Genomic DNA, 44,567 nt, shown 5'->3' with positions numbered 1-44,567 from the left:
ATGAAGATAAGAAAACTTGCAGATTTAGCAAAGATATTCGCAAACTAATTTGCTGAATATCAGAGATTAAAAAGAATTTTAAGGGACGACTAAATAATGTCATACGGAGGAGGCTCTACTCCCTCAGGTATAAAAATGGCTTCGTACAAAAAGCTCTCCAACATACAATACTCATGAGGGAAGATTTTTCGAAAAGCTATATTACTTGACATTTACTTATAGTATATATGTTTGAACCTATGATAAGTGCTTGGCCACCAAAATATATAAAATATGGTTCTGGACCGTCTTGCTTTTTGGACAAGGTGCTCCTATAAGCGAGACAAGCTGTAAAAGACCGCTCAATATTATGTACAACACATTCTTCACGTTCTATTTGATTATTATCCACTTACCAGCCTTTATAGGGCCTTCGTGCCTGATAATCCGATTGCTTTACTAATAGACGGCGGTTAATTATTCCAATTGCTTGCGATAAATGGCATCCAGAGTTATGTGTTCTTTGTCTTTCCATTCATCCCATCCATTGGCACTTCGACCAAGACAAAACATGGCTGCAGTACTCGGACTGGAAAATGGTATATCCGATGTCACAATCAATGCAAGGCCTTTTTTCGTGGCATATTCACTTATCAGTTTTTCTCTTTTCTCCTTCCAATGAAAAGAAGGAGTACTTTTTTCGGCTATAATGCTTCCTTTCAACACAGTAAAACCGGACGAACTGTAAAATCCTTTGGCATCGCAGCCCCTACCTTTCGCATAAAAGAGATGCTCCTCTTTGGGCTTCGTGATCTCGAAGATGTTGCACCCAATGAAAGAAGCGAGAAACTTGATGTCCTCGAAAAACTCATCCATCGTATCCCTCTGATATTCCGGCAGGTTCGGTGCTTTGGGCACTTGCTTATTCTCGTTGAGGATAAAAGTGTTTGACTTCTTGGCTTCTGCAATGGCTTTGTGTTCCAGATATTGCACATCGACCTTCGTCATATCGGCATCCTTCGAAACAAAAATAAGAGCCTTCTGCCAAAATGATTTTTTGTTCTCATGGTCTTTTACGCGCTCTCTGAAGTTTTCCGTCTCTCCTATATAGGCCTGCGGTTTGGTAGTTTCGTCTTCGCCTATCAGTATATAGAATGCCGGTTTATGCAGCTTCTCTTGTTCGTTCAGGTAAGAGAGGTCGGAACGTGGCACCACGTACATCTGACAAATCTTATTGCTGATAAATGCGTATTGAGTTCCTTTCGGATCGCCATCGACCAAATATGTCGTTACAGTTTTCCCCATTAACTTCTTATTAAATCTTACTATTTGAGAAACAAATATATGAAATACAGAAGCACGCATTGCTAAGAAATTCTCGAATTTACTTCACTGCTATAATCTTCTTACACCGGCGAGAGGGCAATCGCGCTTAGCGAGTTGACAAAGAAAAGAGGCCGACGTTCGAATAATAGACATCGAACGTCGGCCTCTTTGTTTTTCCTTGAGGAAACGAAATCAGAGCAAATCGCTGGCCAATTCGCTCAGCTCGCTTCGTTCTCCCTTGATCAGATTGACATGGGCAAAGAGCGGTTGCCCTTTCATCCTTTCGATCATATAGGCCAATCCGTTGCTTTGGGCATCGAGGTATGGTGAGTCGATCTGCTCGATGTCGCCCGTAAAAATCAGTTTGCTACCTTCTCCGGCACGGGTGATAATCGTCTTGATCTCGTGGGGCGTCAGGTTTTGAGCTTCATCGACGATAAATATCGTATCCGACACGCTACGTCCTCTGATGTATGCCAGTGCCTCGATAACGAGTTTTTCGGTTTTCTGCATTTCGTCCAACCTGCGGAGTTCGCTGCTGTTCTGAGCAAACTGTCCTTTGATTACATTCAGATTGTCGAAGAGAGGTTGCATGTACGGTGCCACCTTGGCTTTCTCATCGCCCGGCAGGAAGCCCAAGTCCTTATTGGCCAATGAGACGATGGGGCGTGCCAGCAGGATTTGTTTGTAGGACTGCTCCTGACTGAGAGCCGCTGCCAAGGCCAACAACGTCTTGCCCGTACCGGCTTTCCCCGTCAGCCCGATCAGCTTCACGTCCGGATCTGTGAGCATGTGCATAGCAAAGGTCTGCTCGGCATTGCGCGGTTGGATCCCGAAATAGTGTCCTTTCTCTACCCGTACGATCTTACCGGTGAAGGGATTATAACGAGCCAATACGCTGTTGCGTTCGCTCTTCATCACGAAGCAATCGTTAGGATCGATCTTCGAACCCAATTCCCATTCGTCTATGTCGATGCCGTCTTTGGAGGCATAGATACGATCGATCAGGTCGCCATCGACACCTTCGTACTCGGGCTCTGCATTTTCGAAAAGGTCTACTCGAGTCACTTTGTCATTGATGTAATCCTCTACGAGCATTCCGAGGGAACGCGCTTTCATCCGTAGATTTACATCTTTGGTGACGAGGATAGTCTTGATATTCGGCTGCTCATCGGCCAGAGTCATAGCAATGGACAGGATGCGATGGTCGGCTTTATTTTCGCCGAATGCTTCTTTTACTTTATTATGATACTGGCCATTGATCTTGACAAAGATTCTCCCCAGACCGTCTCCCAGGGAAGCACCTTTTTTGAACAGGTCCTGATCGGATATTTCATCCAGACGGCGCACAAAGGCTCTTGCGTTGAAGTTGATTTGTTCGCTTCCTTTTTTGAACTTATCCAACTCTTCGAGCGATACGATAGGAATATAGATGTCGTTTTCTTCGAATTTTTCTATGCATTCATAATCGTGCAAGATCACATTGGTGTCCAGCACGAAATTCTTTTTTTTCCCTTTAGTAGCCATAGTAGTGCATTTTTATGATTTAAGTCTTTCTGAAAAATCTTTCGAAAGGTAAGCTTTTTCCCCGACCATACAACCGATCTCTTCTTTTTTTGTTATATACATAGTGAATAAAAACACCTCAAAAAAGGAATCTCAAACTTCAAAAATAAAACAGGATGAAATCGGACATTCAGATTGCACGCGAGATCGAACTGCAAAAAATCGAACAGATCGCAGAGTCTATTGACCTGCCTGTCGAGCAATTAGAGCCATACGGACGATACATAGCCAAAGTGCCGCTAAGTTGTATCGATGAAGAGAAAGTAAAAAAGGGAAATCTGATTCTCGTGACAGCCATTACGCCGAACAAGGCCGGTGTGGGAAAAACCACTGTCTCCATCGGATTGGCCTTGGGTCTCAACCATATCGGTAAGAAGGCTATCGTAGCCTTGCGTGAGCCTTCGCTCGGTCCATGCTTCGGTATGAAGGGGGGGGCTGCCGGTGGTGGCTACGCACAAGTGTTGCCCATGGAGAACATCAACCTCCACTTCACAGGTGATTTCCATGCCGTCACTTCGGCTCACAACATGATTACCGCCCTTCTGGAGAACTATATCTATCAGAACCGCAATACCTGCGATGGACTTTCGGAAGTACTTTGGAAGCGTGTATTGGACGTTAACGACCGCTCTTTGCGCAATGCCGTTACGGGATTGGGTACCATCTCGGACGGAATACCTCGTCAGACAGGTTTCGACATCACGCCGGCTTCCGAGATCATGGCTATCCTCTGTCTGGCCAAAGACTTTGAAGACCTCCGCAGCCGTCTTGAGAATATTCTTCTCGGCTATACCAAAGACGGTGCACCCTTTACGGTTAAGGATCTCGGCATAGCCGGATCGATTGCCGTCTTGCTCAAAGATGCCGTAAAGCCCAATCTTGTACAAACCACAGAGCATACGCCGGCGTTTGTACACGGTGGTCCTTTTGCTAATATCGCCCACGGCTGTAACTCCATTTTGGCCACTAAGATGGCGCTCTCTTTCGGTGAGTATGCCGTTACGGAGGCCGGTTTCGGTGCCGATCTGGGAGCAGAGAAGTTCCTCGACATCAAATGTCGTGAATTGGGTGTAGCACCCAAGCTGACGGTTCTGGTAGCCACTCTGCGTGCCCTCAAGTTGCACGGAGGTGTTGCCGAAACGGAAATCAAAGCGCCCAATGCCGAAGCCCTCAGAAGAGGTCTGGCCAATCTGGATCGCCACATATACAATCTGAAAAAATTCGGTCAGCAGGTAGTCGTTGCCTTCAACCGTTTCGACACCGATGAGGAAGAAGAAATCAGCATCGTTCGCGAGCATTGTGCGGCACAGGGTGTAGGCTTTGCTGTAAACAGCGCTTTCGCTGAAGGAGGAAAGGGTGCGGAAGAACTGGCAAAACTGGTCGTAGAGACAGTAGAAAACAATCCGTCCAAGCCTCTCAACTACGCTTATGAGCCGCAGAACCCCGTGAAAGTAAAGATCGAAAAGATTGCCAAGGAAATCTACAGCGCAGGAGGTGTGGTGTATAGCTCCAAAGCAGAGAGCAAACTGAAGAAGGTGGCTATGCAGTCATTGGATCATCTTCCTGTTTGTATTGCCAAGACACAGTACTCTTTCTCATCCGACCCCAAAGCCAAGGGTGATGTAAGAGGATTCGAGCTAAAAGTTTCCGACATCGTTATCAATCGCGGAGCAGGTATGCTCGTCGTTATCATCGGAGAGATCATGCGTATGCCCGGACTTCCCAAAGAGCCGCAAGCAGTACATATAGATATAGTAGACGGTTTCATCGAGGGTCTTAGCTGATACCCTTCCGATAGACCCTCCCACGAAAAATTTAGAGGGGCTGTGTCAAAATGAATTTTGGCGCAGCCCCCATTACATTTATATATCTTGCCTAAAGCCCTCCCCATATCGAGGGATTAGTAATGATGTTCGCGAGAATATTAAGTCCCAAGTCTTTGCCAAAACTTTTTAGCTTTTCGACAATCCCTTGTTTCCTTTCCGCTTCGGGTAGCTCTTTAGATTCTTCCAGATAGGCTTTGAGTTCCTTTCTCTGCTTACCCGTTAGCTCATCATCAATTGCTGAAATAAATAAGTCAAACGCAAGTTTTTGCTCTTGGCTTTGTTGCTGTGAGTTGCTGTTGTTATTGTTTACATGAACATTAACAGAGTTTTTATTAGAATTCGTATTTGAGGAATTCGAGTTGATTTTAATGATACTTGGGATACTCTTATACCCTTGCAATACGCCGATTATTTCTTGAAAATCCTCAGGATATTTTTCTCCCTCCTCAAATTGTTTTATAGCTTTTTCAAAGTCGTTATGACTGATATCATTCTGAAAATTCCCAGCAAGAAATCGTTTACAGGTATTTTTCCAAGAACTATACGATTCTTGATGTTCATCCGATGACCATTCGTACCAGCTGAATCCTCCAACCCCTTACACGTTGCGTGGGGCTGGCTTAAGTTCTTTTCCTTGTTGAATCAGTTCATCTAAAGTAATAGTACTCATAAGTTGTAGTTATTAATGTTAGTTATTTTCCAATGCAGAAGTGGGCGAAGATGTAGTGGAGGGTGTCGTCGCTGGTGATTTCGCGGCCGGTGATTTCGCCGATTGAGGTAATGGCGTGCCTGAGGTCGAGCGTGAGCAAGTCAGTCGAAAGACCCAAATCGAAGCCCGAACGCATCCGCTGAAGTGCATCATAGGCCTCACGCAGGAGCTGATGATGGCGAGCATTGCTCACAATGAGGTCGGCTTCGTTCGCCCCAGAGCTGTCCATGACGCGAGTGAGTTCGCCTTTGAGTTCGTCAATCCCCTTAGCCTCACGAGCCGAAATAAATATCGGAGTCGTGGATGTTGAAAGCTTCGTTTGCAGAGCCTCGCTGAGCCCGATTCGGTCGGTCTCGGTGAGGCTTTCGCTTTTATTGGCGAGTAGAATGACCGTTCGCTCCTCCCTTTCGACCCAAATGCTCTTGATGTAGTCCAGCTGATTAGCCTCGCCGATGCGCGTGCCGTCCACCACGGCAAGGATAATATCCGCCTCTTTGATTTTGCTTCGGCTACGCTCAATGCCGAGGTTCTCAATGGTGTCTTCGGTCTCTCTGAGGCCTGCCGTATCGACGAAGCGGAAGAGGTAGCCTCCGATGTGCATCGTGTCCTCGATCGTGTCGCGCGTGGTGCCGTGGATATCGCTCACAATCGCACGCTCTTCGCCGAGCAAGGTATTGAGCAGGGTACTCTTGCCAACATTAGTCGTGCCAACAATTGCCACGGGGATGCCACGCTTGACGGCATTACCAAGGCGATAGCTGTCAATGAGTTTTTGGAGTTTAAGTTCGATGTGGTCACAAAGTGCAAGGAGCTCGGTACGGTCGGCAAACTCTACATCTTCCTCGGGGAAATCAAGTTCTAGCTCCATAAGCCCTGTTAGTCGTAGGAGTTCCTCTCGCAGAGCATTCAGCTCCTCGCTATATCCGCCACGCAGTTGCTTCATCGCCATTTGGTGCTGCGCCTTGCTTTCGCTGGCGATGATGTCTGCTACCGCCTCGGCACTGCTCAGATCCATTCGCCCATTGAGGTAGGCACGGCGAGAGTATTCGCCCGGCTCAGCCATGCGACAACCCTCTGCCATCAGCACCTCCAGCAAGCGACGGCGGATATAAACCGAGCCGTGGCAGGCAAGCTCTATGGTGTCTTCGCCTGTAAAGGAGTGGGGAGCGTGGAAGTAGGTCAGAATGAGTTCGTCGATGAGTTCGCCCTCGTGCCACACTTCGCCATAATAGGCATGGCGTGGGCGAATGCTCTCGGGACTTAATGCCTTACCCTTTGGACTAAAAAGCCGAAGTGCAATGGACAGAGCCTCCGCACCCGAAACTCGAATTACAGCAATACCGCCTACACCTGAGGCAGTAGCAACAGCACAGATGGTATCCTTATTAAAGGAATGGAGAATAGACATATTGGATGTCAGGATTGAATGAGATCGATTACAAAGATAGGTGGAATCTGCAGACCCAGGGATTCGAATCGGTTCGCTTTCTGAGACTGAATATTTTCTTACTTTTGTCATCATGATGAAGCTCTCTATTCGGAAATTGAATGTTGCTATGGGGAGAGCCGATTGCTTGAATAGAACTACTTGGAAAATAAACTTTTACATTCATTGAATATGCACATTGAAGGCTTTTATATCTCGCATCCTTCCGGACAATCTTGTCGTGTACATTCCATTCCTGTACACTCTGTCTCGGTATTCGGACAAATAGCATATATCCCTATGACGAATAGCCTGGAATAAGCCCTCTGATACGTCTTCAAAGGGGAAAGGCACGCGCACGGTTCGACCACGAATCGTACGCGTGCCTCTTTTATTTCAGCTCTCTGAAAGGTCTTTTTCAGTCTGCTATTTATATAGAAATGACTTTCGATCTATATATAAATGGAAAACGATTTATATACAAATGGAAAACGATCTATATATTTATTGCAAACGATTTTTATATAGATCGTTATCTGCTCTTACGAAAAGCATGTTTTGAGCGTAAAAAATTCGTCCCCTCTGTTTTTTGACTTCATAATCCATTTCCATTTAGGTGCTTATTTAGAATCATTCCAAACTCATCTTCGTTGTTGAAAACTTTTTTGGCGCGTATTTTTTGGGGGATAAGCCAAAAGCATTTATAATACTTTTCGGTAAAGGCAACAAGATAAAAGGAACTTGATGTGGAATATCGTATGAGCTGAATCTTTGGCTTTTTTGACATGGATAAAGCGCTCTTTTGCTATCTTTACGGCATCATTATGGCTGACAAGCTATTGATTTCGGAAGAAGAGTTGCTGGAAGAGCTGAGAGATCCGGCAAGGCGGCGTACGGCCTTCGAAAAGGTGGTACGCCTCTACAACCGTAAACTCTACTGGCAAATCCGTCGGATGGTGCTCAGTCATGACGACACGGACGACTTGCTCCAAAATACTTTTATGAAGGCATGGAGTGCATTGGACGGATTTCGGGGGGAAGCCAAACTCTCTACGTGGCTCTATCGGATAGCCATGTACGAATCGCTCAATTTCCTGAAGAAGAAAAAGATCGAAGACGACATGAATATATCGATCACGGACGAAAACTCCTATCTGCTGGACAACCTTACGGGGGATGTCTATTTCGATGGGGATGAGGCCGAGATCGCTTTCCAAAAGGCTATATTGGAATTGCCCGACAAGCAGCGCTTGGTGTTCAACCTTCGCTATTACGACGAAATGCCCTACGAAAAAATGGCCGAGATCACCGGCACCTCGGAAGGAGCACTCAAGGCTTCGTACCACCATGCAGTCAAGAAGTTGGAGCGTTTTTTGTTGCCTGATGATTAAACCCGCCCTAATAAGAAGTCTCTATAATCGTAACTAACTAAGCTCGCATGAAACAGTTCGACCCCGATGTGAATATCCGACCGAAAGAGGATAGTGCACGACACTACTCTGTGCCGGATGACTACTTTTCCTCTTTTACGGACAAGCTCATGGCTCAGATCCCTGCTGTAGAAGCAGAGAGTGATGAGATGGTGCATTCTGTAGCATTGTGGCATAAACTACGCCCATTGCTTTATTTGGCGGCATCATTCCTGCTGATGATCGGGATGTTCAAGGCTTTCAGCCTTTTCGGAGAAAGTGGGGATACCGGTAAAGCGACCTCCACATCGGCCGGACTTGTGGCATTGGACCATGGTGATGCCAGATGGAACGAGGACACCGATTATAGGGATTTCCTCCATGACAACTGTGCTGAGACAGTGTCGGACGAATGGGTACTAACGGATTTCAGCGAATGATCGGACGACACTCGCACCCCATCTAAATCGGTATGAAGCGAATCTTCTCTCTTACTATTATATTGGCAGCCATGCTGCCAACCCTCTTGCAGGCTGCTATGCCTCCCTACTCTTTGGCCACCAAATATCAGGAATGTGAACAACAGGGAAGAAAGAAGGAGTTCATGAATCAGCGTAATTCCTTTTTCATTCTTGAGTTGGAGCTGACACGGGAAGAGGCGGATGCTTTCCTCCCACTATACAACGAACTGGACACGAAGCGTTACGACCTATGGAAAGATGTTCGGCAGAAGCGAGCTCTGATGGAAAGAAAACCCGAATTGACCGATAGCGACATGGAGCTGATCATCAATAAGAGCTTGGACAATAAAATAGCTGAGGCACGGCTGGAGAAGGAGTACTACTACAAATTCAAACGTGTGCTGCCGATGCGCAAAGTGATGGCATTGAGAGCCGCAGAGAGGAAATTTGCCCGTCTGTTTCTACAGAGCAGTTACGAGTGACCCCCTTTTATGCTACTTTTGGTGGCGTTTAACAAGATAATTTTGGTAAAATGAGTATTTCAGCAAATAAATTTGTGATCTGCAGCTATGACTTATACGTAGGATCTGCAGAAGAAAAAGAGTTGATGGAGCAAGCTACGGCAGAGCAACCACTGCGTTATATACACGGTATGGGTATGATGTTGCCTGAGTTTGAAAAGAATTTGTTCGGACTGAATGTCGGTGACAGGTTCGACTTCGAACTTAAGAGCGAAGATGCCTACGGGGCACGTCAGGAGGATGCCGTACTGGAGCTGCCCAAAGATATTTTCAAGGACGAGGAAGGCCGATTCGACTCTTCCATCGTATACGAAGGCAACACCGTGCCGATGCGCGATGCCGAAGGCAACACCCTGCAAGGCTCCGTACTGGAAGTTCGGGACGATGTAGTGGTAATGGACTTCAACCATCCTTTAGCCGGTGAGAATCTTCATTTTGTAGGAGAAATCATCGAAGAGCGCGAAGCAACAGCAGAAGAGATCGAGCAGTTCTTTGGAGGCCAGTCCGGCTGCGGTTGCGGTTGTAGCTGCGAAAGAGAATCATCGTCAGATGGTTGCGACTGCGGCAGCGGTTGTGGCTGTCACTGATCGGAACGAATAATAAACAGAGAAAAGCTCCAAACCGTTGTCTCTAAAAAAGCAATGGCTTGGAGCTTTTTAATTTCTCTGCATCTCCTCTTTGTCAGAAACACTGTCTGAAGCAGAGAATATTGCAAACACAAACACGGCTGTTATACATCGTTATGAATACAATAGGCAAGCTATTCCGGCTGACTACATTCGGCGAATCCCACGGCAAGGCTATCGGGGGTATCATTGACGGCTGTCCGGCAGGGCTTTTCGTGGATACGGAAGCTATCGAGCAAGAGTTGCTTCGTCGCCGTCCCGGGCAGTCGTCTTATACCTCTCCCCGACAAGAGAGCGATATGGTACAGTTCGTCTCCGGCCTATTTCGGGGAAGAACCACCGGTGCTCCCATTGCATTTATAATAGATAATAAAGATGTACGTTCTGCCGACTACGACAATCTCAGCACCATCTTTCGTCCGGGACACGCTGACTATACATATTTCCATAAATACGGTATCCGAGATCCCCGTGGTGGAGGACGTTCTTCCGCACGCGAGACTGCTATCCGCGTAGTGGCAGGAGCCGTTGCCAAACAACTACTTGCTCCATTGGGAATCCGGTGTACAGCCTACACGTCACAAATCGGCTCCGTCCGCCTACCTCAGGAAAAGGCCAAGAATTATAGCCTTGAAGAAGTAGAGTCCTCCCCCATTCGTTGCCCTGCCCCCGATGTTTCCAGACAGATGGGAGCTGTAATAGAAACAGCCAAGGACGAATCCGACAGTGTGGGAGGCATAGTCGATTGCCATATAAGTGGCGTTCCGGCCGGTTGGGGTGAACCTCTTTACGGCAAACTCCATGCTGCCCTTGGAGCTGCCATGCTAAGCATCAATGCAGCCAAAGGATTTGAGATCGGAGATGGATTTGCCTTGGCCTCCATGCGTGGCTCCGAAGCCAATGATCAGATGGTCGGCGGAGAAGAGGGAGGCGTTTCGTTTCTGTCCAATCATTCGGGAGGTATTAGCGGAGGGATCAGCACCGGTCAGGATATTCATTTTCGTATAGCATTCAAGCCTACCCCGACTATTGGCCGAGAGCAACATACTGTCAATCAACAGGGCGAAAGCATATTGCTTTCTGCAAAAGGACGGCACGATCCTTGCGTGGTGCCGCGTGCGGTTCCTGTGGTGGAGGCTATGGCTTGGCTGACACTGGCGGATGCCTATCTGGCTTCCGGATTGAGTCGTAGCCAATGAGGCTGTACGGGTACCTTATTCTTTGTTTCATCCGAATGCCTTACCTTTGGTGAGATTCTTTTACGGCGGTACGTTTGTAAATAGAAGCCCTGAAATCATAGAAGCATAAAATCAATAATCACAATCATAACTTTTGCTCATCTTTATGAAAAGAAAATTCGGTTTTCTCTGTGCTGTGCTATTGGGAATCGTTGTAGCGACTCCTAAGGCAGACGCATGTACTAATCTTATCGTAGCCAAAGGAGCTTCGACGGACGGTTCGGTAATCATCAGCTATTCGGCAGATTCACATACACTCTATGGTGAGCTGTACCACTGGGCTGCTCGTGACTGGGCCAAAGGAACGATGCGCCAAATCGTCGAATGGGACACGAACAAACCTCTTGGATTCATTCCGGAAGTAGCGCATACCTATAATGTGATCGGCAATGTGAACGAACATCAAGTAGCTATTGCGGAGACGACATGGGGCGGACGTCCCGAATTGGCTGAAAGCGATGGTATCATGGACTACGGTAGCCTGATCTATGTGGCTCTCCAGCGTTCTAAAACAGCTCGTGAGGCCATAGACGTTATGACCAATTTGGTAAAAGAATTTGGCTATCACAGCAGTGGCGAAAGTTTTAGCATTGCCGATAAGAACGAAGTCTGGATTCTGGAAATGATCGGCAAGGGCAAGGGGCGCAAAGGAGCCGTGTGGGTAGCTGTACGCATTCCCGACAATGCCATCAGTGCACATGCCAATCAGGCTCGTATCCAACAAATCGATTTCAAGAGCAAAGATTATCTCTACTCTCCGGATGTAGTTTCATTCGCTCGCGAAATGGGCTTCTTCAAAGGAGCTGACAAGGACTTCAGTTTCCAGGAAGCATACAACCCCTATACCGAAGGAGGTCTTCGCGGTTGTGAAGCACGCGTATGGGCATTCTTCAATAAGTTCAATTCGCGTATGGGCAAGTACGAAGCATTCATCAGGAATCAAAGCAAGGATAAGATGCCTCTCTACATTGTCCCCGATCGCAAACTCTCTGTAGCCGATGTGCGTGATATGATGCGCGATCACTATGAAGGCACTTCACTGTGTATGACGAACGATCCGGGTGCCGGCCCCTACAAAGTGCCTTACCGTTGGCGTCCGATGAGCTTCGAAGTAGATGGCAAAGAGTACGTCAATGAGCGTGCAATTGCCACCCAGCAGACTGGCTTTGTGTTTGTTGCTCAGCTGCGTAACTGGCTTCCCGACGCAATCGGTGGTGTCAATTGGTTTGGTGTGGACGATGCCGATATGGCTGTTATGACCCCTATCTATTGTTCTACTACGCGTGTGCCGGAGTGCTTCCGCCAAGGCAATGGCGATATGATGCACTTCTCTTGGACTTCGGCTTTCTGGATCCATAACTGGGTGGCCAACATGGCATATCATCGCTATGATCAGATGATAGCAGACATTCGACCTGTACAACGAGAGCTTGAAGGCGGCTGCGATCGCATGCTTCCTATTATTGACAAGCAAGCCCAAGAACTATATGCTCAGGATCCGGCCAAAGCCGTGGCTTTCCTGACCAATTACAGTAACGAAGAAGCAGAGAAGGCGACAGCGCGCTGGAAGCGTCTTGGCGAATATCTGATGGTAAAATATATGGATGGCAACCGCAAGAAAGAGGAGAACGGCCGATTCAAGACGAATGGATACGGGTTCAGTGCCATGCCTGATTTCCCCGGCTACAGTCAGGAGTACTACCGACAGATAGCAACATCCGAGGCAGCAGAACGCCTAATCAAGAAAGAGAAAGAACAACATTAAGTTGGTTTATTCCCTATCTTTGTCCCCGAAAAAGAAAACGGATGAGACCGATTAAGGTCGGTCTCGTCTTTTTGGCTCTGTAGTTCAACGGATAGAATAGTGGTTTCCTAAACCATAGATTCGGGTTCGATTCCCGACGGAGCTACACCTCTTTTTTTGATGTCCAAATCTTTTTACGAATTCGGACATCCTTTTATAATATATTTACAAAACAGACATTTCCGTTTACTTATTCACTGCAGAACCTTGCTCTGAAAAAGAATTATATATAGCTGTTTTCTTATCTTTGTTCCAAGAATTATATGATAATAACTAACGATGAAATTTTTTCGATCATTGATTGTAAATCTTCTTCGATCTTTCAAAGATTCGTACGCTAGCAGAAAGGTTGTTTTTATATTTGATCTTCTCATCTCATGTATAGCATCTGCTATTAGCTTTTTTTGTGTCTATTTCTTTCTTAACAAGAGCATAGAACAAAGGGCTATTCTTTTTTTACTCTATTTGGCTACCGCATTTTTTGCCAGTATTCTTTTCTCGCTTTTGTTTGGTCTCTACCGTGGGATTATCCGCCACAGTACATTTCGAGAGATTAGCAAAGTCTTTTATTTCAGTATCTGTAAAGGAACTATCCTATTTTTAGTCGGTTGTGCTTTCTTTTCCATTCCTTTAGTCTTTTTCGTCACACTGATAGACATCTTGTTTACGTTGTTTTTGCTATTAGCCTTTAGGACAACCGTGGTCTATGTGTATCATATACTCAACAGGACCAAAGCAGTCCATGGAAAAGCTTTGGTAGTCGGCATGGACAGTAGTAGTGTAGCTTTGGCATATCAAATCACCAATGCTTCGGTGCGACAATGGGATATACAAGGTTTTATCGTACGTGATCCGAATCTCAGGAAAATGAGGCTTAATGGCCTTCCGATTTTTGATTTTAATACAGTTGATCGGTTTGCAAAAATCATTTCCACTCAGGGTGTAAAGACATTGCTTTTTACAAATGAGGATGTTTTTGACCAGTACAGGGATATTGTTACCGAGTGTATCGCAAGACGTATAAAACTTTTTATTTGTCAGAAGCCGATAGAACAAGCAGACCCCAAAGGACGCCGCATGATGCGCGAAATCCAGGTGGAAGATCTTTTGGGGCGCACCCCGATATTCCTCAATATGGAGTCAATCGGACATGAACTAAAAGAAAAAAGTATCATGGTCACGGGTGCAGCGGGTTCGATCGGCAGCGAGATTGTGCGACAGCTTGCAAAACTCCATGTTAAGCATATCATCCTTTTTGATATGGGGGAGTCGCCATTACATGAAATACGTCTTGAATTAGAGAGAGACTATCCGAATCAGAAAATAGCTCCGGTTATCGGTGATGTTCGTTGCGTTTCCAGATTGGATTATGTATTGCAGCAATTTCAGCCCGAAATCATTTTTCATGCTGCAGCATACAAACATGTTCCCTTGATGGAGGAAAATCCATGTGAGGCCGTCTTGGACAATTTGATTGGTACCACATTGATAGCTCGCAAAGCTATTGAGTACGGAGTACAGCGCATGGTGATGGTATCGACAGATAAGGCCGTGAATCCGACCAATGTAATGGGAGCAACGAAACGAGCAGCCGAAATGGTCGTCCAATCTTTAGACCAAGCGATAAAGGATGGCTGCATCCAGGGGCATACACGGTTTGTCACCACTCGCTTTGGGAATGTACTCGGATCCAATGGGTCAGTGATCCCATTTTTCAGGAAACAAATAGCAGCAGGAGGGCCGGTAACGGTCACGCATCCGGATATCATCCGCTACTTCATGACTATTCCTGAGGCTTGTCAGTTAGTCTTGGAAGCCGGTTCCATGAGCGAAGGTGGAGAGATATTCGTGTTCGATATGGGCGAGCCGGTCAAAATTTATGATTTGGCCAAGCGTATGATTACGTTGGCCGGATATGAACCTGATAGGGATATTGAAATCGTCTTTTCCGGCTTACGGCCGGGAGAGAAGCTGTACGAAGAGTTGCTGAATAACAAGGAAAATACCAAACCTACCATCCACCCCAAGATTCAGATCGCGGAAACTCGTAAGGTAGACATAGAACTGATAGAAAGACTCCTCCCTCTTTTGGAGCAAAAGGCCAAAGACGTTGATATGACAGGAACAGTACGATTACTCAAAGAGATGGTGCCCGAATTTGTTAGCAAAAACTCTATTTACGAGGAGTTGGACAATGAGCGGACAGCTGTTTGAGCCTAACCGTTCTATCGCCATTGTTTAATGGAGGTCATTTTCTAAACAAAAAGCCATTCACCCAACGCACTCATGCCCTCGTCTCGTATAATAAAACAATATCTTTTGCTGATTCTTTTGGCCATTCTTGGGCAGAGCCTTTCTGCACAAGACAAGGGTGCGATAGGTATTATCAAGAAGGCTGAAAGGCAGACAAAAAGTCGTATCGGCGTGGAGATACGTCGCTGCCGGGACGATAGCCTTTTCGTATCCAATCGCGGAAACGAACAGTTTTGTCCGGCTTCTCTGGTCAAGCTCGTAACCTCTGCATCCATTTTGCGCCTGAAGGGACTCGAAATGCCATTTTATACCAAAGTAGGAATTGATGGCAAAATTCGAAAAGGGATTCTGGATGGTAACCTCATCATTAAAGGAGGAGGCGATCCTTCTCTTGCATCCAACTATTTACCGACTGACTCCGGTCGATTTGCCTATGCTCTGGTCGATGCCATGAAGCAATGGGGTATAAAAGAAATAACAGGGGATATTATCATCGATGCATCAGCTTTTGACCGTGAGGGAGTCAATGAGAGCTGGCTTGATGAGGACAAGGGCAACTATTTCGGAGCCGGCGTCTATGGATTTAACATCAATGATAACAGAATAGACATCATCCTTGCTACAGGCAAAGCAGGTTCGGAAGCTCGTATTTTGAGAATAGAGCCTCCTCATCCGGAAGTCCGGTGGGAAAACAGAATCAAGGTGATCCGCCGAGGGAAGGATACGGCCGGATGCTATGGCGAAGGGCTGAATCTCAAGCGAACACTTACGGGGGTACTTCCGACAAATATTGCTTCCTATCGTCTCAAGACGGATTTACCCGACCCTGCTCTATACGGAGCAGCATGGGCCAAAGGCCTATTATCGGCTGCGGGTACTTTGTGCCAAGGAGAGAGCCGCGCTTCGTACCAAGCTGTACCGATCACTCAAGAATTATTAATCTATGAATCCCTTCCATTGGATTCATTGGTGCGAGTAATGAATTTTCGTAGTCTGAACCATTTTGCAGAGGCTTTTGTGAAACAATTAGCTCCCCTTGCATCGAAAAACCATCGGGGCAATACTACAGAGCGAGGTTTGTCCGTTGTCCAAAACTATTGGGCTTCCCAAACAGGATTGCAGCATACGGACATTTCTCTCTCGGATGGATCCGGTCTCTCCCGTAGAAACCACTTTAGCCCGAATGCGCTCAGCCAAATACTGATCGATATGATCAGTCGTGGCGATCTTGTTACCGCTTCGTTCATGAACAGCCTACCTCTTGCCGGAAGAGAGGGTACAGTGAAGAGCTTCATGAAGGACGAAGCAATAGAGGCATACCTCAAGAGTGGTAGTATGCGGGGTATTTTAGGTTATGCCGGCTATGTGCGATTCCAAGGGGAATGGTACAGTGTTGTTTTGATTGGCAATGATTTTTCTTCTTCCACACCTGTTCGTCGTGCATTTTCGGATTTCCTTCTCTCTTTCTTCTCTTCCGCTGCCTCTACTAAGGAAGCCCGACCAAGGGAGAAATAAACAACACCTTATTTCTTCTTAATTCCTATTGCCTGATCTCATGCCAATTTTATGTGGGAATGATTGCCGGTAACAAGCATATATAGCTCTCTATAGGTATTCCATTCGCTTTTTTCTTGTATCTCGATACTACTTCCCTCGAATACTTATTGCCCAAAATTTCTTTGCAATCCCTTTAATACATTAGAAAACCAACGAGTTAATTCCATAGGATAGAAACGCGAGAAAAAATTCATATACCTATATGTTGGTACATCCAGTTTTCTTTCTACCTTTGTTTCAGAAAAGCGATACGATAAACAAGATTTGTCTTACCATAAAACTATTACAAAACTATGGCTTACGTTATTAATGACAGTTGTGTAGCATGCGGATCATGCATTGATGAATGTCCGGTATCAGCTATCTCTGAAGGTAGCATCTATAAAATCGATGCAGACACATGTATTGATTGTGGCACTTGTGCTGCAGCATGCCCTTCTGAAGCTATCCATCCTGCCGAATAATTTCAGGTTAGGTTAGAAACAGAGACAGATACGGCCGCTCTTTCATATGAAGGGGTGGCCTTTTTGTATGTATAGATATGCTGAAAACGATCAAGTCGGCAGATTCATGGAAGACAGGGGTAAATCCTTAATCGGTCATAGCCCAAAACGGTGTCGAGCCAAGATGGAATTAACCGCCTCAGTGGCTACCAACATTTTTCAGTACACGTCATGCTGACGTGTACTGAAAAAAGTTGACAGTTGGCGGGATGCAACCAGTATCCATTATGGGCAAACATTTAAGCAACTTTGAACGCCTTGCCATCCTAGAGGNTGACGTGTACTGAAAAAAGTTGACAGTTGGCGGGATGCAACCAGTATCCATTATGGGCAAACATTTAAGCAACTTTGAACGCCTTGCCATCCTAGAGGATTACCTCTCCGGGGCACAGAGCCAAGGTGCCATTGGAAGGAAATATGGCATCAGTCGTGGTCTTATTCCTCAATGGCTTCGTAAATTTGGACTCGAAGATAAAGTTCATCCGGTCCCAATGAAAGCGTCCCAATCCCCCCAGAGTGAGCTGACACTCAATGAAAAAGAAGAGTTAGAGCAACTACGTAAAGAGAATCGTATCCTCAAGAGTCGTCTCAAGCGAGAAGAACTAGGTCATCAAGCCTACAAGCTACTTGTTGAGTTGGCAGAAGAAACCTACGGCATCCGGATACGAAAAAACTCCGAAGCCAAGTAGTTCACCGTTTATCAGAGCCGGAGCGTAGCCATCCCATTGCTCGGCTCTGCGAACTGCTTGGCTTCAGCCGTCAGGCCTTTTATAAACGTCATCTCAACGATTTAGCTAGGCACGAGGAAGATGTTCTGTGCAGTGAGCCTAAGTTTGTGCCTCAAAGGCCGGGGGAACTCCTCGTAGCAGACATCACCTACGTGGCTTACCAAGATGGGTTTGCCTATCTCTCCCTACTGACCGATGCCTATAGTCGCTGTATCGTAGGGTATTGCTTACATCCGACCCTGGAAGTTGAAGGCTGTTTGAATGCTCTGCATCAAGCCTTTGCTTTCTACGATCAACATCAAATTGATACGACCAATATGATTCATCATAGCGACCGAGGCATTCAGTATGCCGGTAAGAGTTACACCGATCTGTTGCATGGGCGAGGCTGGCGCATCAGTATGACTCAGACGGGAGATCCTCTGCATAATGCATTGGCCGAGCGGATGAACAATACGCTCAAGAACTCATGGCACATCTCCTCTTGGAAACAATCTTTTGATCAAGCACTCCTTTCTGTAGACCGAGCCGTGCGCATGTACAACGAGGCGCGTCCACATCAAGCTCTAAGGGCGAAAACGCCTATGCAAGTCATTGCACCGGAGTCTGAAAATCCCTTACTGGCAAGGATCGAACATTGGCCGGAGATTGCCCCCGAGCTATACCGAAGAATGAATGTCAGACAAAAAGCTAACTTTGCTCGTGTCAACCGAAATTAGACCTAAGGGTAAGGGCTGTCAACCTAAAGTAGAATTATAGAAAGAACCGGTAAACCAATTGTAGAACNGGGTAAGGGCTGTCAACCTAAAGTAGAATTATAGAAAGAACCGGTAAACCAATTGTAGAACGATCCCGCCCAACTGTCAACTTTTTTCAGTACACGTCATGCTCTTTTAACGCATGTCAAAACTACTAGTGGTTTCGAGCAAAACTACTAGTAGTTTTGGAAGAATCTACTAGTAGTTTCAGCGAAATTTACTAGTAGTTTTTGAAAGAAGCTATGGAAGCTCCGAGAGGAAGGTATAATCGCCCGTCCTATTTCATCCTCTTTGAGAGAACTTACGTCTCTTTATAAAATGGACGAAAGGCTATACCAGACTAAGACCGAGACGAGTCCGAAGCTCATCAAAAAGAGGATTCTCCTGATTAAGGCGTTCGATCTTTTCGTCCAAAGAGACAGGCACACGGTTCAGAGACGTAGCTTCGGATACGCGGACACTCATTTGTATGGTCGTATTATGCAACTTATCCGCAAGGAAACTCAGCAAACGAGACGAAACGTTATTGATCTCCTCTTCTTGATTGCTATTGAGTACTTCCACGTCGAAAGCGGAGGTTCCGGGTCGGAGCTTAGGAAGGCAATTAGCCATCGTTTTCTTCAGATGGATCTCTTCCGAGAGCTTTGTTTCGGCAAATTCGATCCAAGCGAGTTGCAGCTGCTCTTCATCGAATGATTCGGTCATTTCTGTCCGAATCTCCTGCTTGTCATTTTGGAGTTGTTCCTGCTTACTGCGGATTCCTCTCAATGTAAACCGACCTTCGGATCCTACAATAGGTGTTGCCATCGGGCGCGTTGGAGGTACCACTTTAGTCTGCACAGGCTTGTCTTCGGTGATGGTCGGAGCGGAAGTTTCAGGTTGCAGTTGCTGCGCATCGACACTTGGTGTGGGCGGATCAGAAGGTTGAGAAGGAGCAGGGGATGGCTGCACTTTGGCCGGAGCCGGCTGAGGAGGTACTGATCCGCTCGCCACAGGATTCGCCTGCTGCGTCGCATGGGTTGCGGGCTGAGCAGTCAGCCCCTTGCTGAATAAAGCTGCGATATTCATCAGCGACAACTCCAACAGCAGGCGTTTGCCATTGCTCTGGCGATACTGCTGGTCACAGGCATTCAGTATCTTGAGCGATTGGTACAAGAAAGAAGTGGGGCAACGTGCTGCCATATCCACATATCGCTGTATGACTACTTCGGACTGCTCCAACAGCGGCAGAGTAGAAGCATCCTGAGCCATCATCAAATCGCGGAAGAAAGAAGCCAATCCGCTCACGATCACCTGTCCATCAAAACCCTTGGCCAACAATTCGTCCAGCACGATCAATACGGATCGGTAATCCCCCTGCAGAAAGAAATCCGTCAGACGGAAATAATAATCGTAGTCGAGGATATTCAGATTCTCTATCGTATTGGCATAGGTAATATTGCCTTCCGAGAAACGGGCAATGCGGTCGAAGAGCGAAAGAGCATCGCGCATTCCTCCATCGGCTTTTGTCGCTATTATTGCCAAAGCTTCGGCTTCGGCTTTTATCCCCTCGCTGTCCGCCACATACCGCAAATGTTGCTCTATTCGGGCTGGTGGTATTCGTTTGAAGTCGAATATCTGACAACGCGAGAGAATAGTGGGCAGAATCTTGTGCTTCTCTGTGGTCGCCAATATAAAGATGACATAAGAAGGCGGTTCTTCGAGAGTCTTCAGGAAAGCATTGAAAGCTTGCTGCGAGAGCATGTGCACCTCGTCGATAATGTAGATCTTGTATTTTCCGATCTGTGGCGGCACATTGGCCTGCTCTATCAAGAGACGAATATCATCTACCGAATTGTTCGAAGCGGCATCCAGTTCATATATATTCATGGATCGCTGCTCATCGAAAGCCTTGCAGGATTCGCATCGTCCGCAAGCTTCTCCATCGGGCAACCGCTCCAGACAGTTGATGGCACGGGCAAAGATGCGTGCACAAGAGGTTTTTCCCACCCCACGCGGGCCACAAAAGAGATAGGCATGAGCGGTTTTTTGCTGTACGATGGAGCTTTTGAGTGTAGCGGACAATGCCTCCTGACCGACCATCGAGGCAAAAGAATCGGGGCGATATTTGAGTGCAGATACGATATATTTCGTTTCCATGAGCCGAGCCTGTTTGCTTAGGAAACAAAGGTAAACTAAAAAGAAGCAGCAGAGGCTATACCGGAGAGTGAACTCTCGCGACATAGCCTCCACAATGCTTTTAGTCAGAAACTCTGCGGGGATCAATGCAGAGCACAACCCTTACACTTCTCCCTTATCTGAGTAAAGAAATCATTGCCCTTGTCGTCTACCAGAATAAAGGCAGGGAAGTCCTCCACTTCGATCTTCCAGATAGCCTCCATTCCCAGCTCGGGATATTCCAGACACTTCACTTTCTTGATGCTGTCCTGAGCCAGAATGGCTGCAGGGCCGCCGACGCTGCCGAGGTAGAATCCGCCGTACTTCTTACATGCATCCGTCACTTGCTGAGAGCGGTTGCCTTTGGCTATCATCACCATACTGCCCCCGTGCGATTGGAAAAGATCCACATAGCTATCCATACGGCCTGCCGTCGTAGGCCCGAACGAACCGCTCGGCATCCCCTTCGGCGTCTTGGCCGGACCGGCATAATAGATGGGATGATTCTTGACATAGTCGGGCAAACCCTCGCCACGGTCGATACGCTCTTTCAGTTTGGCGTGAGCAATATCACGTCCGACGATGATCGTACCACTAAGGGACAAACGGGTGGAAACGGGATACTGCGACAGCTCTTTCAGAATCTCAGGCATCGGACGATTCAGATCCACCTTGACTACCGTGCCCTCTGTACCCTCACGCATGGATTCAGGGATGAGTCGCGCAGGATTGGTCTCCATCTTTTCGATCCAGATACCGTCTTTATTGATCTTTGCTTTGATATTACGGTCTGCCGAACAACTGACACCCATACCTACGGGACAGCTCGCTCCATGTCGGGGCAGGCGGATGATGCGCACATCGTGAGCGAAGTACTTACCGCCAAACTGAGCACCCAAGCCCAAGCGATGCGAAGCCTCCAGCACCTCCTTCTCCAGCTCGATGTCGCGGAAAGCACGCCCGCCTTCGTTGCCCGAAGTCGGCAGATTGTCGTAGTACTTGGCCGAAGCCAGCTTAACGGTCTTGAGGTTCGCTTCGGCCGAAGTTCCGCCTATCACGAATGCGATGTGATACGGAGGACAGGCAGCCGTACCCAAAGAACTCATCTTCTCCACGAGGAAGTTCACCAGCGTCTTGGGGTTGAGCAGTGCTTTCGTTTCCTGATAGAGATACGTCTTATTGGCCGACCCTCCTCCTTTGGCTATGCAGAGAAAGTCGTACTCCATGCCGTCCACGGCCATCAGGTCGATCTGTGCCGGCAGGTTGCACCCCGTATTCACTTCCTTATACATGTCCAAGGGAGCATTCTGCGAATAGCGCAGGTTCTCCTGTGTATAGGTATCATAGACACCATGCGAGAGCTGTTCTTCGTCATGACCGCCCGTCCAGACCTGCTGTCCCTTCTTGCCGAGGATGATAGCCGTGCCCGTATCCTGACAGAACGGGAGCTGTCCTTTGGCCGAAACTTCCGAATTGCGCAGGAAAGTCAGAGCCACGAATTTGTCATTTTCGCTGGCTTCCGGATCGGATAGGATCCGAGCCACCTGCTGCTGATGCTCCGGTCGCAAATAGAAAGCAATGTCATGAAAAGCCGTCCGCGCAAGTAATCGCAGAGCTTCCGGCTCCACTCTCAGGACATCATGATCGCCAAACTTGTCCACGGACACATACTCCTTCGTCAGCAAATAATACTCTGTCGTATCGTCCCCCATAGGGAAGGGCTTCTGATACTTAAAATCTGGAGTTGCCATAGTAATCGTAACTGTTGTTATTAAAGTGATAATCGGTTCTTTTTTTGAGGCCTCCTCATACAGGAAGTTTCCTCACGGGCGCATTCGGAGTATTTGCTCTGCGGATGCACTTGCTATTTCCTTCAGGCAGGTCAGGCACAGGCAGTCGTGATAATGTCGTCGGAGGAATTCGAAGTGATGCGATTGCAGTTGTACCGTCCTACAGTCGCATCGCATATCGGGAAGATCATGACCGCATAGAAAGCCTCTCCCACAACGGGGACAGACTTTCCGGCGGTAGTTTCCCGATAGATTCAGGCTCATATCACAGCAGGCATACCGGCCAACGATCGCTTGTATCCATCCACCAGATCAGCCATGATCTCGGCCACTGTCTCCGCATGACGTATCTGCGATGCTGCTTGGCCTATCTCCAATTCGCCCTCGTGCAGGTCGCCTTCGAAGATACCCTGCTTGGCACGACCACGACCGAGTAGCTCGCGTAGCTCTTCCACGGAAGCACCACGCTGCTCGGCAGCGAATACATCCTGATAGAATTTGTTCTTCAGCAGCCGCGTAGGCGATACAGCCTTGAGCGAAAGCATCGTATCTCCCTCCACAGACTGGCGGCAATAGGCTTTGAAGTCTTCGTGCGCCGAGCTTTCTTCGCTCAGAGCAAAACGCGTGCCCACCTGTACGGCATCGGCACCCAAGGCCAAAGCAGCGGCAACTGCACGGCCGGAAGCAATCCCTCCGGCAGCAACCACAGGAATGCTCACAGCATCCACCACTTCGGGTATCAGGCAGAGGGTCGTAGTCTCCTCCCGTCCATTATGTCCGCCGGCTTCGAATCCTTCGGCTACGATGGCATCTACACCGGCAGCCTCCGATTTGCGAGCGAATGTGGCACTGCTCACTACATGTATCACCTTGCTACCGGCAGCTTTCAGCTTGGGTGTCCATACCTTCGGACTGCCGGCTGACGTTACCACTACGGGCACATGCTCCCTCATGATGATCTCCATGATCTTGTCCATCTCGGGATAGAGAAGAGGTACGTTCACGCCGAATGGCTTGTTAGTAGCAGCTTTGCAGGAACGGATGTGGTGTTCCAGATTGTCCGGATGCATGGATCCGGCACCAATAAGTCCCAAACCACCGCAGTTGCTCACAGCAGAAGCCAGTCTCCAACCACTACACCATACCATGCCCCCCGATATGATCGGATGCTCGATGCCCAACAATTCGCAAATTCTATTCATTTCTTATTCTTCTTATTTTGTATTGTATCTGTTGTTCTATTGCACTTCGGTTCGTATGGTCTTATCCTTATTCAAACCGACGCACCTTGTAAGAGTACAACCGTAGTCACTTCTCTCAGGTTCTTGCACCGGCACACAATATTATGAGACGTACAGGAAAGCCCAACTACATGAAAAGCGGCAATTCACGGATATGCCTCTTACAATTCTGTATCAGATATAAATCTCGACCATAATCACAAAAATAGGAACAAAAGCCGACTTCTACACCCTGCTGTTTCGATGCCGAGGGGAAAGGAACTTCCCCGATGCGATATACCCTACATCCAAGCAGACGACACGCAGGCAGAAGCGAAGAATACGGTATAGGCGGCAAACAGTCTTTTTCGCTTCCCTCTCGCGACTTTCTAAGATCTCATGTGGTTCGTAAAATCAGACAAATGACGTTGCAAAAAACGTGGCGCGAGAAAATTTTCGGTTTGGCTCGGGAATTGAAAAAAAGTCGCGCCGGAACGAAAAACTTCTCAGACGTGTTTTTCAAAATCCACGAACCGCAATTCGGTCGTTTTTGGTTCCAGAAACAGGAGAGCACGGACAAAGAAGAGTGGCAGTTTTCCCGTTCATGAAATAGAGAGAAGAGATCTGGGATTGCTTCCATTCATCTAAAAAGGGACTCAAAACTTAACTGAAAAGTGAAATGGATAGGGCACAAAAATTCGTACTTTTGTCAGGATTCAAAGCAAACAAAACCCGTAAACAACAATTCCCCTTTACGAGGAGAGCAGAGTTTTTTCAGATGGCTACAAAACAACGCAAAGGGAGCAGAAGCTCCGGACGAAATACATCCTCCGCAAATAGAAGGAAAGAGGGCAACTTTCTACGCCGCATATTCATCACCCCCATACGGGATACTTTCAGCCGCGACAAGGTCGGCTTCGTCTTCGGAGCCATACTGCTGGCCATCGCACTCTATACGGCTATAGCCATAGGTTCGTTCTTCGTACATGGGGGAGTGGATCAGAGCGTGGTACGGGATGCGCCTGTCAGCGACATCCTCCTCGGTCGCGCCCCTGTGGCCAACCTGTGCGGTATCCGTGGTGCAGTATGGGCGGAATGGCTGATGAACGGGCTATTCGGATTCGGAACGCTCTTCCTCCTTTTCTACGTTTTTTCGTTGTCGCTGAAGCTCATGGGCGTTGTCAAGCGCGTATCGATCGTAAAACGACTGATATTCTGCGGTGTGATGACCTTCTGGACGAGCCTTGCAGCCGCATTCATATACAAAGTTTCAGGTCTCGAAGGTTTTCTTCGCTGGGGAGGTATGCACGGTCAGGAATGGACACTGTTTCTCGAACGCAATATAGGTAAGGCCGGCCTGATCATAGTTCTGCTCGTCCTTGCCGTCATCATAGCGGTAGTGGTACGCAGTGAATGTATGGGTTTCTTCCGCCGTTTGCTGGGACTAAGCTGGATCTCTATCCCCAAACTGCCGAAGAGGGAGAAGAAAAACAATCATGACGAGTCCGGGGACGAGCAGTTCGGCAATGGCTACGACAGGGGCGAAAGCGAGAATCTCTCCGGCTATCTCAACAATTCGGAATACGAAGACAGCCCCGGAAGTGAAAATGCCGATGAACTGGATGATTACATTCCGGCTCATAAGAAAGAAGAGGAGAATGATTCTTCGCAGTCCATACAGGTGGGGTCAATGACTGTCGAACTGGCTCAAGAGGAAGAAAAGGCGGACGAAGCTCTGCTGGCGGAAACCAAAACGGATCCCAGAATGGACTTGGCTTCATACAAATTCCCTCCTGTCGATCTGCTTACCCAGTACGACCTGCAGCAACCTCCGATCGACATGAACGAGATAGAAGAGAACCAAAAGCGAATCATCGCCACGCTGGACAGCTTCAAGATTCATGTGACACCGATCAAGGCTACAGTAGGCCCTACGGTGACGCTCTATGAGGTTGCACCGGATTCGGGTATCAAAATCAGTCGCATTCGCAACCTGGAGGACGACATCGCCATGAGTCTCAAAGCTGTAGGAGGTATCCGTATCATCGCGCCGATGCCGGGCAAAGGGACGATCGGTATAGAAGTGCCCAACCGAAAGCCACAGACCGTAAGCATGTACTCGGTCTTGACTTCCAAGAAATACCAAGAGTCCGACATGGATCTGCCCGTGGCACTCGGCAAGACGATCACGAATGAAGTGTTCATCTTCGACCTTTGCAAGATGCCTCACCTCCTGATAGCAGGTGCTACGGGACAGGGGAAATCCGTGGGTCTGAACGCCATGATCACCTCTCTCCTGTACAAGAAGCATCCGGCCGAACTGAAGTTCGTGCTCGTAGACCCGAAGATGCTGGAGTTCGCTGTCTACGAAGCTATCGAGCGTCACTATTTGGCCAAGCTCCCCGACGAGGACAGAGCCATCGTGACGGATATGACCAAGGTGGTACCCACTCTGAACTCTCTCTGCATCGAAATGGACAATCGCTACCGCATGCTGACGGAAGCACGAGTGAGGAACATCAAGGAATACAACGATCAGATTATCAGTGGCAAGCTCAGCCGCTTGCACGGTCATAAATTTCTGCCCTATATCGTACTGATCGTCGATGAGTTTGCCGATCTGATCATGACATCGGGCAAAGAGGTAGAGCGTCCGATCACCCGCATCGCCCAGAAAGCACGTGCCGCAGGTATTCACATGGTGGTAGCCACCCAGCGACCCTCCACGGACATTATCACCGGTATTATCAAAGCGAACTTTCCTGCCCGTATCGCCTTCAAAGTATTCTCCATGATCGACTCCCGAACCATTCTGGACCAACCGGGAGCCAATCAGCTCGTCGGCCGTGGAGATATGCTTTTCTATCAGGGAAAAGACACGGTACGTCTGCAATGCGCTTTCCTCGATACGCCGGAGTGCGAGGCCGTCACCCACCACATTTCGCTTCAGGAAAGTTACACTTCGGCTTATGAGCTGCCGGAGTATGTGCCCGAAGGCGAAGAGGGAGGACTGAAGGCCTTCAATCCGCAGGAGAAAGATCCTCTCTTTGAAGAAGTAGCCCGCATGGTGGTAAACTCACAACAGGGATCCACCTCTAATATCCAGAGAAAGTTCAATATCGGCTACAACCGTGCAGGGCGATTGATGGACCAACTGGAAGGTGCCGGTATCGTTTCGCCGCAGGACGGTAGCAAACCGAGGCAGGTATTGATCCAAGATGAAATGAGTCTGGAACGCTTGTTCGAAACACTCCGATAATCCGAAAGAAATAATGAAGACATCCTTGCACCGGATCCGGATGTTCCGGATCCTCTTTCTGCTTCTTTTCATTCCTGCTATGGCCTTAGCTCAACGCTCGGCTCAGGGCGAACTCCAAGCAGCAGCCAAGCACCTTGCCAACCCCGATGGGACGCGAATCGACTTTCAGGCAGAGACCATAGCTCCCAATGACATGGGTTCATCACCCCTCTCTTCCGGTAGCCTCATCATCAAAGGCAATCAATTTCGTCTCGGCTTCGGCTCTATCACAGCCGTATTCGATGGCCAAAAAACGCTCTCTTACTACGATGCATCCGAGAATACGCTCAACATCTCCCACCCGACGAATGCGGAATTGGCTATGATCAACCCACTGATCATCCTCACCCGATCCGAAGCCGGCTATCGCACAGCCATGCTGCCTCCGACGAAAGGGGGGAACGTAATCGGCCTCACGCCCAAAACGGCTAACGGGATCAAACGAATCGAGCTACAGGTCAGCACCCAAGGCTCACGCCCGACCGGTGCCATGATTATTCTGGAAGATGGGACAAGGATCGTGACAAAAATCACCGGTATCAGTCCGACAAAAGCATCTTCCGAACTGTTCCGACTTGCCAAAAAAGACTACCCCAACGTAGAAGTCATCGATCTCAGATAATAAAACTCCTGCTAAGCCCGTTTTCCTGTTGGAACAAAGAGATCATCAACAAACGAAAAATCCATGAATCGAACAGTGAAAACCCTGGGAATCTTTCTTATCGGTATGCTGACCTTCCTTGTCGGGGCAGCGGAAAACTCTACGAAATCGCTCGTTGGGACGTGCTGGAGGAGGCACCTTTCTCCCGAAGAAATCAATCTGTCGGCAGACAACGTCAGCCCTTCTTTCAAAGCCTATATGGAGCTGGCATTCAACGAAGGGAACAAAGCCATGCTCACCATCCGAATAGAAGGAATGGGAACAAAACCGGCGGAATCGAAAGAGGAAATCTACTACGAATGCAACGGCAACGATGAGGTTATCATCATCACCAGACGGGACGGTGGCGGAGAAGATAGAGAGAAAGCAGCCATCAGCTGGATGGACGAAACGATGAAGTTAGTCACCGAAGGAGAAGAACAGATCTTCAAGCTCATCAGGAAAAAGTAATCCTCCGCTACCCCACTATCTCTTACGTTCGGGATGGAAGCAGAAAGGGAAAGAGGATATGCCCCATGCACTTCGGTGCCGGCATATCCTCTTTTCTTTTGCAGCTATCGCTGCTGACGAAACGGCGTTCTCGGTCAGTCTAACCTGCGAGAGCCATCACCGATAACCACATTGTACACCTTGGGTTCGCGGCCGAATCGCTCCTTGAATCTCTTCTTGGCATTCTCGATGAAGAGATCGTAGAGTTCTTTCTTCACGAGGTTGATCGTACAACCTCCAAATCCGCCACCCATAACGCGCGAACCGGTCACGCCACAATCCCGGGCTATGCCGTTGAGGAAGTCGAGCTCTTCGCAGCTCACCTCATAGAGACGACTCATACCATCATGCGTTTCGTACATTTTCTGTCCTACGGTTTCGTAGTCGTCGCGCTCCAGTGCATCGCACACATCGAGCACTCGCTGCACTTCTTCGACGACGTACTCGGCACGCATATAATCCTCGGCGGAGACTTCGCCCTTCACCTCTTCCAACATACTCATCGAAGCATCTCGCAGGAACTCCACTTCGGGATGTTTTTTCTTAATCTCCTTGACCACATTTTCGCAGGACTCTCTCCGTTTATTATACGCTGAGGAAGCAAGTTCATGCTTTACGACCGAATCCAAAAGCACCAGCCTGTACCCTTGGGGATGGAATGGAAAATATTTATGTTCGAGCGTCTTGCAATCCAAACGGATGAGATGGTCTTTCTTCCCGAAAAGGCTGGCAAACTGATCCATGATGCCGCACTTCACACCCACATACTTATGCTCCGTAGCCTGACCGACCTTGGCTAATTCGAATTTGTCGATCATACCGTTGCCGAAGAGTTCGTTCAGGGCAAAAGCATAGGTGCTTTCCAAGGCTGCCGAAGAGGACATGCCGGCTCCGAGCGGAATATCCCCGGAGAAGGCCGTATTGAATCCCTTTACCTCCACGCCTCGGGCTATCATCTCGCGACAGACGCCATAGATATACTTGGCCCAAGTGGCACGGGGAGCATCGTCCGGCCCGAACCCGAACTCCACATAGTCCTTGAGGTCGATCGAATATGCCCTTACCTTGTCCGATCCATTCGGCTTTACTTCGGCCATGACGCCCTTGTCTATAGCACCGGGGAAGACGAAACCTCCGTTGTAGTCCGTGTGTTCGCCGATCAGATTGATGCGCCCCGGAGAGGTGAAGATCTGACCCGTAGATCCGTCAAAGTGCTTGATGAATCTACTCCTTACGAAGTCTAATTCCATAATTTCTGCTTGTTTATGTTTGGGTTGGTATAAAATCCTTGTGAGAAGATCATTCGACGGTACCGAATCGGAACGCCGTCCGGGATTCGAACACTTCGCCCGGGCGCAAGAGAGTCGTAGGATAATTCGGTTTGTTCGGTGAATCGGGATAGTGCTGCGTCTCGAAACAAACGGCCGAACGAGCCGGATAACGCCGGTCGGACTTCCCCTTCAGCTTTCCGCTCATCCAGTTGCCCGTGTACACCTGCATACCCGGTTCGGAGGAAGAGACATCCAATACGATTCCGGTCTTGGGCGATACGCAACGGCAGCAGAAGCCATATGCCCCCAAGGGCTTGTCCACGATAAAGGTATGATCGTATCCCTTTGCCCAAATGAGCTGATCCATCGCACTGTCGATCCGATCCCCTATGCCGTGAGGCATGAGGAAATCGAACGGCGTCCCCTCTACCTCGGCCGGTTCGCCGTAGGGAATGGCCGTATCGTCTGTGGGGAGATAATGCCGGGCTTGTATCATGAGGGTATGATCATGTACGGAGGGATCGCCTGCACCTGAGAGATTGAAATAGGAGTGATTGGTCAGATTCAGAACCGTAGGAGCATCCGCCGTAGCGCGATAGTCTATGTGCAATGCGCCTTCATCCGTGACGCTGTAAATGATCCGAACGACCAGCTCGCCCGGATACCCCTCCTCTCCATCTGCCGACACGTATTCCAGCACAAGCGAAGAGGGGCCGGCGGATTTCACCTCCCACACCTTCGTATTAAATCCGCTGATGCCGCCATGCAGGGAGTTCGGCCCATTGTTGATCGGCAGGCTGTAGCATCTGCCGTCTATGGAGAAAGAACCGCGGGCAATCCGGTTGGCGTACCTGCCGCAGACGGCACCGAAGTACTGCTCCTCCGAGTCGATGTATTCCTGTAGGGAGTCGTGCCCCAAGACGACGTCCACCCGATTGCCGTCTTTGTCCGGCACGATGAGAGAAACGATTCGGGCACCGTAGTTGGTAATATAAGCGTCTATTCCTTTTCCATTGGTCAAATGGTAGAGATCCACGTCCTTACCATTGAGGCAGGAGGCAAAGGCGGATCGTTGCGGAAGGCTGATCTGATTCATTTTACAGTCTGTTTTTTAGAACCTTCCAAATATAGACAATCCACAGCTAAGTATATACAAATCATCTCACCAAGACAAGCCGACAAGACTTATTATTCAGCATGCCCAAACTAATATTAGTTTTGGCTGAAACTAATATTAGATTCGGTAAAATCTAATATTAGATTTTGAGAGAAGCTCTACAATTACAAAAAGAAGAGAATGAAAGAGGGACTGTGTCGCGAATGACACAGCCCCCCTTTCTCTTTTTTCTCTTTCTTTTTCGGAAAGCTTAGAGCTTAGGCCCTGCTGCTACGAGAGCCTTGCCGGCATCGTTGCCCGTGAACTTGACGAAGTTCTTGGTGAAACGCTCGGCCAGATCCTTTGCTTTCGTCGTCCACTCGGTGGCATCGGCATAGGTGTCGCGCGGATCGAGGATATTCGGATCCACACCGGGCAGAGCCGTCGGCACCTTGAAGTCGAAGAAAGGAATAGCCTTGGTCGGAGCCTTGTCTATGGAGCCGTCCAGGATGGCATCGATGATACCGCGCGTATCCTTGATGGAGATACGCTTGCCCGTACCGTTCCAACCCGTATTGACGAGGTAAGCCGTAGCTCCCACCATCTCCATTTTCTTCACCAGCTCCTCGGCATACTTCGTAGGATGGAGCGAGAGGAAAGCCGCTCCGAAGCAAGCGGAGAACGTAGGCGTAGGCTCCGTGATGCCGCGCTCGGTACCGGCCAGCTTGGCGGTAAAGCCCGAGAGGAAGTAGTACTTGGTCTGCTCCGGAGTCAGGATGGAAACGGGAGGCAACACGCCGAAAGCATCGGCCGAGAGGAAGATCACCTTCTTGGCATGGCCGGCTTTGGACACGGGCTTCACGATGTTGTCGATATGGTAGATCGGATAAGAGACGCGGGTATTCTCCGTCACGGACTTGTCGTCGAAGTCGATCTTACCGGCGGCATCCACGGTCACGTTCTCCAGCAGCGCATCGCGGCGGATGGCATTGTAGATGTCCGGCTCGTTCTCCTTACTCAGGTTGATCACCTTGGCGTAGCATCCGCCTTCGAAGTTGAAGATACCGTCCTCGTCCCAGCCGTGCTCGTCGTCGCCGATCAGCTTGCGCTTCGGATCCGTACTGAGCGTGGTCTTGCCCGTACCGGACAGACCGAAGAAGATAGCCGTCTCCTTCTCGTCCATGCTCGTATTGGCAGAGCAGTGCATGGAGGCCATGCCACGCAGGGGAAGGAGGTAGTTCATGTAGGAGAACATACCTTTCTTCATCTCACCGCCGTACCATGTGTTCAGGATCACCTGCACCTTCTCGGTCAGGTTGAATACAACGGCCGTCTCGGAGTTCAGTCCCAGCTCCTTGTAGTTCTCCACCTTCGCTTTGGAAGCGTTCATCACCACGAAGTCAGGTTCGCCGTAGTTGGCCAGCTCCTCTTCCGTGGGGCGGATAAACATATTCTTGACGAAGTGAGCCTGCCAGGCCACCTCCATGATAAAGCGGATTTTCAACCGTGAGCTTTCGTTGGCACCGCAGAACGTGTCCACGACGAAAAGACGTTTGCCGGAGAGCTGTTCCACGGCCAGCTTTTTGATGCTCTTCCACGCCTCCGGAGTCACGGGCTTGTTGTCGTTCTTGTATTCGTCCGACGTCCACCAGATGGTGTTTCGGGTTGTATCGTCCATGACGAAGAACTTATCCTTGGGCGAACGACCCGTATAGACACCGGTCATCACATTGACTGCTCCCAATTCGGTAAGCTGTCCTTTCTCAAAGCCTTCGAGACCGGCTTTGGTCTCTTCTTCAAAAAGGAACTCGTAAGATGGGTTGTGGATAATCTCAGTGGCATTGAGGATGCCGTACTTTGTCAAATCTAATTTGCTCATTACCTGAATAATTAAGTTTGTTCTAAAATCTCTGTTGCAAGTCTCGTCCAATCGTCCCCGATCAACTACAAGAAGCTCGTCCCGCAAGACGGGATCGGGTGACCCTCGAGACCGAGCAAAGATATATAAATTCTTCAGGAACCAATAACGCCGTTTCCGTCCGAGATCGATACCGAAACGATGGGATTCCGAGGGCGGATTAAAGGGGCAAAGCAACCGCTCTTCTATATAAACTTCGTAAGTTTGTCCGCACAATAAACGAACCACTCCCGTCAGGGGCAAAAACATTCAATACAATGACGATAGAACAATTCAATTTCGCAGGCAAGAAAGCCTTCGTGCGCGTCGATTTCAACGTTCCCCTCGATGACAACTTTAAGATCACCGACGACACTCGCATCCGCGCAGCCCTTCCCACCCTCCGCAAGATCATAGCCGACGGTGGCATGGCCATCATCGGCTCTCATCTGGGACGCCCCAAAGGCGTGGCACCGGAGTTCTCCCTCCGGCATATCCTGCCGCACGTATCCGAACTGCTCGGCGTGGACGTCCTCTTCGCCGACGACTGCATCGGGGCCGATGCCATGGACAAGGCGGCCAAGCTCAAAGCCGGCCAAGTGCTGCTGCTCGAAAATCTCCGCTTCTATGCCGAAGAGGAAGGTAAGCCGCGCGGACTCTCCGACGATGCTTCGGACGAAGAGAAAGCTGCAGCGAAGAAAGCCGTCAAGGCTGCTCAGAAAGAGTTTACCCAAAAGCTGGCTTCCATGGCCGACTGCTACGTGAACGATGCTTTCGGTACAGCCCATCGGGCGCATGCTTCGACGGCACTGATCGCTGACCACTTCGACCGAGACCACAAAATGTTCGGCTACCTGATGGAGAAAGAAGTAAAAGCCGTGGAGAGAGTGCTGCACGACATCAAGCGGCCGTTCACCGCCATCATGGGAGGCTCCAAGGTATCAACCAAGATAGAAATCATCGAAAACCTGCTCAACAAAGTGGACAACCTGATCCTGACCGGCGGAATGACCTATACCTTCACCAAAGCGGCAGGCGGTCGCATAGGCGTCTCCATCGTGGAGGACGACAAGCTGGATTTGGCTCGCGACATCGTGAAGAAAGCAGCCGAAAAGGGCGTCAATCTGATACTCTCCGTCGATACGCGGGTAGCCGACAGGTTCGACAACGATGCAGCCACCCAGGTATGCAGCAATATGGAGATACCCGACGACTGGATGGGGATGGACATAGGCCCCCGGTCGATCGAGAAATTCCGCAAAGTAATTCTCGAATCCAAAACGATCCTTTGGAACGGCCCCACGGGGGTATTCGAATTTGACAACTTCTCCATAGGCTCGAAAGCCGTTGGCGAAGCCATCGTCGAAGCTACGGCCAATGGAGCCTTCTCGCTCGTGGGAGGAGGAGACAGCGTTGCCTGCGTAAACAAATTCGGCCTTGCCGATAAGGTATCCTACGTCTCTACGGGTGGAGGAGCTTTGCTCGAAGCCATCGAGGGCAAGACCCTCCCTGGCATTGCAGCCATCCAAGGATAATCCCCCCAAAAGGAAGGATATTAACAAGCAATATGTACTGAAAAAGTGGAATTAAACCCCGAAAGCCCATCGTCTGACTTTCGGGGTTTTTCCATTGAAGCGAAGATATAATACAGAACCAATGTACCAACGAGAACTATTCCGACACGAATGGCGGCGCACGATCCGCTCCACCATCTCGGCACAGAGCGTTGCCATAACGATATTTTGGGCCATTTACTTCCTGTTCGTAGGCGTGAGCCTTTTTGTTTTCGGTCTTATCTTTCCGATAGCGATCAAGGACGGCTTTCCGGCACTTACTGCCGTTCAGATCATGACCGGACTCATTCCTTTCCTGATGCTTGCCGGTCTGGTGATCCGCCTTTTCCTGCAACCGCTCAATTATATAAATGAAAACTACTATCGGCAGCTACCGATACCGCGCAAAGCCATAGCACGGTATCTTATATTCCGCCCATTGGCCAATCCGATCAACTACTACGTCTTCGTCTTCCTCTTTCTGCCCTACAGCATCATGACGGGAATAGAAGGAGGGGCAACCGATTTTACTGTAGCTCTCGTCACCCTGCTGCTGCTTACACTGACCAATATGCTCCTGGCTCCATACCTGAAGCGCATACTGGGCGATGGTCTCCGATTCTATATCATCGTCATCGGTGCCATAGCCCTCATGCTCGCTGCCGAGATCACCGGATTCGTGCCTTGGTCGGACTATCTGTTCCGCTTCGTCTCATCCCTTCCGGTATATATCGTATGGATCTGCTTGGCATTGATTTCGGTCGGAACGTATATAGCGAGCCAGCGGTATTTCAGACTGCATCGCTATGCCAAAGAGCGCACCAAGTCCGGCAGCACGGAGCGGTACCACAGTCTGAACTTCGTCCGTCAGCATGGTATCATAGGCGAGGTGATAGCACTGCATATCAAGCTCATCCTACGCTCCAAACGCCTTCGCAGTACTTTCATTTTTTCCTTCCTGTTTATATTGTACGGCCTTCTCTTCTACAAGGAAAGCAATATAGACAAGATGACCGCATATGCGATGATCGCCAATATCATCGTCAGCTCCCTGATGCTGATGCAGCAGCAATTCGTGATACGGTGGGACTGTGGTTTCTTCGACGGGCTGATGGCGCAAGCCATAACCTCCCGAACCTACATCCGCAGCCACTATATCATCCTGATGATACTCAATGCTGCCAGCTTCATCCTGAGTACACCCTATTTCCTGATGGGAGAGGAGATCGCCTACCTGCACATCTCGCTCTTCCTATGGAATAGCGGCTTGGGAACGATCTTCATCCTGCTAATGGCATGCTTCAATAAAGGCTACATAGAGGTAATGTCGGGAAGCATAATGAACCAGCAAGGCACTTCGATGGTCAATATCCTGATAGCGTTGCCGACGATGATGGTCGCCCCGTTTTTGTTGGTTGTACTGAAGTGGCTCACCGATACACGTACGGCCGAAATCGCCATCGGTCTGATCGGTCTGATCGCCCTCCTGGTGCACAAGCCTCTTCTGAGCTTCTGCACACGCGTTTTCTCTCGTCAGAAACACGCTTTGGCAGAAAGCTTCCGCGAACGCAAATAATTTTGACGACAATCTTTAGACCACTACAATAGACATGATACAAATAAGCGATCTGAGCAAAAAATACAACGGAGTTACCGTACTGGATATTCCCCGTCTCTCCATAAGCCACGGCGAAACCTTCGGTTTGGTAGGCAACAACGGTGCCGGCAAGACCACTCTCTTCCGCCTCATCCTCGATCTGATCAAAGCCGATAGCGGAAGCATCTCCATCGACGACATCCCCGTAGCGGGCAGTGACGATTGGAAAGGCCGTGTAGGAGCTTTCCTCGACGAAAGCTTCCTCATCGGCTTCCTGCGTCCGGAGGAGTACTTCGATTTCATCGGCAAACTCCATCACCTCGACAAGGAGGAGATAGAGCGTTTTCTCGACTACATGTCGCCCCTCTTTGCCGATGAAGTTTTGGGCAAGAACAAACTCATCCGGGACTTTTCCAAAGGGAACCAAAAGAAAATAGGCATAGCCGCTGCCATGCTCTCTCGCCCCGATATATTGATCCTCGACGAACCGTTTACGGCACTCGACCCCTCGTCACAAATACGGCTGAAGAAAATGCTCAACGAACATGCAGCCCAATACGGTACCACCATGCTTATCTCCAGCCACGACCTCAACCACGTGACCGAAGTCAGCAGCCGTATCGTAGTGCTGCAAAAAGGCGAGATCATCAAAGACCTCCAAACAAACGAACAGACGCTGTCCGAACTGGAACGGCACTTCGCCGTCGAAGGATAAAACGGCCGGAGTAAAGCCGATTCGATCCTCAGGGATTAGTCCCTTCGTCACCGCCCCTTTGGGGCAATATCCGCAATCCACTTCTTCCGAAATACGCGCCGCAAACGCTCCGATTGCGGCGCGTGTTTGCCGAACAAAGTGGCGCGAGAATTTTTTCGTTTTGGCTCGTAATTTTTTTACTCCCCGCGCCAAAACGAAAAAGTTCTCGCACCATGTTTTTTGGCGTTATAAACAGGAAAATTTTGGCGCGCAAACCAAACGAATCCGAGATGATGCCTTCCTCTTTTTCATTCACGTTCGTAGGGAAAGATCATCCTGTTCGTTGGCTATCTGTCTTTCAGGTATTTATCATTTTCAATCCGTGGAAATCCGCATACGATCCTCAAGATCCGGATCGGAAAAGCACGTTAAAATAAGTGGCAGATATGCGAAATAATTGCTATATTAGCATAAACAACACTCCGTAGAGGAAGCCAACAAAACGACGATGAGTTACCTCAAATTCGACAAAACGCTCATGGCGAATCTGGACGAATCGCTTCAGCGCGAATACATCCGTACCAATCGAAAAGGGGCTTATTCCAGCTCTACGATAGTAGGCTGCAACACCCGTAAATATCATGGTCTGTTGGTCGTTCCCATCCCGGAGCTGGGGGATCAGAATCGCGTGCTGCTGTCGTCGCTGGATCTGACCATTATCCAGCATGGAGCGGAGTTCAACGTAGCGGTTCATCACTACAAGGGCGGAGTCATCAGCCCGAACGGTCATAAGTATATCCGCGAGTACAATGTGGATATAATACCGGCCACCATCTTTCGCGTGGGAGGAGTGGTGCTCAAGCGCGAACAGGTATTCTGCCACTACATCAATCGTACCATATTCAAGTACACCCTGATGGAAGCACATAGCGATACGCTACTGCGCTTTCGTCCCCTGCTTGCTTTCAGGAGCGTGGCAGCCCTCACCCACGAAAACGGGCAGATCGAACGTGGACATATCCCGGCCCGAAACGGCATAGGGATCAGCCTCTACAAGGGTTATCCCCATCTCTTCATGCAGTTCAGCAAAGAACCCGAATACCGCGAGGAGGGATATTGGTACAAAGACTTCGAATACCCCAAGGAAAAAGAGCGTGGATACGAGTGTACGGAGGATCTTTACATGCCCGGCACATTCGAGATTCCCATAAAAAAAGGAGAATCCATCTACTTTGCTGCCGGTCTTGAAGAGGCCAATCCGAATACCCTCCGAACGACATTTGCCAAGGAAGTACGAGAGCGCATCCCTCGCGAAGATTTTTTCAGCTGCTTGAGGAATGCAGCCCACCAGCTCTACTACCGCCCTACCCCCAACGATGGCTACCTTCTGGCCGGCTATCCGTGGTTCGACGTTCGAGCTCGCGATCTGTTCGTGGCACTACCCGGCTGTACCCTGTGTGTAGAAGCCCCGGAGCGATTCGAACGCATCGTCAATACCGTCATTCCTGCGATGGAACGCTACATGCGACTGCATCAAGATGACGACACCATACACGGACTGCACGAGCCGGACGTTGGGATTTGGGCCATTTGGGCCATCCAGCAGTATGCACGCCGCAACGGTCTGGAAGCAGCCAAGAGATTCGGCTCCTTCGTCAGCGAAGTGGTATCTTATTATCTGTCCGCCCAGCACCCGACGGCACAAATTCGTGAAAACGGGCTTCTCTACGTCTTAGGCACAGGCTTCCCGTTAAGTTGGATGGATGCCAAACTGAATGGCAAAGCCGTCATCCCCCGTGAGGGCTATCTCGTCGAATTGAATGCTCTCTGGTACAATGCCCTCTGCTTCGAACGAGAACTCAATGGGGAAAAACCGGAGATCGGCGAAATCATCAGCCGGATCGAAAGATCCTTCCCCGATACGTTTCTGAATTGCTACAACTATCTCTTCGATTACGTTCGGGACGGCAAAGCTCAGGACTGGAGCGTACGCCCGAACATGCTCTTCGCCATATCCCTCCCCTACTCCCCACTACAACGCGACCGGCAGCTGCAAGTACTCGAGATCATCACAAGAGAACTGCTGACACCGAAAGGGCTTCGAAGCCTAAGCCCCAAGAGCGAAGGCTACCGGCCTTACTGCCGTGGCAAACAAGAAGAACGGGAGCTGGCCTACTACAACGGTTCGGTATGGCCTTGGCTGCTGGGACAATACACCGAAGCCTATCTGCGTTTATACGGGAATAGCGGAGTGACCTTTCTCGAAAGGATGCTTATCGGCATGGAAGAGGAACTACAGATGCACGGTATCGGCACCGTCTCGGAGTTGTTCGACGGCAACCCGCCTTTTATGGGGCGCGGAGCCATCTCTTTTGCCATGAGCGTAGGAGAGATATTGAGAGCCAAAGAACTACTGAACAGGACAGAATCCGATATGCACCTGAGTGTACGTCATATGTACAATTATACAAAATGGAAAAGATGAAAGCGTTGATGTTCGGTTGGGAGTTTCCCCCACATATCCTCGGCGGATTGGGGACAGCCAGCTATGGCCTTACCAGAGGGATGGCCATGCAGCCCGACATGGATATTACTTTCGTCATCCCCAAACCGTGGGGAGATGAGGACAAGAGTTTCCTCCGGCTCATAGGTACCAACTGCACTCCCATAGTGTACAAGAATGTCCCCACCGAAACGGTGACCCAGCTCTTGGGCAACCGAATGGATCTCCGGACATACGAGGATCTGCGCAGCAACATTTATGCCGACTTCAGCTACAAGAAGACAGATGCCCTCGGCTGTATCGAATTCTCCGGACGCTATCCGGACAATCTGCTGGAAGAGATCAATAACTACTCCATCGTCGCAGGCGTGATAGCACGTACCATCCCGTGCGATGTGATCCACTCCCACGACTGGCTCACCTATCCGGCCGGTATACATGCCAAAACGGTTACAGGGAAGCCGCTCGTAGTTCATGTGCACGCTACGGACTTCGATCGCAGCAGGGGCAATGTGAATCCGCAAGTCTTTGCCATCGAGAAGGACGGTATGAACCATGCGGATCATATCATCACGGTCAGCAATCTGACCAGACGGACCGTCATCGAAAAGTACGGACAGCATCCCGACAAGGTGACCACGGTGCACAATGCGGTGGAGCCTCTGCCTGCCTCCATTCTGGCTTTGCCCGACAAACGAGGCGTACAGGACAAGGTAATTACCTTCCTCGGACGAATCACGATGCAGAAAGGCCCCGAATACTTCGTCGAAGCAGCGGCCAAAGTGCTCGAACGGACAGCTAACGTACGCTTCGTAATGGCCGGAAACGGCGACATGACGGACGCCATGATCAGGCTGGCAGCCCGACACAAGATAGCCGACCGCTTCCACTTCACCGGATTTATGAAAGGCGAACAGGTGTACGAGGTATTCAAGGCAAGTGATGTCTATGTGATGCCATCCGTATCAGAGCCTTTCGGCATCTCTCCTCTCGAAGCCATGCAGTGCGGAGTACCCTCCATTATTTCCAAACAGAGCGGATGTGCCGAGATTCTGAACTACGCCATCAAAGTGGACTATTGGGACATCAATGCCATGGCGGATGCCATGCACGCACTCATAGCCTATCCGGAGCTGCATACTTTCTTGCGCGACGAAGGCCTGCGAGAGGTGAACAATATCAAGTGGGAGACTGCCGGACAAAAGGTACGCGACATATATAATAAAGTAACAGGACGATGAAACATATCTGCTTATACTTCCAAATACATCAGCCGTTTCGTCTGAAACGATACCGTTTTTTCGACATCGGGAACGACCATTACTACTACGATGACTTCCGCAATGAAGAGATCATGCGACGGATCACACAGAAGTGCTACCTGCCGGCCAATCTGCTTTTGAAGGAAATCATTGCCAAGCATCCCGAATTTCGAGTAGCATTTTCTATTTCCGGCACTGCTTTGGAACAGCTGGAATCCTATTCGCCGGAAGCTTTGGACACCTTCAGGGATTTGGCCGAAACGGGCTGTGTAGAATTTCTGGCCGAAACCTACGCTCATTCCCTTTCGTCGCTCTATGATCCCGAAGAGTTTTACAATCAGACGATGATCCACAGCCGTCGGATCGAAGAGCTGTTCGGCGTAAAACCCCGGGTGCTACGCAATACAGAGTTGATCTTCTCCGACGACATTGCCACCCAAGTGGCGGAGATGGGCTTTCAAGGGATGCTCACGGAAGGAGCCAAGCACATACTCGGATGGAAGAGTCCGAACTATCTGTACAAGGCCGGAGCTGCTCCGGAGCTGTCTCTCTTGCTCCGCAATCCGAGGCTGAGCAATGCCATCAGTGCCATGTTCACCCGCTACGACTGGAACGAATATCCGCTGACGGCAGACAAGATGATCCGTTGGATCCAAGAGACTCCCGAAGAGGAGCAGATATTCAATCTCTTCATGAACTACGAAGTCTTGGGATCGCTCCATCCGCAGGAGTCGGGTATTTTCGATTTCTTCCGTGCACTCCCTTCATTGGCGGAGAAGAGCGAACAGGTCAAGTTCGCCACGCCATCGGAGTTGATAGAGTCCTACAGCCCCGTAGCCAAGTTCTCCTCCATCTACCCTATAAGCTGGGTGGGGGAAGAAAAAGATACCGGCACGTGGCTGGGCAATGTGCTACAACAGGGAGCACGCGACAAACTCGAACAATGGGGCGAACGTGTACGTATGATCGACGATCAGCGTATGCTACAGGACTGGCTCTATCTACAGAGTGCCGACCACTTCTACTATATGAAAACTCGTGGCGGAGACGCCGGCAACTTCAGCCCGTACGAAACGCCTTACGATGCTTTCAACAACTATATGAATGTGCTCAGCGACTTCCTGCTTCGCGTAGAAGCCCGCTACCCTTCTACGATAGAAAACGAAGAGCTGAAAGCCTTGCTGACCACAATCAGAAATCAGGATAAACAAATCAAAAAATTAGAAGAGACAATCAAACGTCAAAAAACGAAAACAGCATGAAAAAAGTAATTTTTAGTCTGGCTATCATCTTGGCCGGCATATTCTCCATGAATGCTCAGAGTGCTATCCGCAAGGGCGACGTTTCGCTCAACGTCGGTATGGGTATCGGTTCTCATCACGGATCGGCTGCATTTATGCCCACTGTAGACCTCGAAACCGGCATCATCAGCGGTCTTGCCAGAGGCAAAGGTGCCATTACCGTAGGAGGTCGCCTTGGTTATTACGGCACGGAGCACGATTTCTCGGCCATCATTTTAGCCACTAAATTGGACTTTCATTATCAGCTGGCTTCTGCTGTCGATGGCTATTTAGGTCAGACTCTGGGAGGCTATTTCGGCAATGATACCGGCTTTGTCTACGGTATTCATCTCGGAGCACGCTTCTTTGTCCAGCGCGATTTTGCACTATTCTCAGAAGTATCGGCCGGTTGGGCTACTCCCTATGTCATGGTAGGGGTTAGCTTCGGTCTGTAAGGAAGAGTCCTCTTGGTCTTTCCACTACCGCTTTCGACATGTGATACGGGCAAACTTGCTGAACAACATATTTTTTCCTTTGGCGGTTTATTCGATTTGCACGACTTTTGCGGACGGTAAGCTCAAGATCTTCTGAAAAACCTGAGAACCCATTTGCTATTGAAATTGAAATGAATCTACAAGAGGCTGCCTCTCGGAACAGTTCCGAAAGAGGCAGCTTCTCTTTTTTTAGATCGATTCCTATTTGCAAAGGGTTTCCTTGTCCAGCAAGAAAAAAAGAAGATTACAAACTGATTCCTTCCTCTTTACTTTTGATAACATTTTCAAGTCTGATCTTCTTGTTGCTATTCTTACGTAAAGTATATCTGATTAGTACCCAAGGGCAAAAAGAAACATCGGTCATCCTAACCTTGTAATAAGAGTTAAATGATCCAGTTTGAGTAAATGTTTCGTTGCTTAGTGTTCTGACAAAGTTCTGAAGAGCTATGGCTATATATAGGTTAGGAGTGATATTGTAATTTACCTGATATTGTGCATATATAGGAGATAAATATTTTGTCTGAGTATATGGAGTATAGGTATAATCACTCCATGAAATATCTCCACCTAATGTCCATTTGTTCAAAAATAGCCAAAGACCAGCATTTACAGACCAACTATGCTTAGCCTCAAAACCCGTAAAATAATCTGTATTTCGAGTTCCTCCCACATAGCAGTTTCCCTTTCTATTTTTCATGTTATAGCGGAGATTAGTGCCCCATGCAAGACGAGCGAATTTACCACTGTTTCTGAATGTATTGATTTGTATATTATCTTCCAAATATGCATATGGCTCAATGACATCGGTAAATAGGTTGTATAAAACATTCGGAGAAAAAGTAAATTGATGCACCTTCAATGTATAAGAGCCTTGTATACTGTGTTGTTGCTGTGGTGTCAAGGCAGAGTTTCCCTTGACAATAACCAGAGGATCGGTAGAAGTATTGTAAGGGTTAAGTTGTCCTTCAGTAGGTGCCTGATTCGTCAGTTTGTAGCTCAAACGAACATTATTTTTCTTATTGAATTGGTAATTCGTAGACAAGGAAAGGCGTGGTCTGATATAATTGTTGGTTTCTGTAGCAGCTTGTAGATATACATATTCTAATCCACCAGAGACCATATACATCCATGCACCCATTCTTCCACCATATCCTGCATATAGATATTCATCCCACCTACGATGTTTGAAAACTGGCAGATTTTCATTCTTCTTCTATGTTATCATGGATGACTCTAGTATTACTGCCTATCAGCAAACTACTACCATTATCCCATATTTTTGAATAGGTGATGTCTAAATTAGCAGAAGAACGGCTATTATCATAGATGTATTCATTCAGATAATTTCGACTTTGATACTCCTCCTGACGCTGACCATTATTGTCATTACCATTTCGGTTATATCCAAACATTACTTCCAAATTGGAGGCTTTTGAGAAATCATGTTTGTAGTATAGGCCAGCGGTAATGACATAACTATCATTTTGATTTGTAGATCTGTACAAAAAGCTCATGTCATTTGTTGTTTTCAATGAGCCACTCCCCCATGTTTCTTGTTTCTGTTTCGTAGTGATACCATAGAGCTGTGCAGCCATATAATCTTTTTCGGAAAGACTCCACTTTAAAATCAATTCTCCCAACAAACTCTGTTTATTATTCCGAGAAGTACCCGAAGCTTTTTTAAAGTAGTTAGTATTCTTTTGCCACATTTCGATTTGAGAGTCATCATTGTATGTTCCACTCAAAGAAGCACGTCCATATAGTGAGACTTTAGAGTTACCCACTTCGAAATATCCAACACCAAATCCTTCACGTATAGGTATATCTGTACGTGCAGCCACTTGATAAAATTGATATGGATTGCGCTTTGGCTTCAGCTTTATATTAAGAAGGGTCTTAATTCCTTTCTGTAGGTATTTGGCATTTACTACATCAACTATTTCTACCGATAAAATGTCCTGCGGATCAATAGGGGTGATACCTGTATTGACTAATTTTCCATCAATCAGGACATATGGCGATGTACCATCATCCAACTTTACTGATTGCAAAGCTTGGTTTACCCTCAGTCGGGGTATCTCACTCAATGCTTTATATGGATCACCACTCTTTTTAGCATTAGAAGACAAGTAATAAATTTCTCCGGTAGCCGTTTGTTTTCTGCGTTCTGCAGTCACTACGACCTCATCCAAAGTATGATCCAAATCCTTTAGCAAAAGGAATTCTAAATTTGTAATATCCTTGTCCAAATGATAGAAGTTTTCTTGTTCAGAAAAACCCAACAAGCTGATTGATAAAAAATAATCACCCTGTGGTATCTTGCTTAAGCCAAAATTCCCTTGCTCATTTGTCAGACCCATTGCTACTATAGAGTCTTTGGAAGAAAGGAGTATTTGAACATCCTTAAGAGGCTTTTTATCCCGATCAATAACCCTCCCCGAAATCTTATATTGAGCAAAAAGTGTAGTTACACTAATTCCTGATAAAAAGAGGATCAAGCAGCTGAATCTAAGTATTGAAGTGATTTAAACTAATTGATCCAATGAGAAACAGCGTACTAATAGCTAAAATTGTTATATTATGGGTGACCAAACTCATTCATAACAACATCCCTA

At 48.5% G+C, this 44,567-nt stretch carries 36 protein-coding genes, 1 tRNA gene and 1 pseudogene; 24 read left to right on the top strand and 14 right to left on the bottom strand.

All coding sequences use genetic code 11. The features are described 5' to 3' along the window. Positions 1–456: 456 nt before the first annotated feature. Positions 457–1,284 carry a GIY-YIG nuclease family protein gene (locus HQ50_RS09705; RefSeq protein WP_018965523.1) on the bottom strand — a complete coding sequence of 276 codons (828 nt, stop codon included), beginning with the start codon at positions 1,282–1,284 and terminating at the stop codon, positions 457–459. Positions 1,285–1,497: 213 nt separating this feature from the next. Further along, complete coding sequence (locus HQ50_RS09700) at positions 1,498–2,832, bottom strand: PhoH family protein (protein ID WP_039419521.1); 1,335 nt, start codon at positions 2,830–2,832, stop codon at positions 1,498–1,500. A gap of 155 nt (positions 2,833–2,987) precedes the next feature. Between HQ50_RS09700 and HQ50_RS09695 the strand changes: the two genes are divergently transcribed. Then, a complete protein-coding gene (locus HQ50_RS09695; RefSeq protein WP_039423570.1) occupies positions 2,988–4,655 on the top strand; it encodes a formate--tetrahydrofolate ligase in 1,668 nt (555 codons plus the stop codon). A 91-nt stretch (positions 4,656–4,746) separates the two neighbouring features. Here the strand turns inward: HQ50_RS09695 and HQ50_RS09690 are convergent, their stop codons facing one another. Both HQ50_RS09690 and mnmE read right to left on the bottom strand, forming a co-directional pair. Continuing rightward, entirely contained in the window at positions 4,747–5,097 is a 351-nt protein-coding gene (locus tag HQ50_RS09690; protein ID WP_052074941.1) for a hypothetical protein, read from the bottom strand. A 292-nt stretch (positions 5,098–5,389) separates the two neighbouring features. Then, positions 5,390–6,814 (bottom strand): tRNA uridine-5-carboxymethylaminomethyl(34) synthesis GTPase MnmE, encoded by a 1,425-nt coding sequence (mnmE, locus tag HQ50_RS09685; RefSeq protein WP_039430145.1) that lies wholly within the window; start codon positions 6,812–6,814, stop codon positions 5,390–5,392. Positions 6,815–7,656: 842 nt separating this feature from the next. On the opposite strand from mnmE, the gene HQ50_RS09675 reads away from it, so the two are divergent. From HQ50_RS09675 to HQ50_RS10955, 11 genes and pseudogenes are all read left to right on the top strand, one after another. Then, positions 7,657–8,223 carry an RNA polymerase sigma factor gene (locus HQ50_RS09675; RefSeq protein WP_026292307.1) on the top strand — a complete coding sequence of 189 codons (567 nt, stop codon included), beginning with the start codon at positions 7,657–7,659 and terminating at the stop codon, positions 8,221–8,223. Between the two features lie 47 nt (positions 8,224–8,270). Beyond that, positions 8,271–8,681, top strand: a complete 411-nt coding sequence (locus HQ50_RS09670; protein WP_039430137.1) for a hypothetical protein — start codon at positions 8,271–8,273, stop codon at positions 8,679–8,681. Positions 8,682–8,713: 32 nt separating this feature from the next. Further along, positions 8,714–9,184 (top strand): hypothetical protein, encoded by a 471-nt coding sequence (locus HQ50_RS09665; protein WP_018965687.1) that lies wholly within the window; start codon positions 8,714–8,716, stop codon positions 9,182–9,184. 50 nt (positions 9,185–9,234) lie between these two features. Continuing rightward, entirely contained in the window at positions 9,235–9,810 is a 576-nt protein-coding gene (locus HQ50_RS09660; RefSeq protein ID WP_039430134.1) for a peptidylprolyl isomerase, read from the top strand. A gap of 155 nt (positions 9,811–9,965) precedes the next feature. After that, a complete protein-coding gene (gene aroC / locus HQ50_RS09655) occupies positions 9,966–11,048 on the top strand; it encodes a chorismate synthase (RefSeq protein ID WP_039430132.1) in 1,083 nt (360 codons plus the stop codon). Positions 11,049–11,193: 145 nt separating this feature from the next. Continuing rightward, positions 11,194–12,852 (top strand): dipeptidase, encoded by a 1,659-nt coding sequence (locus HQ50_RS09650; RefSeq protein ID WP_039430130.1) that lies wholly within the window; start codon positions 11,194–11,196, stop codon positions 12,850–12,852. 73 nt (positions 12,853–12,925) lie between these two features. Next, positions 12,926–12,997: transfer RNA gene (locus HQ50_RS09645), tRNA-Arg, on the top strand. Positions 12,998–13,170: 173 nt separating this feature from the next. Then, positions 13,171–15,105: a nucleoside-diphosphate sugar epimerase/dehydratase gene (locus HQ50_RS11745; RefSeq protein WP_039430127.1), complete on the top strand. Its 1,935-nt coding sequence runs from the start codon at positions 13,171–13,173 to the stop codon at positions 15,103–15,105. 105 nt (positions 15,106–15,210) lie between these two features. Beyond that, positions 15,211–16,659: a D-alanyl-D-alanine carboxypeptidase/D-alanyl-D-alanine-endopeptidase gene (dacB, locus tag HQ50_RS09635; RefSeq protein ID WP_235317994.1), complete on the top strand. Its 1,449-nt coding sequence runs from the start codon at positions 15,211–15,213 to the stop codon at positions 16,657–16,659. Positions 16,660–16,994: 335 nt separating this feature from the next. Further along, the gene (locus tag HQ50_RS10960) at positions 16,995–17,165 is read left to right on the top strand and encodes a DUF362 domain-containing protein (protein ID WP_010956309.1); all 171 of its coding nucleotides are present in this window, start codon (positions 16,995–16,997) and stop codon (positions 17,163–17,165) included. Positions 17,166–17,512: 347 nt separating this feature from the next. Then, a pseudogene (locus HQ50_RS10955) lies at positions 17,513–18,651 on the top strand (IS3 family transposase). A 369-nt stretch (positions 18,652–19,020) separates the two neighbouring features. On the opposite strand, the gene HQ50_RS09620 reads toward HQ50_RS10955, so the two are convergent. The 5 genes from HQ50_RS09620 to HQ50_RS12710 form a co-directional block, all read right to left on the bottom strand. After that, positions 19,021–20,829 (bottom strand): DNA polymerase III subunit gamma/tau, encoded by a 1,809-nt coding sequence (locus HQ50_RS09620; protein WP_039430118.1) that lies wholly within the window; start codon positions 20,827–20,829, stop codon positions 19,021–19,023. Between the two features lie 122 nt (positions 20,830–20,951). Then, complete coding sequence (locus tag HQ50_RS09615; protein ID WP_039430116.1) at positions 20,952–22,598, bottom strand: fumarate hydratase; 1,647 nt, start codon at positions 22,596–22,598, stop codon at positions 20,952–20,954. 72 nt (positions 22,599–22,670) lie between these two features. Continuing rightward, entirely contained in the window at positions 22,671–22,814 is a 144-nt protein-coding gene (locus HQ50_RS12715) for a cysteine-rich CWC family protein (RefSeq protein WP_369794188.1), read from the bottom strand. A gap of 83 nt (positions 22,815–22,897) precedes the next feature. Beyond that, on the bottom strand, positions 22,898–23,839 hold the full coding sequence (locus HQ50_RS09610; RefSeq protein WP_039430112.1) for a nitronate monooxygenase family protein: 942 nt from the start codon (positions 23,837–23,839) through the stop codon (positions 22,898–22,900). Positions 23,840–24,254: 415 nt separating this feature from the next. After that, positions 24,255–24,380 carry a DUF1661 domain-containing protein gene (locus HQ50_RS12710; RefSeq protein ID WP_369684604.1) on the bottom strand — a complete coding sequence of 42 codons (126 nt, stop codon included), beginning with the start codon at positions 24,378–24,380 and terminating at the stop codon, positions 24,255–24,257. Between HQ50_RS12710 and HQ50_RS11740 the strand changes: the two genes are divergently transcribed. The 4 genes from HQ50_RS11740 to HQ50_RS09590 all read left to right on the top strand — a co-directional run bounded on the left by HQ50_RS11740 (position 24,331) and on the right by HQ50_RS09590 (position 28,266). Next, entirely contained in the window at positions 24,331–24,465 is a 135-nt protein-coding gene (locus HQ50_RS11740) for a DUF1661 domain-containing protein (RefSeq protein WP_369684603.1), read from the top strand. The genes HQ50_RS12710 and HQ50_RS11740 overlap by 50 nt on opposite strands. A gap of 170 nt (positions 24,466–24,635) precedes the next feature. After that, the gene (locus HQ50_RS09600) at positions 24,636–27,116 is read left to right on the top strand and encodes a DNA translocase FtsK (protein ID WP_039430106.1); all 2,481 of its coding nucleotides are present in this window, start codon (positions 24,636–24,638) and stop codon (positions 27,114–27,116) included. Between the two features lie 13 nt (positions 27,117–27,129). Then, a complete protein-coding gene (locus HQ50_RS09595; protein ID WP_039430104.1) occupies positions 27,130–27,777 on the top strand; it encodes a LolA-like putative outer membrane lipoprotein chaperone in 648 nt (215 codons plus the stop codon). 63 nt (positions 27,778–27,840) lie between these two features. Further along, positions 27,841–28,266, top strand: a complete 426-nt coding sequence (locus tag HQ50_RS09590; RefSeq protein WP_026292311.1) for a hypothetical protein — start codon at positions 27,841–27,843, stop codon at positions 28,264–28,266. A 134-nt stretch (positions 28,267–28,400) separates the two neighbouring features. Here the strand turns inward: HQ50_RS09590 and galK are convergent, their stop codons facing one another. The 3 genes from galK to pckA all read right to left on the bottom strand — a co-directional run bounded on the left by galK (position 28,401) and on the right by pckA (position 32,551). Then, complete coding sequence (galK, locus tag HQ50_RS09585) at positions 28,401–29,555, bottom strand: galactokinase (protein ID WP_039430101.1); 1,155 nt, start codon at positions 29,553–29,555, stop codon at positions 28,401–28,403. 49 nt (positions 29,556–29,604) lie between these two features. Beyond that, the gene (locus HQ50_RS09580; protein WP_039430099.1) at positions 29,605–30,672 is read right to left on the bottom strand and encodes an aldose epimerase family protein; all 1,068 of its coding nucleotides are present in this window, start codon (positions 30,670–30,672) and stop codon (positions 29,605–29,607) included. Positions 30,673–30,943: 271 nt separating this feature from the next. Further along, on the bottom strand, positions 30,944–32,551 hold the full coding sequence (pckA, locus tag HQ50_RS09575; RefSeq protein ID WP_039430095.1) for a phosphoenolpyruvate carboxykinase (ATP): 1,608 nt from the start codon (positions 32,549–32,551) through the stop codon (positions 30,944–30,946). A gap of 296 nt (positions 32,552–32,847) precedes the next feature. Between pckA and pgk the strand changes: the two genes are divergently transcribed. From pgk to HQ50_RS09540, 8 genes are all read left to right on the top strand, one after another. Beyond that, positions 32,848–34,104, top strand: coding sequence for a phosphoglycerate kinase (pgk, locus tag HQ50_RS09570; RefSeq protein WP_018965704.1), 1,257 nt, complete (start codon positions 32,848–32,850; stop codon positions 34,102–34,104). 121 nt (positions 34,105–34,225) lie between these two features. After that, complete coding sequence (locus HQ50_RS09565; protein WP_018965705.1) at positions 34,226–35,698, top strand: DUF5687 family protein; 1,473 nt, start codon at positions 34,226–34,228, stop codon at positions 35,696–35,698. Between the two features lie 34 nt (positions 35,699–35,732). Beyond that, complete coding sequence (locus tag HQ50_RS09560) at positions 35,733–36,434, top strand: ABC transporter ATP-binding protein (RefSeq protein ID WP_039430092.1); 702 nt, start codon at positions 35,733–35,735, stop codon at positions 36,432–36,434. A 160-nt stretch (positions 36,435–36,594) separates the two neighbouring features. Next, positions 36,595–36,870, top strand: a complete 276-nt coding sequence (locus HQ50_RS12270; protein ID WP_235317988.1) for a DUF1661 domain-containing protein — start codon at positions 36,595–36,597, stop codon at positions 36,868–36,870. Between the two features lie 51 nt (positions 36,871–36,921). Further along, positions 36,922–38,898 (top strand): glycogen debranching enzyme N-terminal domain-containing protein, encoded by a 1,977-nt coding sequence (locus HQ50_RS09555; RefSeq protein ID WP_039430090.1) that lies wholly within the window; start codon positions 36,922–36,924, stop codon positions 38,896–38,898. Next, on the top strand, positions 38,895–40,157 hold the full coding sequence (locus HQ50_RS09550; protein WP_039430148.1) for a glycosyltransferase: 1,263 nt from the start codon (positions 38,895–38,897) through the stop codon (positions 40,155–40,157). The genes HQ50_RS09555 and HQ50_RS09550 overlap by 4 nt, the downstream gene beginning before the upstream one ends. After that, positions 40,154–41,440, top strand: coding sequence for a glycoside hydrolase family 57 protein (locus HQ50_RS09545; protein WP_018965710.1), 1,287 nt, complete (start codon positions 40,154–40,156; stop codon positions 41,438–41,440). The genes HQ50_RS09550 and HQ50_RS09545 overlap by 4 nt, the downstream gene beginning before the upstream one ends. Continuing rightward, the gene (locus tag HQ50_RS09540; protein WP_039430088.1) at positions 41,437–41,913 is read left to right on the top strand and encodes a hypothetical protein; all 477 of its coding nucleotides are present in this window, start codon (positions 41,437–41,439) and stop codon (positions 41,911–41,913) included. The genes HQ50_RS09545 and HQ50_RS09540 overlap by 4 nt, the downstream gene beginning before the upstream one ends. Positions 41,914–42,196: 283 nt before the next feature. Here the strand turns inward: HQ50_RS09540 and HQ50_RS10415 are convergent, their stop codons facing one another. Both HQ50_RS10415 and HQ50_RS10410 read right to left on the bottom strand, forming a co-directional pair. After that, positions 42,197–43,150 (bottom strand): outer membrane beta-barrel protein, encoded by a 954-nt coding sequence (locus tag HQ50_RS10415; protein WP_255327699.1) that lies wholly within the window; start codon positions 43,148–43,150, stop codon positions 42,197–42,199. Between the two features lie 4 nt (positions 43,151–43,154). Then, complete coding sequence (locus HQ50_RS10410; RefSeq protein ID WP_161780810.1) at positions 43,155–44,450, bottom strand: carboxypeptidase-like regulatory domain-containing protein; 1,296 nt, start codon at positions 44,448–44,450, stop codon at positions 43,155–43,157. Positions 44,451–44,567: the final 117 nt, after the last annotated feature.

Source organism: Porphyromonas sp. COT-052 OH4946 (genome assembly GCF_000765965.1).
GTDB lineage: Bacteria > Bacteroidota > Bacteroidia > Bacteroidales > Porphyromonadaceae > Porphyromonas > Porphyromonas gulae.
This window is presented reverse-complemented; position numbering and strand designations above follow the sequence as displayed.

Excerpts from the sequence above, each read along its gene's own strand:
- HQ50_RS09705 (WP_018965523.1), bottom strand. The coding sequence starts at position 1,284 with ATGGGGAAAACTGTAACGACATATTTGGTCGATGGCGATCCGAAAGGA.
- HQ50_RS09700 (WP_039419521.1), bottom strand. The coding sequence starts at position 2,832 with ATGGCTACTAAAGGGAAAAAAAAGAATTTCGTGCTGGACACCAATGTG.
- HQ50_RS09695 (WP_039423570.1), top strand. The coding sequence starts at position 2,988 with ATGAAATCGGACATTCAGATTGCACGCGAGATCGAACTGCAAAAAATC.
- mnmE (WP_039430145.1), bottom strand. The coding sequence starts at position 6,814 with ATGTCTATTCTCCATTCCTTTAATAAGGATACCATCTGTGCTGTTGCT.
- HQ50_RS09675 (WP_026292307.1), top strand. The coding sequence starts at position 7,657 with ATGGCTGACAAGCTATTGATTTCGGAAGAAGAGTTGCTGGAAGAGCTG.
- HQ50_RS09670 (WP_039430137.1), top strand. The coding sequence starts at position 8,271 with ATGAAACAGTTCGACCCCGATGTGAATATCCGACCGAAAGAGGATAGT.
- HQ50_RS09665 (WP_018965687.1), top strand. The coding sequence starts at position 8,714 with ATGAAGCGAATCTTCTCTCTTACTATTATATTGGCAGCCATGCTGCCA.
- HQ50_RS09660 (WP_039430134.1), top strand. The coding sequence starts at position 9,235 with ATGAGTATTTCAGCAAATAAATTTGTGATCTGCAGCTATGACTTATAC.
- aroC (WP_039430132.1), top strand. The coding sequence starts at position 9,966 with ATGAATACAATAGGCAAGCTATTCCGGCTGACTACATTCGGCGAATCC.
- HQ50_RS09650 (WP_039430130.1), top strand. The coding sequence starts at position 11,194 with ATGAAAAGAAAATTCGGTTTTCTCTGTGCTGTGCTATTGGGAATCGTT.
- HQ50_RS11745 (WP_039430127.1), top strand. The coding sequence starts at position 13,171 with ATGAAATTTTTTCGATCATTGATTGTAAATCTTCTTCGATCTTTCAAA.
- HQ50_RS10960 (WP_010956309.1), top strand. The coding sequence starts at position 16,995 with ATGGCTTACGTTATTAATGACAGTTGTGTAGCATGCGGATCATGCATT.
- HQ50_RS09620 (WP_039430118.1), bottom strand. The coding sequence starts at position 20,829 with ATGGAAACGAAATATATCGTATCTGCACTCAAATATCGCCCCGATTCT.
- HQ50_RS09615 (WP_039430116.1), bottom strand. The coding sequence starts at position 22,598 with ATGGCAACTCCAGATTTTAAGTATCAGAAGCCCTTCCCTATGGGGGAC.
- HQ50_RS12715 (WP_369794188.1), bottom strand. The coding sequence starts at position 22,814 with ATGCGATGCGACTGTAGGACGGTACAACTGCAATCGCATCACTTCGAA.
- HQ50_RS09610 (WP_039430112.1), bottom strand. The coding sequence starts at position 23,839 with ATGAATAGAATTTGCGAATTGTTGGGCATCGAGCATCCGATCATATCG.
- HQ50_RS09600 (WP_039430106.1), top strand. The coding sequence starts at position 24,636 with ATGGCTACAAAACAACGCAAAGGGAGCAGAAGCTCCGGACGAAATACA.
- HQ50_RS09595 (WP_039430104.1), top strand. The coding sequence starts at position 27,130 with ATGAAGACATCCTTGCACCGGATCCGGATGTTCCGGATCCTCTTTCTG.
- HQ50_RS09590 (WP_026292311.1), top strand. The coding sequence starts at position 27,841 with ATGAATCGAACAGTGAAAACCCTGGGAATCTTTCTTATCGGTATGCTG.
- galK (WP_039430101.1), bottom strand. The coding sequence starts at position 29,555 with ATGGAATTAGACTTCGTAAGGAGTAGATTCATCAAGCACTTTGACGGA.
- HQ50_RS09580 (WP_039430099.1), bottom strand. The coding sequence starts at position 30,672 with ATGAATCAGATCAGCCTTCCGCAACGATCCGCCTTTGCCTCCTGCCTC.
- pckA (WP_039430095.1), bottom strand. The coding sequence starts at position 32,551 with ATGAGCAAATTAGATTTGACAAAGTACGGCATCCTCAATGCCACTGAG.
- pgk (WP_018965704.1), top strand. The coding sequence starts at position 32,848 with ATGACGATAGAACAATTCAATTTCGCAGGCAAGAAAGCCTTCGTGCGC.
- HQ50_RS09565 (WP_018965705.1), top strand. The coding sequence starts at position 34,226 with ATGTACCAACGAGAACTATTCCGACACGAATGGCGGCGCACGATCCGC.
- HQ50_RS09560 (WP_039430092.1), top strand. The coding sequence starts at position 35,733 with ATGATACAAATAAGCGATCTGAGCAAAAAATACAACGGAGTTACCGTA.
- HQ50_RS09555 (WP_039430090.1), top strand. The coding sequence starts at position 36,922 with ATGAGTTACCTCAAATTCGACAAAACGCTCATGGCGAATCTGGACGAA.
- HQ50_RS09550 (WP_039430148.1), top strand. The coding sequence starts at position 38,895 with ATGAAAGCGTTGATGTTCGGTTGGGAGTTTCCCCCACATATCCTCGGC.
- HQ50_RS09545 (WP_018965710.1), top strand. The coding sequence starts at position 40,154 with ATGAAACATATCTGCTTATACTTCCAAATACATCAGCCGTTTCGTCTG.
- HQ50_RS09540 (WP_039430088.1), top strand. The coding sequence starts at position 41,437 with ATGAAAAAAGTAATTTTTAGTCTGGCTATCATCTTGGCCGGCATATTC.